At 76.2% G+C, this 46,061-nt stretch carries 41 protein-coding genes; 14 read left to right on the top strand and 27 right to left on the bottom strand.

The features are described 5' to 3' along the window. Window positions 1–92: 92 nt before the first annotated feature. The 7 genes from WDV86_RS04920 to WDV86_RS04890 all read right to left on the bottom strand — a co-directional run bounded on the left by WDV86_RS04920 (window position 93) and on the right by WDV86_RS04890 (window position 7,473). Entirely contained in the window at window positions 93–572 is a 480-nt protein-coding gene (locus WDV86_RS04920; protein ID WP_339566491.1) for a DUF3817 domain-containing protein, read from the bottom strand. After that, a complete protein-coding gene (locus WDV86_RS04915) occupies window positions 569–1,504 on the bottom strand; it encodes an SURF1 family protein (protein ID WP_339566490.1) in 936 nt (311 codons plus the stop codon). The genes WDV86_RS04920 and WDV86_RS04915 overlap by 4 nt, the downstream gene beginning before the upstream one ends. Window positions 1,505–1,545: 41 nt before the next feature. Continuing rightward, window positions 1,546–2,568, bottom strand: coding sequence for an oxidoreductase (locus tag WDV86_RS04910; protein WP_339566489.1), 1,023 nt, complete (start codon window positions 2,566–2,568; stop codon window positions 1,546–1,548). Between the two features lie 77 nt (window positions 2,569–2,645). After that, complete coding sequence (locus tag WDV86_RS04905; protein ID WP_339566488.1) at window positions 2,646–3,794, bottom strand: GuaB3 family IMP dehydrogenase-related protein; 1,149 nt, start codon at window positions 3,792–3,794, stop codon at window positions 2,646–2,648. A 55-nt stretch (window positions 3,795–3,849) separates the two neighbouring features. Continuing rightward, window positions 3,850–5,349 (bottom strand): IMP dehydrogenase, encoded by a 1,500-nt coding sequence (guaB, locus tag WDV86_RS04900; protein ID WP_339566487.1) that lies wholly within the window; start codon window positions 5,347–5,349, stop codon window positions 3,850–3,852. Between the two features lie 138 nt (window positions 5,350–5,487). Then, window positions 5,488–6,087 (bottom strand): helix-turn-helix transcriptional regulator, encoded by a 600-nt coding sequence (locus tag WDV86_RS04895; protein ID WP_339566486.1) that lies wholly within the window; start codon window positions 6,085–6,087, stop codon window positions 5,488–5,490. 264 nt (window positions 6,088–6,351) lie between these two features. Continuing rightward, window positions 6,352–7,473, bottom strand: a complete 1,122-nt coding sequence (locus WDV86_RS04890) for a MerR family transcriptional regulator (RefSeq protein ID WP_339566485.1) — start codon at window positions 7,471–7,473, stop codon at window positions 6,352–6,354. A gap of 381 nt (window positions 7,474–7,854) precedes the next feature. Between WDV86_RS04890 and WDV86_RS04885 the strand changes: the two genes are divergently transcribed. After that, complete coding sequence (locus WDV86_RS04885; RefSeq protein WP_339566484.1) at window positions 7,855–8,163, top strand: WhiB family transcriptional regulator; 309 nt, start codon at window positions 7,855–7,857, stop codon at window positions 8,161–8,163. Between the two features lie 228 nt (window positions 8,164–8,391). Here WDV86_RS04885 and groL read toward each other — a convergent pair whose 3' ends face one another. Both groL and groES read right to left on the bottom strand, forming a co-directional pair. Continuing rightward, entirely contained in the window at window positions 8,392–10,014 is a 1,623-nt protein-coding gene (gene groL / locus WDV86_RS04880; protein WP_339566483.1) for a chaperonin GroEL, read from the bottom strand. Window positions 10,015–10,217: 203 nt separating this feature from the next. Further along, window positions 10,218–10,511, bottom strand: a complete 294-nt coding sequence (gene groES, locus WDV86_RS04875; RefSeq protein WP_339566482.1) for a co-chaperone GroES — start codon at window positions 10,509–10,511, stop codon at window positions 10,218–10,220. Between the two features lie 370 nt (window positions 10,512–10,881). Here groES and WDV86_RS04870 point away from each other — a divergent pair, with 370 nt between their 5' ends. Continuing rightward, window positions 10,882–12,105, top strand: a complete 1,224-nt coding sequence (locus WDV86_RS04870) for a THUMP-like domain-containing protein (RefSeq protein ID WP_339566481.1) — start codon at window positions 10,882–10,884, stop codon at window positions 12,103–12,105. Window positions 12,106–12,238: 133 nt separating this feature from the next. Here WDV86_RS04870 and tsaD read toward each other — a convergent pair whose 3' ends face one another. The 3 genes from tsaD to tsaB are packed head-to-tail and all read right to left on the bottom strand — an operon-like array spanning window position 12,239 to window position 14,678. Next, the gene (gene tsaD, locus WDV86_RS04865; RefSeq protein ID WP_445262943.1) at window positions 12,239–13,312 is read right to left on the bottom strand and encodes a tRNA (adenosine(37)-N6)-threonylcarbamoyltransferase complex transferase subunit TsaD; all 1,074 of its coding nucleotides are present in this window, start codon (window positions 13,310–13,312) and stop codon (window positions 12,239–12,241) included. Between the two features lie 29 nt (window positions 13,313–13,341). Beyond that, window positions 13,342–13,878, bottom strand: coding sequence for an N-acetyltransferase (locus WDV86_RS04860; protein ID WP_339566479.1), 537 nt, complete (start codon window positions 13,876–13,878; stop codon window positions 13,342–13,344). After that, the gene (gene tsaB / locus WDV86_RS04855; RefSeq protein WP_339566478.1) at window positions 13,875–14,678 is read right to left on the bottom strand and encodes a tRNA (adenosine(37)-N6)-threonylcarbamoyltransferase complex dimerization subunit type 1 TsaB; all 804 of its coding nucleotides are present in this window, start codon (window positions 14,676–14,678) and stop codon (window positions 13,875–13,877) included. Before tsaB ends, WDV86_RS04860 begins: the two co-directional genes overlap by 4 nt. Before the next feature lie 243 nt (window positions 14,679–14,921). On the opposite strand from tsaB, the gene WDV86_RS04850 reads away from it, so the two are divergent. Further along, on the top strand, window positions 14,922–15,698 hold the full coding sequence (locus tag WDV86_RS04850) for a RibD family protein (RefSeq protein ID WP_339566477.1): 777 nt from the start codon (window positions 14,922–14,924) through the stop codon (window positions 15,696–15,698). Here WDV86_RS04850 and WDV86_RS04845 read toward each other — a convergent pair. The 5 genes from WDV86_RS04845 to WDV86_RS04825 form a co-directional block, all read right to left on the bottom strand. After that, window positions 15,681–16,613 carry a lysylphosphatidylglycerol synthase domain-containing protein gene (locus WDV86_RS04845; protein ID WP_339566476.1) on the bottom strand — a complete coding sequence of 311 codons (933 nt, stop codon included), beginning with the start codon at window positions 16,611–16,613 and terminating at the stop codon, window positions 15,681–15,683. The genes WDV86_RS04850 and WDV86_RS04845 overlap by 18 nt on opposite strands. After that, a complete protein-coding gene (locus WDV86_RS04840; protein WP_339566475.1) occupies window positions 16,606–17,466 on the bottom strand; it encodes a class I SAM-dependent methyltransferase in 861 nt (286 codons plus the stop codon). Before WDV86_RS04840 ends, WDV86_RS04845 begins: the two co-directional genes overlap by 8 nt. Continuing rightward, the gene (locus tag WDV86_RS04835; protein ID WP_339566474.1) at window positions 17,463–18,524 is read right to left on the bottom strand and encodes a glycosyltransferase family 4 protein; all 1,062 of its coding nucleotides are present in this window, start codon (window positions 18,522–18,524) and stop codon (window positions 17,463–17,465) included. The genes WDV86_RS04840 and WDV86_RS04835 overlap by 4 nt, the downstream gene beginning before the upstream one ends. Further along, on the bottom strand, window positions 18,521–18,994 hold the full coding sequence (locus WDV86_RS04830) for a 6-pyruvoyl trahydropterin synthase family protein (protein WP_339566473.1): 474 nt from the start codon (window positions 18,992–18,994) through the stop codon (window positions 18,521–18,523). The genes WDV86_RS04835 and WDV86_RS04830 overlap by 4 nt, the downstream gene beginning before the upstream one ends. Before the next feature lie 85 nt (window positions 18,995–19,079). Beyond that, the gene (locus WDV86_RS04825; RefSeq protein ID WP_339566472.1) at window positions 19,080–20,234 is read right to left on the bottom strand and encodes a zinc-dependent alcohol dehydrogenase; all 1,155 of its coding nucleotides are present in this window, start codon (window positions 20,232–20,234) and stop codon (window positions 19,080–19,082) included. A 6-nt stretch (window positions 20,235–20,240) separates the two neighbouring features. On the opposite strand from WDV86_RS04825, the gene WDV86_RS04820 reads away from it, so the two are divergent. After that, window positions 20,241–21,005, top strand: coding sequence for a CDP-alcohol phosphatidyltransferase family protein (locus WDV86_RS04820; protein WP_339566471.1), 765 nt, complete (start codon window positions 20,241–20,243; stop codon window positions 21,003–21,005). Between the two features lie 25 nt (window positions 21,006–21,030). On the opposite strand, the gene WDV86_RS04815 is transcribed toward WDV86_RS04820, so the two are convergent. Next, window positions 21,031–21,633, bottom strand: coding sequence for a hypothetical protein (locus WDV86_RS04815; RefSeq protein ID WP_339566470.1), 603 nt, complete (start codon window positions 21,631–21,633; stop codon window positions 21,031–21,033). A 204-nt stretch (window positions 21,634–21,837) separates the two neighbouring features. Then, window positions 21,838–22,119, bottom strand: coding sequence for a YdeI/OmpD-associated family protein (locus WDV86_RS04810; RefSeq protein ID WP_339566469.1), 282 nt, complete (start codon window positions 22,117–22,119; stop codon window positions 21,838–21,840). Window positions 22,120–23,054: 935 nt separating this feature from the next. Between WDV86_RS04810 and WDV86_RS04805 the strand changes: the two genes are divergently transcribed. Genes WDV86_RS04805 through WDV86_RS04795 form a run of 3 tightly spaced genes read left to right on the top strand, consistent with a single transcriptional unit; the run spans window position 23,055 to window position 25,310 of the window. Continuing rightward, complete coding sequence (locus WDV86_RS04805) at window positions 23,055–23,993, top strand: hypothetical protein (RefSeq protein WP_339566468.1); 939 nt, start codon at window positions 23,055–23,057, stop codon at window positions 23,991–23,993. 16 nt (window positions 23,994–24,009) lie between these two features. Continuing rightward, window positions 24,010–24,612: a hypothetical protein gene (locus WDV86_RS04800; protein WP_339566467.1), complete on the top strand. Its 603-nt coding sequence runs from the start codon at window positions 24,010–24,012 to the stop codon at window positions 24,610–24,612. Between the two features lie 38 nt (window positions 24,613–24,650). Then, window positions 24,651–25,310, top strand: coding sequence for a hypothetical protein (locus WDV86_RS04795; RefSeq protein ID WP_339566466.1), 660 nt, complete (start codon window positions 24,651–24,653; stop codon window positions 25,308–25,310). 1,315 nt (window positions 25,311–26,625) lie between these two features. Here the strand turns inward: WDV86_RS04795 and tsaE are convergent. The 4 genes from tsaE to WDV86_RS04775 form a co-directional block, all read right to left on the bottom strand. Further along, window positions 26,626–27,165 carry a tRNA (adenosine(37)-N6)-threonylcarbamoyltransferase complex ATPase subunit type 1 TsaE gene (tsaE, locus tag WDV86_RS04790; RefSeq protein WP_339566465.1) on the bottom strand — a complete coding sequence of 180 codons (540 nt, stop codon included), beginning with the start codon at window positions 27,163–27,165 and terminating at the stop codon, window positions 26,626–26,628. Next, complete coding sequence (locus tag WDV86_RS04785) at window positions 27,162–28,304, bottom strand: alpha/beta fold hydrolase (protein ID WP_339566464.1); 1,143 nt, start codon at window positions 28,302–28,304, stop codon at window positions 27,162–27,164. The genes tsaE and WDV86_RS04785 overlap by 4 nt, the downstream gene beginning before the upstream one ends. Beyond that, the gene (gene alr / locus WDV86_RS04780) at window positions 28,301–29,557 is read right to left on the bottom strand and encodes an alanine racemase (RefSeq protein WP_339566463.1); all 1,257 of its coding nucleotides are present in this window, start codon (window positions 29,555–29,557) and stop codon (window positions 28,301–28,303) included. Before alr ends, WDV86_RS04785 begins: the two co-directional genes overlap by 4 nt. A gap of 237 nt (window positions 29,558–29,794) precedes the next feature. Continuing rightward, window positions 29,795–31,567, bottom strand: coding sequence for an ABC transporter ATP-binding protein (locus WDV86_RS04775; protein ID WP_339566462.1), 1,773 nt, complete (start codon window positions 31,565–31,567; stop codon window positions 29,795–29,797). Window positions 31,568–31,778: 211 nt separating this feature from the next. Here WDV86_RS04775 and WDV86_RS04770 point away from each other — a divergent pair, with 211 nt between their 5' ends. Both WDV86_RS04770 and WDV86_RS04765 read left to right on the top strand, forming a co-directional pair. Next, on the top strand, window positions 31,779–32,813 hold the full coding sequence (locus WDV86_RS04770) for a 2-hydroxyacid dehydrogenase (RefSeq protein WP_339566461.1): 1,035 nt from the start codon (window positions 31,779–31,781) through the stop codon (window positions 32,811–32,813). 1 nt (window position 32,814) lies between these two features. Continuing rightward, window positions 32,815–33,765, top strand: coding sequence for an NAD-dependent epimerase/dehydratase family protein (locus WDV86_RS04765; RefSeq protein WP_339566460.1), 951 nt, complete (start codon window positions 32,815–32,817; stop codon window positions 33,763–33,765). Here WDV86_RS04765 and WDV86_RS04760 read toward each other — a convergent pair. Further along, window positions 33,743–34,846 carry a glycosyltransferase family 2 protein gene (locus tag WDV86_RS04760; RefSeq protein WP_339566459.1) on the bottom strand — a complete coding sequence of 368 codons (1,104 nt, stop codon included), beginning with the start codon at window positions 34,844–34,846 and terminating at the stop codon, window positions 33,743–33,745. The two genes, WDV86_RS04765 and WDV86_RS04760, sit on opposite strands and share 23 nt — an antisense overlap. A gap of 1 nt (window position 34,847) precedes the next feature. After that, window positions 34,848–36,491: an NAD(P)/FAD-dependent oxidoreductase gene (locus WDV86_RS04755; protein WP_339566458.1), complete on the bottom strand. Its 1,644-nt coding sequence runs from the start codon at window positions 36,489–36,491 to the stop codon at window positions 34,848–34,850. 163 nt (window positions 36,492–36,654) lie between these two features. Here WDV86_RS04755 and WDV86_RS04750 point away from each other — a divergent pair, with 163 nt between their 5' ends. The 5 genes from WDV86_RS04750 to WDV86_RS04730 all read left to right on the top strand — a co-directional run bounded on the left by WDV86_RS04750 (window position 36,655) and on the right by WDV86_RS04730 (window position 42,804). Further along, window positions 36,655–38,361, top strand: a complete 1,707-nt coding sequence (locus WDV86_RS04750) for a hypothetical protein (RefSeq protein WP_339566457.1) — start codon at window positions 36,655–36,657, stop codon at window positions 38,359–38,361. A 24-nt stretch (window positions 38,362–38,385) separates the two neighbouring features. Next, window positions 38,386–39,489 carry a Gfo/Idh/MocA family protein gene (locus WDV86_RS04745; RefSeq protein WP_339566456.1) on the top strand — a complete coding sequence of 368 codons (1,104 nt, stop codon included), beginning with the start codon at window positions 38,386–38,388 and terminating at the stop codon, window positions 39,487–39,489. Next, window positions 39,489–40,721 carry a glycosyltransferase family 4 protein gene (locus WDV86_RS04740; protein WP_339566455.1) on the top strand — a complete coding sequence of 411 codons (1,233 nt, stop codon included), beginning with the start codon at window positions 39,489–39,491 and terminating at the stop codon, window positions 40,719–40,721. Before WDV86_RS04745 ends, WDV86_RS04740 begins: the two co-directional genes overlap by 1 nt. Beyond that, complete coding sequence (locus WDV86_RS04735) at window positions 40,718–41,731, top strand: hypothetical protein (protein ID WP_339566454.1); 1,014 nt, start codon at window positions 40,718–40,720, stop codon at window positions 41,729–41,731. Before WDV86_RS04740 ends, WDV86_RS04735 begins: the two co-directional genes overlap by 4 nt. A 68-nt stretch (window positions 41,732–41,799) precedes the next feature. Next, window positions 41,800–42,804: a glycosyltransferase gene (locus WDV86_RS04730; RefSeq protein WP_339566453.1), complete on the top strand. Its 1,005-nt coding sequence runs from the start codon at window positions 41,800–41,802 to the stop codon at window positions 42,802–42,804. A 141-nt stretch (window positions 42,805–42,945) separates the two neighbouring features. Here WDV86_RS04730 and WDV86_RS04725 read toward each other — a convergent pair whose 3' ends face one another. Then, window positions 42,946–44,460 (bottom strand): GMC oxidoreductase, encoded by a 1,515-nt coding sequence (locus WDV86_RS04725; protein ID WP_445262942.1) that lies wholly within the window; start codon window positions 44,458–44,460, stop codon window positions 42,946–42,948. Between the two features lie 170 nt (window positions 44,461–44,630). After that, the coding region (locus WDV86_RS04720; RefSeq protein WP_339566451.1) for a bifunctional ADP-dependent NAD(P)H-hydrate dehydratase/NAD(P)H-hydrate epimerase at window positions 44,631–46,061 on the bottom strand (1,431 nt) is incomplete at its 5' end.

Here is a 46,061-nt window from a genome sequence, read left to right as displayed (position 1 = left end):
CCGCCGACCGCGTACCCAACCTCCGTGGTCAGTACAGCTAGTGGCCGCGCCCGACGGCTCCGGACGGTCGCCGTCGGCGCCCTCGCGGCGGGTCAGGCGTCGGCGCGGCCGCCGGAGGCGTCGGCGGGCGTCCCGCTGCCGGAGGTCTGCCCGAGCTCGGCGAGCAGCGCGTGGACCTCTCGCGTGACCCGGCGCTCCACCACGAAGGACACGCCGGGCAGCACCCCGGCGAGCACCAGCCCGACGAGGCGGCCCGCGCGCCACCGCAGCCGCGACCACATGTCCACGACCGTGACCAGGTAGACGATGTACACCCACCCGTGGGTGACGGCGAGCCAGCTGCCCGCGAGGTGCACCTCGTCGCCCAGCACCTTGGTGAGTCCACGCACTCCGAGGTTGGTGAAGACGAGCACGAGCAGGACGCCGGTGATGATCGCCATCACGCGGTAGCGCGTGAGCGCCGGGCCGAGGCTGGCCTGCTGCAGGCGCCGGGTCTGGGCGCGGGTGCGACCACCGCCCGGGGTGCCGCCTGACGGGGTGCCAGCGGTCGCGGGCTCGGACGGGGTGCTCACCGGGAGGCCTCCTGGGGACGGCGCGTGGTCGAGGGGTCGGGGCCGGTCGAGGGACGAGTCGTGGAGCCGGGGCCGGCCGAGGCGTCGTCGCCCTCGCCGTGCTGCCCGGCGGCGAGCCGGCGCTCCTGCGCCTCGTCCTCGGCCCGTTCGACGTCGCGCAGGCGCACGTCCCGCACGATGCGCAGCCACATGAGCACGGCGAAGCCGGCGAAGACCCACCACTGGAAGGCGTAGGAGACGTTCTGCAGGTTGGTCTCGGCCTCCCGCTCCGGCGGCGGCAGCGGCGCGAGCCCGGCCACCGCCGCCTCGGGCACGAGGTAGGCCGCGTAGATGGGGCCGCCCCAGACGTTGAGCAGGTCCGCCGAGCTCGCCGTCGCCAGCTCTCCCGCCGGCAGCGCGGTCGTCCCGCGCGGGTCCTCCGAGAGCACGAGCTCGCCGACCAGCGAGTCCCCGCCGGTCGGGGCGGCCGGCGGGGCCTGCCCCTCGGGCAGGTAGCCGAGGGCCACCGGCAGCAGCGCCCCGGCGCCACCCCCGGAGCCAGCACCACCCGAGGAGCCGGCCCCGCCGTCGAGGGCGGCGCCGTCCACCTGCAGCGCCCCGAGCACCCAGGAGCCCTCCCCCGGCTCGCCGTCGGCGCCTCGGTCGACCACGCGCTGCAGCGGGACGTCGGCCCACGTGCCGTCGACGCTGACCGGCCCGGCGACCGCCTCGGCGGTCAGCTGCTCCTGCGGCGCGAGGACGTCACCGATCGGGACGGCGCCACGCTCGGCGGGCGGCTGCTCGCTGGTCCGCGCCCGGCCCAGCTGCCAGGCCCCCAGCTCGGCGAACACCACGGCGAGGCCGAGGGCCAGCGCCAGCAGCGCGAGCATCCGAGGGCGCAGCGCGGTGCGCACGAGGCTCTGGGGAGCGCTCGACGACGGTCGGCTGGGCACCGCCCCAGGGTACGGACACCGCCTGGGCGAAGGCCGAGGGCTCAGGCGGCCCCGGCCGGCGGGTCGAGCTCGTGGAAGCCGACGCCGGTGAGCCGCACGGCCTCCTCCCACAGCCAGCGGGCCATGTCGACGTCCTGGGCGCGCGCCGACGTCCCGACCCGCACGGGCGGGCCGCTGCGCTCGCCGGCACCGGCCGGCCCGTAGTACTCCCCGCCCACGACGTCGGGGGCCGTCGCCGCGCGCAGCACCGACCAGGCGCCCTGCTCCGGGCTCTGCATGACGAGCTCGCCGACCTTGCCGGCGGCGCGGCGGACGACGTCGGGCATCCGCCCGAAGGGTCCGCCGGTGAAGAGGTTGGTCGCCGAGATGCCCGGGTGGGCGGCGACGCTGACGAGCTCACGCCCGGCGCGTTCGGTACGACGGTCCAGCTCGAGCGCGAACATGAGGTCGGCCAGCTTGGACTGGCCGTACGCGCTCCACGCCTCGTACCGCTTCTCGCGCATGAGGTCCTGCGGGGTGATCCGCCCGAAGCGGTGGGCCATGCTCGACAGGCTGACCACGCGCGGACGGCGCCCGGCGGACTCGCTCTGCAGCAGCGGGCCCAGCAGGCGCCCCGTGAGCGCGAAGTGGCCGAGGAAGTTGGTGCCCAGCTGCATCTCGAAGCCGTCCTGCGTGCGGCCCTTCGGCACGGCCATGACGCCGGCGTTGTTGACGAGCAGGTCGAGGCCGTGGCTGCCGAGGGTCGCCGTCAGGCGGGTGGCGAGGTCGGTGACGCTCGCGAGCGAGGCGAGGTCGAGCATCTGCAGCTCGACCTGCGCGCCCGGCGCACGGCCCTGGACGTCGGCGAGGGCGGCCTGGCCCTTCTCCCGCGAGCGCGCCGTCATGATCACGCGCGCGCCGGCGGCGGCCAGCACGGCCGAGGTCTCCAGGCCCAGGCCCGAGTTGGCTCCCGTCACGAGCACGACCCGCCCGGACTGGTCGCCGACCTGCTCGGGCGACCAGCCGCCGCGGGAGCCCGGGGGCGGGCCGGGAGTCGAGGTGGGGGCGTCGGCGTCGTTCGTCATGGCGGTCACTGTCTCCCGTCCGGCGGGACGCCGCCCGGCGGGCCCGTGCCCTGCGCCCGGGAGGACGCCGCCGCGGGTCAGGCCTCGGCGTGCAGCGCCGGGTGCCCCGTGGGCTGGTACGGGCTGACGACGACCTCGCAGCGCTGCATCTCCTTGAGGTCGGAGTAGCCCGTCGTCGCCATCGCCCGACGCAGCGCGCCGAGCAGGTTGGTGGTGCCGTCCGCCGTCCGCCCGGGGCCGACGAGGACCTCCTCCAGCGTCGCCACCGTGCCGACCTGCACGCGCTCCCCCCGCGGCAGCACCGGGTGGTGCGCCTCGGGGCCCCAGTGCCAGCCCCGACCGGGGGCCTCCTGCGCCCGCGCGAGCGCCGTGCCGAGCATGACGGCGTCGGCGCCGCAGGCGACGGCCTTCACGAGGTCCCCTGAGCGGCTGACGCCGCCGTCGGCGATGACGTGCACGTAGCGACCGCCGGACTCGTCGAGGTAGTCACGCCGTGCCCCGGCGACGTCGGCGACGGCGCTGGCCATGGGCGGGTGGATACCCAGCATCGTGCGGGTCGAGCTGGCGGCGCCGCCGCCGAAGCCGACGAGGACGCCGGCGGCCCCCGTGCGCATGAGGTGCAGCGCCGCGGTGTGGGAGGCCGCACCGCCGACGACGACCGGCACGTCGAGCTCGTAGATGAAGCGCTTGAGGTTCAGCGGCTCGCTCCGGGACGAGACGTGCTCGGCCGAGACGGTGGTGCCGCGGATGACGAACAGGTCGACGCCGGCGTCCACCACGGTCTTCCAGAGCTGCTGCGTGCGCTGCGGGCTCAGCGCGCCGGCGACGGTGACGCCCGCCTCGCGGATGGTCCGCAGCCGCTGCGTCACGAGGTCGGGGTCGATGTCGCGCGCGTAGATCTCCTGCATGCGCCGGGTGGCGCCACCCGCCGGCAGCTCGGCGATCTCCGCCAGCAGCGGCTCGGGGTCCTCGTACCGGGTCCAGAGCCCCTCGAGGTCGAGCACCCCCAGGCCGCCCAGACGCCCCACCGTGATCGCCGTCTCGGGCGAGGTCGCCGAGTCCATCGGCGCCGAGAGCACCGGCAGCTCGAACTGGTAGGCGTCGATCTGCCACGAGGTCGAGACGTCCTGGGTGTCGCGGGTGCGCCGGCTCGGCACCACCGCGACGTCGTCGAAGGAGTAGGTGCGCCGCCCGCGCTTGCCGCTGCCGATCTCGATCTCCGCCACGCGCGGAGGCTAGTGGCCCGCGCCGACGGTGACCGAACCGTCCGGCGCCGAGGCGTCAGCGGCGCCCGTAGTTGGGCGCCTCGACCGTCATCTGCACGTCGTGGGGGTGGCTCTCCTTCAGCCCGGCGCTCGTGATGCGGGTGAAGCGGCCCTTCGCCTGCAGCTCGGGGACCGTGCGGGCACCGGTGTAGAACATCGACTGCCGCAGGCCCCCGACGAGCTGGTGGGCGACCGCGGACAGCGGGCCGCGGTAGGGCACCTGGCCCTCGATGCCCTCGGGCACGAAGGCGTCGTCGTCGACGTCGCCCTGGAAGTAGCGGTCCTTGGAGTAGGAGCGCACCCGCCCACGGGTCTGCGCCGCACCGAGGGAGCCCATGCCGCGGTAGCCCTTGTACTGCTTGCCGCCGACGAAGACGAGGTCGCCGGGGCTCTCGTCGCAGCCGGCCAGCAGCGAGCCGAGCATGACGGCGTCGGCGCCGGCCACGAGCGCCTTGGCGATGTCGCCGGAGTGCTGCAGGCCGCCGTCGCCGATGACCGGGACGCCGGCCGGGCGGCAGGCCTGCGCGGCCTCCCAGATCGCGCTGACCTGCGGCACGCCGACGCCCGCGACCACGCGGGTGGTGCAGATCGACCCGGGCCCGACGCCGACCTTGACGCCGTCGGCGCCGGCGTCCACGAGCGCCTGGGCGCCCGCCCGGGTGGCCACGTTGCCGCCGACGACGTCGACGTGCGCCGCGGCGGGGTCGCCCTTCAGCCGGGCCACCATGTCCGCGACGCCGCGGGTGTGCCCGTGGGCGGTGTCCACGACGACGACGTCCACGCCGGCGTCCACGAGCGCCATCGCCCGCTTCCACGCGTCGTCGAAGAAGCCGACGGCCGCCCCGACGCGCAGGCGCCCGGCGTCGTCCTTGGTCGCGAGGGGGTACTGCTCGCTCTTGGTGAAGTCCTTGACGGTGATGAGCCCGCGCAGCCGGCCGTCGGCGTCGACGATGGGCAGCTTCTCGACCTTGTGCTCGCGCAGCAGCGACATCGCCAGGTCACGGCTCGCGCCCACGGGGGCGGTGACGAGCGGCATCGGCGTCATGACGTCACGCACGAGCCGGGTGTGGTCGGCCTCCCACCGCAGGTCGCGGTTGGTGACGATGCCGACCAGCACGCCGCGGGCGTCGACGACCGGCAGCCCGGAGACCCGGTAGCGCGCGCACGCGGCGTCGACGTCGGCGAGCGTCGTCTCGGGCGTCGTCGTCACCGGGGCGGTGATCATGCCCGCCTCGGAACGCTTGACGAGGTCGACCTGGTCGGCCTGGTCCTCGATCGAGAGGTTGCGGTGCAGGACGCCGAGCCCGCCCTGGCGTGCCATGGCGATGGCCATCCGCGACTCGGTGACGGTGTCCATCGCCGAGGACAGCAGCGGCACCCGGACCTCGACGCGCCGGCTCAGCCGGGTGCTGGTGTCCGCCTCGCTGGGGATGACGTCGCTCTCGCCGGGCAGCAGCAGGACGTCGTCGTAGGTGAGGCCCACCCGGGCGAAGGGGTCGGCGGGCGTGTCCGGCACGGGGAGGCTCCCTGGAAGCGAGGGTCGGCTGCACGCGCGGCGCTGCGCTGCCTCCGATGGTAGGACCCCCGGCGACCTCCCCGGACCTGCCGACGCCCGTCCGCCGCCGGGGTGCCGGGCAGGGGCGCGGACCCGGCGTCAGCGCACGAGGCCGGCGCGGAAGCCGATCGCCACGGCGTGGGCGCGGTCGGCTGCCCCCAGCTTGCGGAACAGCCTGCGCGCGTGGGTCTTCACCGTGTCCTCGGACAGGAACAGCTCCTTGCCGATCTCCCCGTTGCTGCGCCCGCGGCTCATGCCGGCGAGGACCTGGTGCTCGCGCTCGGTGAGGACGGGCACCTCCTCGCCGGCGCCGGCCGCGCTGGCGACCCGGCGGGCCTCGCTGACGGCGAGGGCGTGGTGCAGGACGGCGGTGAGCTCGGGGGTGCTGGGCTCGCGGACCAGCAGCGCGCAGGCGCCGGCGGCCATGGCGGCGCCACCGGTGTCGCCGTCACCCGGGGCGACGACGGCGATGACGGCCGTCTGCGGGCGCGCGGCCATCCACGAGCGGACCTGCTCGGCCGAGCGGGGGTCGGTGCACGACATGACGACGACGTCCGGCGGGCCCCCGGGCGCCGTGCGGGCCGTCGCGCCGCCGGCACCGGCGGCCACCGTCCGGGTGACGCCGGGCACCGAGGCGACCTGGCGTCGCATCGACTCACGCACGGGGAGGACGTCGTCGCAGACGAGCACGGTGGACACGGGAACCTCCGGGTTGTCGGCCGCGGTCGCGGCCTTCCTGCCCTGGTGATCGGCAAGGGCGCGACCGGACCTGAGCAGGACCTGGACCGCCGGTCGCGCAGGAGCCCCGCGCGGCGTCGGCGGCCGGGGCGGCGGCACCGCCGCGACGGGGCTCGCAGCACGCTCAGGAAGAGATGTCCCGGAGGTCATGCCCGAGGTTCGGGGCACCCGATCGGGTGGATGGGGCGCTCTTGCCCGCCGTCCGGGAGGGCGGCCGCCGAGGACTCAGCCGGTGACGGCGTCCACGGCGTCGCCGAGGTCCGCGACGACGCGGGCGCCGTCGGGTGCCTCGCCCGCCCAGCCGCGCCCGACGAGGAGGACGCGGGCACCGAGGGGGTCGACCAGCCGTGCCGTCTCCTCCCGCGCCCCCCGCGGGACGTCCGCGTCGGCCACGACGAGCACCACCGCGGCGTCGACCTGCTCGGCGACGGCCGCCGCACGCTCGGCGGGGTGCGCCCCAGGGAGCACCGAGGCCCGCACCCCTGCTTCTCCGAGCGCGGCGGCGAGGACGTGGCCGAGGAGGTCGCCCGTCACGCCGGCCGGCGCCCCGCGGTGGGCGGCGGCGCGGGCGTCGGCGTCCTCCTCCGCCGTGCACGGCCGGACGACCAGGGCGCCGGCGCCTCCAGCCGGCGAGCCCTCGGCGATGCTGCGCAGCGCCTGCAGCAGCGCGGCCTCCAGCAGAGCCCCCGGCGCCCGTCCCGGCGAGACCGCCCCGACCCGGTCCGAGAGGACCTGCAGCACAGGGCGCACGAGAGCAGTCCAGGTGCGGACGACGCCGTCGACGGCGGCGTAGGCCTCCAGCTGGCGGGCGCACTCCCCCGCCTGCAGCGCCATCGCCGCGCGGGCGAGGGAGCGGACGGACGGCGTCGCCGAGCCCAGCGCTGGCTGGGCGTCCCCGACCGGAGCGGGGCTCTGGACCGGGGAGCTCCGGACCGGGGAGGAGCTGGGGGGCGCGGATGTCGGCCCCTCGACCCCGTGGCGATCCCCCTGCGGGACGGCCGGCCGGGGGGCGCCGGTCGGTGCGGGCGGCGGCGACGGCGTCTGCAGGGCGACACGGGCGGCCTCGGCGGGCGAGTAGCCCTCGAGGGTCATCCGGCGCATGACCATGAGCCGGTCGAGGTCACCGAGGGAGTACTGGCGGTGGGCACCCGCGGTGTGCGCCGAGGGCCCGAGGCCGTAGCGGCGGGCCCAGGTGCGCAACGTCGCGGGCGCGACGCCCAGACGGCGGGCGACCGCCGCCACCTTCAGCGTCGGGGCCCCGGCGCGGGCGCTGCTCCCAGTCCCGAGGTCAGCCCCGCGGTCAGCCCCGAGGTCAGCCGTGTCGGCGTCGTCCTCCTGCGAGGGCACGACCAGCACCTCCTCCTGCGACCGTCGCGGCCGCTCGCGGTCGCGGTGGCCGACCCCCAGGTCCCTCGACCGACGCGCGGCGTCTGTCGTGGCGGGGAGCACGACAGCAGGTTGGCGGCTGGCGGCTCGGCGTGCCACCCAGCCCGGTGGGCAGGCCCTGGGTCACGCCCTGTCCAGAGCGCCTCGCGGCGAGCAGGTCACGACCCGCCGTCGACGCAGACCTGACAGGTGGCTGAACAACTTCAGATGACCTGCCGAGGGCCCTTGAACAACTTCTGGATCGCTTGTAGCGTCCTCGCCATCGACACCGCGTCGGGCCGGCAGACGGCTCGGGCGGACCACCGCCCCTCACCCGGGGGCCACCACCAGCAGGAGCACCCCATGGCTGAGATCTCGCGCCTCCCCGGACCCGTCGCCGACATCTGGGAGTGGCAGATGCAGGGCGCCTGCCGCGATGCGGACGACACCCTGTTCTTCCACCCGGAGGGCGAGCGCGGCCCGAGCCGTCGCAACCGCGACAACGCCGCGAAGGCCATCTGCGCCTCCTGCCCGGTGGTCCAGTCCTGCAAGGAGCACGCCCTGGCGGTCCGCGAGCCCTACGGCGTCTGGGGCGGCATGACCGAGGACGAGCGCGAGGCCGAGTACGCGCGCCGCCGCAGCGGCGTCCGCACGCTGCCGCTCGCCAGCTGACGCCCCGGCAGCTCGTCCCCCCGGGCCGGACCTGCTGGCCGGCCGAAGCCGGAGGCGGCGGCGCTGCCGACCACCGTCACGACGCACGAGAGCCCCGCACCGACCCGGTGCGGGGCTCTCGTGCGTTCTGCCGCCCTGGCCTCTCGTGCCCTGGCGTCTGGACGCCGGGGCATGCGCCGCCGGGGCTCGCGCCGCCCTGACCCACCTGCGGTCAGGGCGGCGCGCCGGTCAGTGGTGGTGGCCGTGGTGGCCGCCGGCCGCGGCCGGCTCGGGCTGCGGCTCCTTCTTCTCCACGACGAGCGTCTCGGTGGTGAGCACCATCGAGGCGATCGAGACGGCGTTGACCAGGGCCGAGCGGGTGACCTTGACCGGGTCGATGACGCCGGCGCCCACCAGCTCCTCGTACTCCCCCGTCGCGGCGTTCAGGCCGTGCCCGGCGCCCAGGCCGCGGACGCGGTCGACCACGACGTAGCCGTTGAGGCCGGCGTTCTCGGCGATCCAGCGCAGCGGCTGGACCACCGAGCGTCGGACGATGCCGACGCCGACGGCCTCGTCGCCCTCGCGCCCGAGGTCGCCGTCGAGCACCGCGGACGCCTGGACGAGGGCCGAGCCGCCGCCGGCGACGATGCCCTCCTCGATGGCCGCGCGGGTCGCCGAGACGGCGTCCTCGATGCGGTGCTTCTTCTCCTTGAGCTCGACCTCGGTGGCCGCGCCGACCTGGATGACGCAGACGCCGCCGCCGAGCTTGGCGAGCCGCTCCTGCAGCTTCTCGCGGTCCCAGTCGGAGTCGGTGCGCTCGATCTCGGCGCGGATCTGGTCGGCGCGGGCGCTGATGTCCTCGGCCGAGCCGCCGCCGTCGACGATGGTGGTGTCGTCCTTGGTGACGACGACGCGACGGGCGCTGCCGAGCACCTCCAGGCCGACCTGGTCGAGCTTGAGCCCGACCTCGGGGCTGACGACCTGAGCGCCGGTGAGGACGGCGAGGTCCTCCAGCATCGCCTTGCGGCGGTCGCCGAAGCCCGGCGCCTTGATCGCCGTCGCGGTGAAGGTGCCGCGGATCTTGTTGACGACGAGGGTCGAGAGGGCCTCGCCGTCGACGTCCTCGGCGACGACGAAGAGCGGCTTGGACGTCTGCAGCACCTTCTCCAGCAGGGGGAGAAGGTCCTGCACCGAGCTGATCTTGCTCGGGCTGATGAGGACGTGGGCGTCCTCGAGGACGGCCTCCATGCGCTCGTTGTCGGTGACGAAGTGCGGCGAGAGGTAGCCCTTGTCGAGCTGCATGCCCTCGGTGAACTCGAGGTCCATGGTCGCCGTCGAGGCCTCCTCGACCGTGATGACCCCGTCCTTGCCGACCTTGTCGAAGGCCTCGGCGATGAGGTCGCCGATGACGCGGTCCTGGCTGGAGATCGCCGCGACGTGGGCGATCTCCTCCTTGCCGTCGACGTCGCGGGCCGCGCTGCGCAGGGCCTCGCCGAGCGCCTCGACGGCCGCGTCCATGCCGCGCTTGAGGCCGCTGGGGGATGCGCCGGCGGCGACGTTGCGGAGGCCCTCGTGGACGAGCGCCTGGGCGAGGACGGTCGCCGTCGTCGTGCCGTCGCCGGCGACGTCGTTGGTCTTGGTGGCGACCTCCTTCGCGAGCTGGGCGCCGAGGTCCTCGTAGGGGTCCTCGAGCTCGATCTCGCGGGCGATCGTCACGCCGTCGTTGGTGATCGTGGGTGCGCCCCACTGCTTGTCGATGACGACGTTGCGGCCGCGGGGGCCGAGCGTCACCTTGACCGCGTCGGCGAGGGCGTCGACGCCGCGCTCGAGCGCGCGTCGGGCCTCGTCGTCGAACTGCAGGGTCTTGGCCATGCTGCTCCGTCCTGGGTGGTGCTTCGCGGGTCGTGCTGCGGGTGGGTGCTGCGCGGCGCGGCGGTGCGGCGCTCGCGGGCTGCACGCACGACCGCCCCGGGGACCGGCGGTGCGGTCCGCCGGGGCGGTCGTCGGGCGTCAGCGGGCGACGGGGGCGCGGGGCGCCGTGCGCGGCCCGGGCTGCGCCACGGGGGTGCGGGTCGTCAGCTGACGACGGCCAGCACGTCGCGGGCCGAGAGGATCAGCAGGTCCTCGCCGCCGTACTTGACCTCGGTGCCGCCGTACTTGCTGTAGATGACCTTCTGGCCGACCTCGACGTCGACCGGCACACGCTGGCCGTTGTCGTCGACGCGGCCCGGGCCCACCGCGAGGACCTCGCCCTCCTGGGGCTTCTCCTTCGCGGTGTCCGGGATGACCAGACCCGACGCGGTCGTCTGCTCGGCCTCGACGGCCTTGACGACGATGCGGTCCTCGAGCGGCTTGATGGAGACCGACACTGTGCGGACCTCTCCTTCGTGGGGCTCCCTGCGCGGGAACCGATGACGTGGGCAGGCGCGGGTGGGTCCGTCCGCCGTCGCGGGGGTCGGCCGGCCCTGCCGTTGCGCCTCCGGAACTCTAGGACGGGCTTAGCACTCGGTCAATCCGAGTGCCAGCGCCGTGCGGGCCCGCTGGATGCCGGCCCGCCGGCTCGGGCGACGACGAGCGGCGGGCCCCGGGGCAGCGACGACCAGAGCCCCGCACACCGGGAGGAACAACGCACGGCGCCTGCCGACCTCAGGGCTGTGACCTGGGACGACGCTCGTACGCGCCGTCGTCGTCCTCCCCGTCTGCCGGTCGGAGGCCCGCCCCCGTGCAAGCATCACGGCCGTGGCGGACCCCGAGACGGCCGGCCTGGCGGCCCTGCTGACGCCGGCGGGGCTCGCCCTCCTGGACACGCTGCCGCCCTACGAGGAGGCGGCCGTCATGGCGCTCGGGGAGCGGCTGCGCGCGCAGGGCCACGAGCCGGCGCTGGTGGCCGCGGCGCTGACGCAGAGCCGGCTCCGTGCGCGGGCGCAGACCAAGTTCGGGCCCTTCGCCGCCGACATGGTCTTCACCGCAGCCGGCCTGGAGCAGGCGACGCGACTGCCCGTCGCGGCGCGGCACGCCCGCCGGTTCGCCGGCGCCGACGTGGGGCGGGTCGCGGACCTGGGCTGCGGCATCGGCGGGGACGCCCTGGCGGTGGCCGGCCTCGGGCTGGGCGTGCTGGCGGTGGACCGCGACGAGGCCACCGCCGCCGTGGCGTCGGTGAACCTGCGGCGCTTCCCCGGCGTCGACGTGCGGTGCGAGGACGTCACGGCCACCGAGCTCGCCGGCGTCGGCGCGGTGTGGCTGGACCCGGCGCGCCGCGACGAGCGCGGGCGCAGGGTGCTGGACCCGCGCCGGGCGAGCCCGCCGCTGTCCTTCGCCCTCGAGCTCGCCCGTGAGCGGCCCGTCGGGGTCAAGACGGCCCCGGGCGTCGACCACGACCTCGTGCCGGGGTCCGGCGCGCCGGGCGGCCCGTGGGAGTGCCAGTGGACGTCGGTCGACGGCGACGTCGTCGAGGCGGCGCTGTGGAGCGGGGCGCTGGCCCGAGACGGCGTGCGGCGCAGCGCCGTCGTGCTCCGGGGCGAGGCGGCCGCGGTGGTCGACGACGCGGCCGACCCCTTCGGCGGCCCGGGCGGCGGCGAGCGCCCGCCCGTCGGCGAGGTGGGTGCCTACCTCTACGAGCCGGACGGCGCCGTCGTCCGCGCGGGGCTCGTGGGCGCCGTCGTCGCGGCGCTCGACGGGCGGCTGGTGGACCCCTCGATCGCCTACGTCACCGCCGACCGTCACGTCGAGCTGCCGTGGGCGAGCGCCTACGCCGTCGAGGAGGTCCTGCCCTTCGGCCTCAAGCCGCTGCGGGCGCGGCTGCGCGAGCGCGGCGTGGGGCGCCTGACGATCAAGAAGCGCGGCACCGCCGTCGAGCCCGACGAGCTGCGCCGCCGTCTGCGCCTGGAGGGGCCCGAGGAGGCCGTGCTCGTGCTGACGCGCGTGGCCGGACGGCAGAGCGCGCTGGTCTGCCGCGCCCTCTGACGCCCCGTCCTGGCGGAGGACGGCGACGAAGTCCGCCTCACGGCCCTCCCCCGGCGGAGAAAGGCTACGAAGTCCGCCTCACGGCCCTCCCTCGGCGGAGACCGGCGACGAGGTCCGCGCGATGGGTCAGGTCTCAGCCGACGAGGACGGTGCCCACCGGCAACGAGGAGTCGCCGCCGAGGTCGGGCGAGGACGGCGGCAGGCCGCGGGCGAGCACGGCGGCGCCGAGCGCGGCGACCATCGCGCCGTTGTCGGTGCACAGCCGCAGGCGCGGGACCCGCAGCGCCACACCAGCGTCCGCGCACCGCTCGGCGAGCAGCGCCCGCAGGCGCGGGTTGGCCGAGACCCCGCCGCCGAGCAGCAGGGAGCCGAGGCCGTGGGTGCGGCAGGCGTCGACGGCCTTGCGGGAGAGGACGTCGACGACGGCCTCCTGGAAGGACGCCGCGACGTCGTCCACGGGCACCTGCCGGCCCGACGCCTCGCACGCGCGCACCCAGCGGGCGACGGCGGTCTTGAGGCCGGAGAAGGAGAAGTCGAAGCGGTGCCGCTCCAGGTCGCGCGCCGACGTCAGCCCGCGGGGGAAGGCGATGGCGCGGGGGTCCCCGCGCTCGGCGGCGGCGCTGATGGCGGGGCCGCCGGGGTAGGGCAGCCCGAGCAGGCGCGCGGTCTTGTCGAAGGCCTCCCCCGCGGCGTCGTCGACGGTCTCGCCGAGGAGCCGGACGTCGGAGGCGATGTCGACGACGTGCAGCAGCGAGGTGTGACCGCCGGAGACGAGCAGCGCCGCGCACGGCGTCGGCAGCGGTCCGCCGTCCAGCGCGCAGACGGCGACGTGCGCGTCGAGGTGGTTGACGCCGTACAGCGGCACGTCGAGCGCCCACGCGAGCGACTTGGCCGCACCGATGCCCACGAGCAGGGCCCCCGCGAGACCCGGGCCGGCGGTGACGGCGACCGCGTCGACGTCGGCGAGCTCGACCCCCGCGTCGGCGCACGCCCGGCGCACGGTCGGCACGAGCGCCTGCAGGTGCGCCCGGCTGGCCACCTCGGGGACGACGCCGCCGAAGCGGGCGTGCTCCTCGACGCTGCTGGCGACGGCGTCGGCGAGCAGCGTCGTCCCGCGGACGAGGCCGACACCGGTCTCGTCGCAGGAGGTCTCGATGCCCAGGACGAGCGGCTCGACGCCGTCGGCCGGTGGTCGACCCGGCTGCAGCAGGCGGGCGCGCGGTGCGGGGCCGGTGCTCACGACGTCTCCTCGGGGCGGTGAGGGGCCGCGCCACCGAGCCGACGTCGCAGGACGAGGGCGTCGACGCCCTGGCCGTAGTAGTCGCGGCGCCGGGCGAGCGTCTCGAAGCCGTGCCGGCGGTAGAGGCGCTGCGCGGGCTCGTTGCCCGCCTCGACCTCCAGCAGCAGCGCCGTGGAGCCGGCGTGGGCGGCGTGGACCTCGCAGGCGCTCAGCAGGGCGTCACCGAGTCCCCGGCCGCGGGCGCAGGGGTCGACGGCGACGGTCTGGACGTCCGCGTCCGGCCCGGCGGCCGCCGCGCCCGCGTAGCCGAGCAGGCGCCCGTCCTCCTCCTGGGTCGCCGGTGCCTCGCGGACCACCCAGTAGGCCCGGCCGGGCGCGGCGAGCTCAGACCAGAAGGTCTCGGCGCTCCACGCCGTCGCCCCGAAGACCCGCGCCTCCAGCGCGGCGACGTCCGCGACGTCCCACCAGCGCATCGGCTGCAGGACGTCCGGCGTCGCGCGGCTGGCGTCGTCCGGCTGGCGGCCGACGTTCACGAGGGCACCGCGGCGGTCGGCAGGGGTGGTGGCGTGCGGTCGGCGAGCGCGACGGCGTCCGGACGCCGCAGGTACAGCGGCTCGACCGGCACGAGCGGCAGGGCCCCGCGCCCCGCGAGCGCCTCCGCCGCCACGAGCCCGACCCACGCCGCCAACGCCCCGGACCCGGCACTTCGACGACTGTCCGCCGCCCCAGACCCCCCGTCTCCGGCACTTCGACGACGTCGTGCCGAGGTGGAGGGGGCGTCAGCGGCACGTCGACGTCGATGTGCCGGTTGGGGGGCGGCGGGGAGGTGGTCGGCGTAGAGGTCGACGCCGGGGCCGACCCAGGCCGCGGCCTCATCGGCGATGTCGGCGGCCGCACCGACGCCTGGCCCGGCGACGCGCCGCGGGCCGCCGTCGGCGCCGGCGTAGCTCGCCCAGTAGACCTCGCGCCGTCGCGCGTCGGTCGCGACCCCCAGCCGCTCGCCCGTGCCGGGCACGACGCCGCCACGCCAGGCGGCGAGCGCCAGCCCGTCGAGGCTGCAGACGCCGTGCACGGGCAGGTCCAGCGCCAGCCCGGTGACCAGCGCGGCCGCCATCCCGACCCGCAGCCCCGTGTACGGCCCGGGCCCGACACCGGTGACGACGCCGCTCAGCCCTCGCCGCTCGACCCCCGCCTCGGCGAGCACCTGCTCGACGAGCGGCTGCAGGACCTCGGCGTGGCGGCGCGGGTCGCCCGACGTCGCCGACGCCAGCACCCGCTCGCCGTCCAGCACGGCGGCCGACGCGACAGCGGAGGTGTCGACGGCCAGCAGCACCCGCCCAGGGTAGGCGGGCCACGACCCGCCGCCCGGACACCTCACCGCGCCCCCCTCCCACTCTCGTGGACGCCCATACCCGGCACCTCGACGTCGAAGTGCCGGGTGAAGCGCCCCAGCCCGGCACTTCGACGTCGAAGTGCCGGGGTGAGGGCGAGGGCGGCAGCGCGGGGCGGCGCGTCGACGACGAGGCGCCACGACACCGCCCGGGCCGCAGAGACGCCGTCGACGTAGGTTCTCCCGGTGCCGCCTCTCGCCGACGACGACGTCTGGCGCCGTCTGCTGGCCGGTGACGTCCCGGGCGCCGACGACGTCGAGCCCGGGTCCTCGGCCGCCGACCTGCTCGAGCGCTACGGGCCGCTCGTCGCCGCGGGCAGCCCGCTGGTCCTCGCCCAGCTGGGGCAGAGCCTTGACGGCTTCGTCGCCGCCCGTACCGGGGACGCGGTCTTCGTCACCGGCACGGAGGACCGCCGCCACCTGCACCGGCTGCGCGCGCTGGTGGACGCCGTGGTGGTCGGCGTCTCCACCGTGGCGACCGACGACTGCCGCCTCACGGTCCGGGCCGTCGACGGCCCCTCCCCCGTCCGCGTCGTGCTGGACCCCCGCGCCCGGCTGCCTCCGGCGGCGCGGCTGGTCGCAGGCGACGGCCCGCCGGTCCTGTGGTGCGTCGCCGACTCGGCGGCAGCCGGTCTCGTCGCCGCCCCAGGGGTCGACGTCGTCCCCCTCCCGACGACCGAGGGCGCCTTCGCCCCCGCTGCTGTCCTCGCGGCGCTGCGTGGGCGGGGCCTGGCGCGGGTGCTCGTGGAGGGCGGTGGCCGCACCGTCTCGCGCTTCCTCGCCGCGCAGGCGCTGGACCGGCTGCTCGTGACGACGGCGCCCGTGCTCGTCGGCGACGGCGTCCCGGGCCTGCGCTTCCCCGGCGCCGACCGCCTGGCCGACGCGCTGCGCCCGCCCGCCCGCCGCTTCGCGCTCGGGCCGGACACCTGCGTCGAGCTGGACCTCTCAGCCCTGCGGGCCTGAGCGGCGCGAGCGCCCGCCCACGACGACGTCGCGCAGCAGCAGCGCCACGCCGGGCAGCACGGACACCGCCACCAGCAACCCGTACGCGACGGCGGCTGCGACCCCTGCGGAGGCCGCCAGCCCCGTGCCGGCAGCTGCGGCGCCGGTGACGGCCTCGCGCGGCCCGAAGCCGCCGACGCTCACGGGCACCGCCATCCCGGCGAGCGCCGCGACGGCGAGGGTGACGACCTGGTCGACGTCGAGCCCGTCGCGCACCTGCGTCGCGGCGACGGCGAAGAGCACCAGGAGGAGCACGACGGTCACCACCGACCACCCGACGACCGCCAGCGCGGTGCGGACGTCCAGGCGCCGCAGCGACGGCACCGCCACCCCGGCCGAGACGACCGCCGCGCCCGCCAGGAGCAGCCCCACGGTGCCGTTGACGGGCAGCACCGCGGCGGCGCCGCAGCCGAGGATGAGCGCGAAGCCGGTGGCGCGCTCCCCGACGACGGCGGCGGCGCTGGAGCGCAGGCCGCCCTCGGCGTCCCCGCGCCCCCGCACGGCCCGGGTGACGCTGCCGGCGACGCCGCTGGGCAGCAGGACGTCGAGGGCCTGGGCGCGCAGGTACTCGGCGAAGGCACGCGTGCGGCTCATCGGCGCCGCGCCGGGGTAGCCCCGCAGCACCGCGCGCCAGCGCATCGACTGCGCCGCGGTGGCGGCGGTGCCCAGGACAAGGGCGGCGGCGACGGGCCACGGCCGCAGCACCCGCGCGCCCTCGCGGAACGGCTCGCCGCCCACGACGAGTGCGACCGCGGCGAGCAGCGCCGCGGCCAGCGCGCTGCGCCCGAGAGCCACGAGCCAGCGGCGGCGGGTCGAGACCCGCGCCGGCTCGCCCTCCTCCGGGCTCGCCTCCGGTGGGGCCGCCCGCTCAACCATCGCGCTCCTGGCCGGGCAGGGCGAGCACCTCGACGTGGCCCACGAGCACGCCCAGGCGCTTCTCGTCCACCTGCCGCCGACGCCCCGAGAGCCACGACGCCGCACGTCCGGCGAGGGCCGGCTCCTGCTCGACCGCCGCCTCGGCGCGGCCGTCGAGCCACGCCCGCAGCATCGGCCCGTCGTCCTCCCCCGCCCCGGCCGCCCCGAGCCGCCACGGCGAGGCCGCCGTCAGCACCCGCCACCCGGCTCCGCGCAGGCGCTCGACGACGGGCGCGGCGGCGTCCGGCCCCAGCCGGCCGCCGCGGCGCTGGTGGGCGTCGAAGGCCGCCGCCAGATCGGCGTCGGCCGGGTGCGGCGGGTCGAGGGTCACCTCACCGGTCACGGTGAGCGAGAGCAGCAGCGGCACAGCGGCCGACAGCGCGGCACCGACGAGGACGTCGGTCTCGGCCGGGCGCAGCAGGTCGAGCAGAGCCGTCGCCGTCAGGACGTCGACGCCGCCGCCGCGGACGAGCGCCGCGGCGTCGTCGAGGTCTCCGAGGCGCTGCTGCGCCTCCCGCCCGGTGGGCCCGAGCCCGGCGGCGGCGCGGGCGAGCAGATCGGCGTCGTGGTCGAGGAGGGTCCACCGGGCCGCCGGCAGCTGCCCGGCGAGCCATCGGGCTCCGGCACCGGTGCCCGCGCCGACGTCGACGACGTGCAGCTCCCCGCCGCGTCGCGAGAGGTGCGCGCGCAGAGCGGGCAGCAGCTCGTCGGCGACGGCGTCCCGGGCCCGCGCGTCGGCGGGCTCGCGCAGCGCGAGCCAGTCGCCGTCGACCGGGCGCTCCAGCGGGGTCACGCTCGGCCGCGCGCCGCTCACACGCTCACCCCGAGGGCCTCGGCGACCCGTCGGGCCGCGTGATCCCACCCGGGCAGCTCGACCGCACGACGTCGCGCGGCGGCCCGCGCCTCGTGCAGCGCGCTGCCGTCCTCCCCGGCGTCGGTCAGCAGCGTCCGCAGGGCCGCGGCCAGCGAGCCGGCGTCCCCGGGGGTGACGACGGCGCCAGGCCGCTGCCCGGGACCGTCCCCGAGCACCTCTACCGCCCCCGTCCCCGCCCCGACGACCGCGGGGACCCCGCGGGCGAGGCTCTCGGCGGCGGCCATGCCCCACGGCTCGACGTGGCTGGGCAGCAGGGCGAGGTCGGCGGCGTCGCGGACGGCGTCGAGCGCCGCCCCGGCCAGCGGCCCGGTGACTGCGACGCGGTCCTCCAGGCCGGCCGCCGTGACGGCTGCGCGCACGGTCGCGGCGTAGGCGGGGTCGCGCTGGTCGTCGCCGACGAGCCCGGCGGTCCACGGCAGGTCGGCGACCTGGGCGAGCGCGGCGACGACGACGTCCTGGGCCTTGCGCGGCGTCACCGACGCCAGGTGCAGCAGGAAGGGCGGGCTGGACCCGTGGGCCGGCGCCGCCGGGTCGGTGCCGGGCTCGGCGACGACGGGCGTACCCACCCCCTGGAGCTGCTCGGCCGCCCACCGGCTCGTGACGACGACGCCGGCCACGGCGGCCAGCGTCCGCGCCTCCAGCGCCGCGAGGTGCGCCGCGCGCTCGGGCGCGAGGCCGGTCTCCAGGTGCAGGGGCAGGTGCTGCAGCAGGTGGACGACGGCGCCTGCGGCCACGGCCGCCTCGACGGCGTCGGGGGCGCCCGCGCCGACGAGCCCGTCGACCAGCACGGGCTCGGCGCCCTCGGCGAGCACCTCCGCGAGGCGCCGCCGGTCCTCCGGCGTCCCCTCGGGCCAGTCGCCGTCGACCGGCACGACCCGCACGTCGACGCCGAGGGCCTCCAGCGCCGCCGCGAGCCGCCGGTCGTACAGCGTGCCGCCCGTCGGCGCGCCCGACTCCCCGGGGACGACCAGCCGGAGCAGGCGCGGGGTCGGCGTCATGCGCGGCCCTCCGCCCGGGCGCCCAGGTCGACGCTGACGCCTGCACTGGCACGGGGGTTCTCGCGCAGCACGACGTCGAGCCGGGCCAGGGCGGCGAGGTGCTCGGCGAGGGCCGGGGCCGCGAGCAGCTGCTCGGCGACGTGGCGGGCGACGACCTCCGTCGTCGACAGCAGGCCCTCGAAGGCCGGGTGCTCGTCGAGGTCGCGGTAGTCCAGGTCGGCCAGCACGGCGCGCAGGGCGGCGGAGGCGGCGCCGATGTCGAGGACGACGCCCGTCTCGTCGAGGCCCTCGCGCCAGAAGGTGGCGGCGACGTCGAAGGTCGCACCGTGCGTGCGCTGGGCCGGCCCGAAGGCGGGGTGGGGCAGCGAGTGAGCGACCATCACGTGGTCCTCGACCGTCACGCAGAAGGTCATGGCCGGGGTCCGCGCGGGGTCGGCCGGACGCTCGGCGCGTGCGTCCGCGGCGCTCATGCTCGATCCTCCTCGGCCGGTGCGTGCCTCCGGGCCCGGTCGGCGGGTGCGCCGGTGGGGGCCCGCCGCGGGCTGCGCACCATCTTCACGGCTGCACCGGCGTGGCGCCCGGGTGGGGGCCTGGGTGGGGGCCTGGGTGGGGGCCTGGGTGGTGGCGCGAGGACGGCGCGGGCGGCCCCGCCGCAGCACCGTCGGCCGCCGGGTGGTCGACGACGAGGCAGGGCTCGACCGGCTCCCCCGCCGCCAGGCGCACCATCGCCGCCGGCAGGTCCTCCAGCGGCACCGACGGGGCGAGCAGCGCGTCGAAGGCGCTCTCGCGCAGCGCGTCCAGGGCGAGGGCGAGCCGGTCGGCGGTGCTGCGGCGGGCCCGGCGGGAGGCGGCGACCGCGCCGACCTGGCTCGCGCGGACCACCAGGCGCCGGGCGTGGAAGTCCGCGCCGAGCGCGACGGTGACCTCGCGGTCGCCGTACCAGGACATCTCGACGAGCTCGCCCTCGTCGCCGAGCAGCTCCAGCCCCCGCGAGAGCCCGGCACCGGTGGCCGAGGCGTGCACGACGACGTCGCACCCGCCGGCGGCCTCGTCGGGGTGGACGACGTCGACCCCGAGGCGCCGGGCGACGTCCGCCCGCGCGGGGTCGGGCTCGAGCAGCTGCAGCCGGTCGAGGGGGAAGGAGCGCAGCAGCGCGGCCACCGAGCCGCCGACCATGCCGGCCCCGACGACGGCGACGCGGTCGCCCCACCGGGGGGCGGCGTCCCAGAGCGCGTTGAGCGCCGTCTCGACCGTCCCGGCGAGGACGGCGCGCCGCGAGGGGACGTCGTCGGGGACGGGCGTCAGGGCGCTCGCCGGGACGACGAAGCGGTCCTGGTGCGGGTGCAGGCAGAAGACGCGCCGCCCGAGGAGGTCGGCGGGTCCGTCGGCGACGACGCCGACGGCGAGGTAGCCGTGCTTGACGGGAGCCTGCGGGCTCGGGTCGCGCAGGTCGCCGACCTGGAACGGCGCCCGCATCCGCTCGGCGACGGACGCGGGGACGCCACCGCGGTGCACGAGCAGCTCGGTGCCGCGGCTGACGCCGGTGTGGAGGGTCTCGACGAGGGCCTCGCCGTCCCGCAGGGCCGGCAGCTGCTCGGTGCGGACCTCGCCCCGACCTGGGCCGGTGGTCCAGTAGGCGCGGGCACTGCGCGCCGTCGGCGCCGTGACCGAGCGTTGCTGTGGCGGCTCGTCGCGCGGTGACCTGACCATGGGCTCGTGACCCTACGGGCGGCCGACCGCGAGGAGCTGCCCGAGCGCACCGCCGTCCGTGACGCGGTGGTGACGAGCGCGGCGTCCGTGCTCGTCTGCGGGACGGTCGCGCTCTGGGTCGGCATGGTGGCGGCCAGCGCGGCGCTGGCGGCGCTCGTGGGCGTGGCCCTCGTGGGGGCGGCGGCGGTCGCGGTCGGCGTCCGGGCGGACCGGCGCAGCAGCCCCGCGGACCGCGTGACGCTCGCCCGCACGGTGCTCGTCGGGGGGACGGCGACGCTCGTCGTCCTCGCGCTGCTCGGCGAGGCACCGGAACGCTCGTGGTGGCTGATCGCCCTGGCGGCGCCGGCGGCGATCCTCGACAGCGTCGACGGCGCCGTCGCCCGCCGGACCGGGACGTCGTCGGTCGCCGGCGCGCGCCTGGACATGGAGGTCGACGCCGCGCTCCTGCTCGTGCTGTCGGTCGCCCTCGGGCCGGTGGTCGGGTGGTGGGTGCTGGGCGTCGGGCTCGCGCGCTACGCCTTCGTGCTCGCCGGCTTGCTGAGGCCGCAGCTGCAGGAGCCGTTGCCGTACAGCCTGGCCCGCCGGGTCGTCGCCGGAGCCCAGGCGGCCGTGCTCGTCACCGCGCTCGCACCGTTCGTGCCGGTGGTGCTGGCGCAGGTCGTCACGGCGGTCGCCCTGGCCGCGCTGGTGTCGTCCTTCGGGCGCGACGTCGTCGCGCTGGAGCGGCGGGGGCGGGTCGCGGCGGGCCGGCAAGAAAGAACAGCGCGCTAATTTAACCCCTAAGCCTTGAGTTTCATTAAATGCCAGACACGCGTACGCCTAACTCAGCGACGAGCGCCGCCACGGCGTTGACAATTAATGCGCGCGCTATGCCCCGATCCGCCGACGCAGTGCGAGATCTTGTCACAGACGCAAGGCCATAAGCGGGATCCTCCCTATGGTTGTCTAGATCGTCGCTGATCTTCTCCACAACGGCGCTCAAGGTTGCGGTCGGGAAGATTGTCCCATGCTGGGCAGATACCCAGTCGACCGCCACTTCGCCACATAAGGGAATGAAGGTATTGACCAAGACCAAGTCGGCCTCGCCCGAGAAGCGCCAGCGATTCTCTGTCATCTTCTCGACGTACCCCCTCATGTGGTTGAAGGCCACATCATCACGTTGCCATCGCTTGGCATAGTCGTGACCGACAGAATGCCGAAAAAGGTGCGGCCCCTTGTAGTACCCTGGGAAAAACAAGTCCCAGGTACTCCCTGATCTCACGTCGAAGTACCGACCTCGGCGATCGAAAATGGCGATAGTTGGGTCATCGGGCGCAACAAAGAGGAGCGCAACCACCGTGTAGGCGCCCCCCACATGCGCCATCGCTGCGTCTCTTTCTTCAATGTCAGGACGGGTCAATGAGGGCCCGTCCCGGCGACCTGCAGCGAGCCGTCGGCTTCTCGCCTCCCTTTCGGCTTGCACAAGCTGGGCCTGTCTCTCTCGCAGCCGCCCCATGACAGTCCACTTTGTGGCCCTTACACCAGCCGGCCACTCACAATCGTCCCACGCTGTCGCCGGCCACATGGCGCCAAAGTAGCCGCGCTGTCGCCTTCGTGGCGGCTTCTACTGCGCCGAGTCACAGGCGCCTACCAAGGCCAGAGATACAGGCGCCGCCTCGAGCCGGCGCGCCCGGACCGCCGGCGACGTCGCCGTCGAGACGCGCCAGCAGGCGGAGTACCGGTCCTGGGCGCCGAGGCCGGCGAAGACAGCCGCCAGGGTCGCGTCGGCGTCGAGGGCGGCGCGCAGGTCATCCGGCACCTCCATGGCCGCCGGCCCGGCGTAGGCGCGGTCCCAGCGCCCGTCGGCCTGGGCCCGATCGACCTCCTCCCGCCCGCGTGGGCGCATCCGCCCCTCCGCCTTCAACCTGGCGACGTAGGTGACGTTGCGCGCGGACCACAGGCTCCGCCGGCGCCGCGGGGTGAAGCGCTGGCGGTAGGAGTCGGCGTCACCGCTCCTGGACTGCCCGTCGATCCACCCGCTGCACAGAGCCTCGTCGAGCGCCTCGGCGTAGCGCAGCGACGTGGGCCCCCGGCCGGCGGCGACGGCGTCCTTGCGCGCGAGGGTCAGCCAGACGCCGTCGAAGGTCGACTCGTGCTCGTCGAGCCACGCGCGCCATGCGACCGCATCAGGGGACGCACACCTCCGGTTGCTTGGCTCGACCGTCCACCGGGTACGACGGGATCTACGGGGACCAGCCCCGCTACATGAGGTGTTTGACCGTCTCGGCGAGGTCGTCGGGCTCCCAGGAACTTCGGGGACCGCGCCGGCGTCAGCACCGCGTGTGCGTACAGAACACCGGGTCGGCGACCCTTCGACTCCTCCGGGTACCGCTCATACGCGAGCCGGGCCGCCATAACCGTCGGCAGGGCATCCGAGTTCGCCGACCCGACGTCCTCCGCGGCGGCGAAGGTCGCCAGGGACCGCCAGACCTCACACTGGTACCGGGCCGACAGGAGGGAAGCCCACCCCAGGGCGTCGAATTCGAGGCCGCGGGGCAGGGTCTTGATGAGCGCCGAGACCGCGAGTTCCTGCGGCGTGCCGTCGGAGCAGAGCAGCGGCTCGTCCCGACGGGGGGCCACTCAGCCCGTCTGCAGTCCCTGGGTGTTCATGGGTAGATTGTCCCGAGGAGCCCGGCAGGCGGTCAAGGGTTAGTGCGGCGGTTCCGTCAAAGGTTGTCGGTCCTCCGTGGCAAGGTGCTCACACCTGGCGGGCGGACGAGCGGCCCCCTGCCCTGGCACCTCGACGACGAGGTGCCAGGCAGCACACGAGACGGGGGACCCATGGCGGCACAGACGATGCGTGAGCGGACCATCCAGTTCTTCGAGATCGTCCAGTCCAAGGAGGGCGAGCAGCTCCGCATCCCGCCGCTGGCGATGAGTCAGGCTCTGAGCGATCTCTCCCGGGCGAAGGTCGAACGTCGGCGCTTTGACTCGGACCGCACCTACATCGGCACCATCCAGTCGACCGACGAGGACCTCGATCACCTCCTGCTCCACAAGGTCCGCGACCAGAGCGACTGGCTGTCCCAGATTAACCTCACCACGGGCGAGTGGGAGGAATTGGAGTCGGCGGCCGGACGTGGCTACCTCGACACCTCGGCCATCACCTTCCTGCCCTACGGCAACGTGGTGGCGATCATGCAGGGCAGCACCTCCGCCCCAACGCACAAGAGCCTGGAGGGCTGGCTGAACCACCTCTACCTCTTCGGCGACGTCCCGCTCGTCGTACGCCCCCTCCTCACGGCTGCCGAGGTCGAACGACTGCGCACGGCTGACGGGGCCAACAAGGTGGAGATCCGGGTCGGTTACAGCCAGCGAGGCGCTCTTGCGGAGCGTCGTGGGCGGCTGGCACAGATCCTCACACAGGCCTACGAGGACTACGGCGACGTAAATCTGACGCTGACCATCGGCATCCCCAGACGGGGCCGGAAAGGGCGTATGGAAGACCAGCGTCGGCTGTTGGAGGACGTCCAGGACCTCTCCGAGGTCGTCCCCGTCTCCGAGAAGGCGAAGGCCGACCTCGTCTTCGCGGAGGTGGGGTCTGAGGAACAGACTCGGCTCACTGAGTTGGTCGAGCACCACATCACGGCCAAGCGCCGCGTCCCTGCGGTTGATGAGAACGGCAACTCCATCCGCCTCACCGCCGCTCTGAGGGTCATGGTCGGCGTGGCGGCCGAGCACGAGGACCAACTGCGCCTCGCCAGCAACGCAGACGACTGAAGCAGCGGAGACCGCTATGAACCCACGTAGGCCGGACGTCGTCGGGGTCCTCTCGGAGCGCCCGAGCCTCGACTACCTCGGCGTCGCCGTCCTTGTCCTGCTTCACGTCTTCGTCGTGCTCCAGTGGGAGGTCGGCGACGTCCTCGACGGCACCGACCTCGCCCAGCGACTCGCGGTGTACGCCGCGGGCGGGGGTGCTGCGCTCGGCATCGGCGGCGTCACATCGGTCGCCGTCGGGCTCTACCAGGCCCTCGGGGGGATCCGCGGCGACTCGGTGCGGCAGCACGCCGGGACAGCCGTCCGACGCAACTGGCGCGCCCTCCTCGTTGCTACGGGCCTCTCTCCGGCGCTTGCCCTTCTGGCGATGGCTCTTGATCGGACGGTGGGCGACCCGCTGCTGCCGCGATTCATCTTCGAGGGGGCGCTCCTGCTGACGGCAGTGCGCTTCGCGCGCCTGGTCTGGCTCTTCGGCTCCTTCATGCGAATCGACGACGCGAGCCGCACGGACAAGCCCAAGCCGCCCCCGCCCGCCTACAACCCGGACTTCGGCCCGCGCCCGTCGTCCCCCACGCCCGCGCGTGCGGGGGCAGCCGGTGGGCAGCGGGTCCGCGCCTCGTGATGGAAGGAGTCTGGGACGACGGCGACGAGGCCGCACCGATGCCCTCCCTGCGGGTCCGCTTCCCCGTCTTCGGCGAGATCGGAGACGTCGAGGGTGACGTCGACCTCGACCTGGACGCGGCCCGTCGCATCTTCGCCGATGAGTTCGCGGACCTGGCCTCGCGTGAGGGCGTCAACGCCGTACGGGTGGAGGAGAGCCAAACCGGCGTCGGCGCCAGCGGCTACGCCTTCGAAGTCGTCATCGAGGTCAGCCGCCTGGTGATCGACGACATGTCCCGGCTCATCGCCTTCGGCGGCTGGGTGTTGTGGCTCGTCGACAAGGTCCGGCGACGCCGCGGGGATGCGGCGCCACCGACGGTGTCCGACAGCACCACCCTCGGTGCTGTCGCCGCGGCTTGGGTCGCTCCGTCGACCGACCTGACGGGCCGGTTCTTCGTCGGCTCCCAGCGGCTGAACGGCCAGCAGTTGGCGCCGGACGAGACCGACGAGCGGATCGTCTGGGCGTCGGCCTTCCAGGATGAGGACCGTGGCGACCTGCTCATCGTCTTCCTGTCCTCGGACCTCGTCGTCCTCGGGCAGGTGCTCGTGCCGATCCGTCTGCACTTCGGCGGCCCCGACGGCTACGAGCTCCGTAGCGGATCGGAGGCCAGACGGCTGTTCCGGGAGTGGAACGGCTTCGGCGGCCACGCTCCGGGCTGACGACCGCGAGGCCGCGTGCTCCCGGGCTGGTCGGCGTTGCCCTGGCGGGTGAGGCCGGGCGGTCCGGGCCCGTGGGCGGCGGTGTGCACCCCAGGTAGCGGCGTACGCCGCCGGGTGAGGGTTCTCGGAGGGGCGGGCCCTGGTGCGGCGGTGTTGTGGCGCCGTGGAGCCTACGTCTCGGGCGCCCGGCGGGGTGCCGGGCCGGTCCTGGGGTGCCTATTCGGCGTCCGCGCGCGCTTCTTGCGGTCCACGGGGGATGGACGGTGCACTCGGCGGGCCGTCCTGGGCGCCTGGGCGGGCTTGTCGGGTGCCCCGCGGGTCGTCGGGGGCTCATGGGGGCGGTTCTGCGGCGACTACGGCCCGGGCATGTGGCGGCGTACGTCTTCGCTGGTCACGGGCCTCGTGGTGCGGTCGACGGTGGACGTGGTGGGCACCGGGCCGAGGCAAGTCCCGAAGCCGTCCCCGCCGGTCCGGTCAGGACGTTGCCGGTCGCACTGCTGGCCTGCCTGCTCCTCCGGAGGATCGCCCGGGCCTCGACGCGTGAAGCCCACGCGGCTCCGTTCAGGCGGCTGTCGGGGTCCCGCCATCCCGGCCCCCACGTCTCCGCGCCCGACCGCCTCCGCGGCCCTGATGGTCCGCCAGTGGTATCGCTCCTGGATGGCGTGCGGCATGGGCGGCACTGCTTCCTGCCCCTAGGGTCGACGTACGTCGCGCTGTCGTTCCGGGGGTGCCTAGCCTCGCAGGCGGATGGGGACGCGCTGCGGGGCCGGGCGGTCTGGTGGGCGCAGTCAGCGACCGGTGCGCTGCCTTCGCGCGTTGGTCCCCGGCCATCGGGGCGTAGGGCGGTGCCGTGCAGTGCTTCATCGTCGGCGTGTATTGCATGTCTTAGGACCTCCTTGGGGCCTTGTCCGTCGCGGCCTCGAGCCGGCTCACGACCGAGGACTACGACCGGCGCCGGGCGTGCTTCCGGTCCAGGCGTGCTCGGCTCTCCCCGGTCCGCTGCTGGACCGTCAGCCGGTCCGGGTCAGCGAGCCCCAGGCGGTTGGGTACGAGCAGCGGGCCCCACGTCGTCCACTTCCTCATGCCGCCTGTCCCTCCAGTCGAGTGCCCGGACGTCGAGCCGGATCACCACCACAGCGGCGGTCCGGCTCGTATGGACGAAGGCACCCCCGCAGAGCAGCCACGGTGCGACCCGCCACGCGTCCTGCTTAGCCCCCGCTCACCGCGTTGACTTACGGCGACGCGACGCGACGCCTCCCCGGTGATCGCCGCGACGGACGAGGGTTCGCCACGACGATCTGGCGCTGTCGGAGCCTCACCGGGACGACGACGTCCCGACCAGGCTGACGTCGTTCGCCCACCGCTCCCCCACCCCTCGCAGCACGGCGATGCGCTTCTCATCCACCTCGCCCGTATCCCCCAGCACGTCGGCGGCCTCCCCGTCGCTGCGGTGCAGGTCGACCTCTAGCCGGTCACCGCTCAGCTGCTCGACGAGGCCGCGACCCCACTCGACGACGACGACGCAGGCGGAGAGGTCGGCGTCGAGGTCGAGGTCGTCGAGCTCCAGCGCCCCGCCGAGGCGGTAGGCGTCGACGTGCAGCAGGTCCGGGCCGCCGACGATCGAGGGGTGCAGGCGGGCGATGACGAAGGTCGGCGACGTCACCGGGCCTCGGACACCGAGCCCCTCGCCGATGCCCTGGGTCAACGTCGTCTTGCCGGCACCGAGGTCGCCCGAGAGCACGACCAGGTCTCCACCTCGGGCGGCGCGACCGATCTGGCGGCCGAGCTCCGCCGTCGCCGCCGCGCTCGGCAGGGAGACCACCCTCTCGGTGTGGGCGCTGGTCGGGCCGCTCATCTGGACGACTCCTGCTGCGGGACGACGGCCGAGGACTCGAGGTCGTGCGCGACCAGCCGCTCGGCCCGGGCGAGCATTCCTTCGAGCGCCTCGGTCACCGCGTCGGGGTGCTCGATCGCCACGAGGTGCCCGCCGTGGGGGACGACGACGTACTCGGCCGTCGGCACCCGCCGCAGAATCTCCTCGCTGTGCACCGGCGGCGTGAGGAGGTCGCCGTCGCCGACGAGCACCAGCACCTCGCCGTCGGCGAGCGCCGTCAGCGCCTCGGCCTTGTCGTGCTGGGCGAAGGTGGGGAAGAAGTCGTCGATGACCTCGATGCGTGTCGCCGCGATCATCCGAGCCGTGAAGTCGACGACGTCGTCGGGCACGTCGGAGGCGTAGCCCCAGTGCCGCACCAGCACCTGCTCGAGGTCTCCGCCGAGCATCCGCCCACGCTCGGTCACGGCAGCGTTGCGGCTCAGGAGGTGCAAGGTGCCCGGCGCGAGCCGGCGGAAGGCGGGCGCCAGCGCCGCCAGGCCGAAGTCGTTGTCGCCCATCCCACCTGGGCTGGTGGAGGTCAGCGCCGTCGCCACGACGCGCTCGCGGACCATCTCGGGGCGACGAGCCGCCAGCGCCATGATCGACATCCCGCCCATCGAGTGGCCGACGAGCACGAGCGGGCCTGTGGGACAGGTGGCGTCGAGCACCTTCTCCAGGTCGTGCCCCAGCTGGTCGATGGTCGCCGAGCCCTCCGGACCCCGCTCGGAGCGCCCGTGCCCACGGTGGTCCCAGAAGACCAGCCGGTAGCGCCCCCGCAGGGCGAGGCGCTGGGCGTGCCAGTAGTCGAGGTTCAGCGCGTAGCCGTGGCAGAAGACGACCGTCGGCCGCCCGTCCTGCGTGGCCTGCGCCGCCTCCGGCCCCGGCAGGTCGTCGACCTCGGCGTGCAGCTCGGTGCCGTCGCTCGCCCGCACGACGGCGGTGCGGCCGGACAGCGAGCCCAGCGGCACCGCGCGCTCCGGCACCGACGCACGGCGGCCCGGCAGGAGCGGCCGCCCGGCCGCCCGCCCCACCGACAGCCGCTCGGCGCCGAAGCCCAGGACGGCGCCAGCACCCGCCGCAGCGAGGCCGACGCCGAGGGTCACCAGCCGCAGCCCGCTCACCGGCGCCCCACCGCGGTGGCGCTCACGCCTCCCGGCACCGCGTCCGGCGCCAGGGCGTGGTCATGGGCGAGGGCGCCCACGTAGCGACGCGGCACCCGAGCCCCGAGCCGGGTCACGATCTCGTAGGCGATGGTGCCGACGGCGTCCGCCCAGTCCTGCGCCGTCGGGGCACCGCCGGCGCCGGTGCCGAACAGCTCGACCTCGTCGCCGGCGCGGGCAGCCCGGGCGTCGGCGTCCTCCCCCAGGTCGAGGACCACCTGGTCCATGCAGACCCGGCCCGCGATGCGGTACCGCCTGCCGCCCAGCCCGACCGGCCCGACGTCGCTCGCGTGCCGCGGGACGCCGTCGCCGTAGCCGACCGGCACGAGCGCCAGCCGGGTCGGCGCCGACGTCGTGTACGCGTGCCCGTAGGAGACGCCCTCGCCGGCGTCGACGTCCTTGACCAGCGCGAGCCGCGCCCGCAGCGACATCGCCGGCACCAGACCCAGGTCGGCGGCGCTGCCCCGCTGCGGCGCCGGCGAGACGCCGTAGACGGCGATGCCGGCGCGCACGAGGTCCAGGCGCGTCGCGGGGTGGGCCAGCGTGCCCGCGGAGTTGGCCAGGTGCCGCAGCGGCGGACGCACGCCGTGGCGCCCGGCGACGTCCGCCGCCTCGGCGAGCCGCTCGGCCTGGAGCCGGGTGAGGCCGTCCTGCGCCGGGTCGTCCGCGCTGGCCAGGTGCGACCACAGGCCGACGACCTCGAGCGCGCCCTCGGCCTGCGCGCGCGCCGCGGCGCGGACGAGGTCGGGCCAGTCGTGCGCCGTCGCCCCGCCGCGGGAGAGCCCGGTGTCGACCTTGAGGTGCACCCGCGCCGTCCGACCGGTGCGCCGGGCGGCGACCGCGAGCGCCTCCACGGTCTGCGGCGCGGACGCCGAGACGTCGACGTCCGCCGCGACCGCGGCCGTGAGGTCCTGCCCCGGCACGACGAGCCACGCGAGGACGGGCGCGCTGATGCCGGCGGCCCGCAGCTCGAGCGCCTCGGCGAGGTGGGCGACGCCGAGCCAGGTGGCCCCACCGGCGAGCGCCGCGCGGGCGACCTGGACGGCGCCGTGGCCGTAGCCATCCGCCTTGACGACCGCCATGACCGCCGCGCCGTCGGCGCTCTCCCGCAGCACGCGGGTGTTGGCGGCGATGGCGTCCAGGTCGACCTCGGCCCAGGCGGGCAGCACCGGCTGCGCACCGCCGGGCGCTGAGGTCGTGGGCTCGTGCGTCATCACCGGCCAGTCTGGCACCGGGACCCGGAAGGGCGGCGACCCGGCGCGGTGCCACCTCCAGCGGCCGCCCGTGGACGGCGTCGTCGTGACGCTCGCCGAGCGCCACCGGCGCGGACGTCGAGGGGCACCACGCCGCGCACCTGCCCGAACGGCGACCAGCGCGGACACCAGGGGACGACGCACGGCGTGCCCGCCCGCGACGTCCGCGCCCGCCCGACCACCCCCGGCGTGCCAGCCCTACCCCACCGACGGCACGAGCCCGGCGTGGTCGCGCTGGAGGTCGGCGAAGGGGGCGACGTCGACGACGCGGCCGGCGTCCATGAGCACGACGGCGTCGCAGGCACGCACGGTGCTGAGCCGGTGGGCGACGACGACGATCGTCTGCTGCCCGCGCAGCGGCTCCAGCGCGGCCATCACGTCGGCCTCGGTGCCGAGGTCGAGCGCCGAGGTGCCCTCGTCGAGCACCAGCACCGACGGCTCGTGGTACAGCGCCCGGGCGATGGCCAGGCGTTGCCGCTGACCGCCGGACAGGCGCACCCCGGCCTCGCCGACCATGGTCGAGAGCCCGTCGGGAAGCCCGGCGAGCATGCCGTCGAGCTGGGCGGCGGAGACGGCGCGGGCCACGGCGGCGTCGTCCACCTCCTCCGGCGGGACGCCGAGGGCCACGTTGGCGCGGATCGTGCCGTCGAGCAGGAAGACCGTCTGGTGCACGACGCCGATGGCCGACTGCCACGCCCGGCGGTGCTCGCGCACGTCGCGGCCGTCCACGTGCACGCGGCCCTCGCGCGGGTCGACCAGGCCGAGCACGACGTCGACGAGCGTCGACTTGCCCGCGCCCGTCGCCCCGACGACGCCGACGAACTGCCCGGCGCCGATGCGCAGGTCGACGCCCGCGAGCGCGTCGTCGGCGGCGTCGGGCCAGCGCACGTGCACGCCCTCCAGGCAGATTGCCTCCTCCAGGCGCAGCCGCGGCACCTCCGCCCGCCCCCCGACGACGCCCTCGGCGTCCATGAGCTCGAGGTCCTCGCGCATGAGCTCCAGGCCCGGCCCGACGAAGCGCAGCGAGTTGACCGCGACGAGGATCTCGTTGAGCGAGGGCTGCAGCCGCACCGCCACGTACCCGAAGAGCCCGAGCACCGGCAGCGCGTCCAGCGCCCCGCCGCGGACGACCACGCTCACGCCGAGGAAGGCGAGGATGAAGAGCACGAGCCCCGTCTCGACCGCGACCCGCGGGACCTCCCGGGCCGTCGAGCGCAGGTACTTGGCGCGGGAGAGCTGACGGCGCTCGCGGTGGAAGCGGGAGACGAAGTGGCCCTCGCGGCCGAGCATCGTCACGTCCCGCCAGCCGGCGAGGCTCTCCGTGATGGTCTGCAGGCTGCTGCGGGAGGCGTCCTGCGCGCTCGCGCCCAACCGCTTGACGCGCGGCAGCACCAGGCGCAGCAGCAGCCAGAGGAAGGGCCCGAGCACGGCGACGGCCAGCAGCGTCGCCGCGGTGTCGGTCACCAGGAGCACCGTCAGCAGCCCCACGACCACGAGCAGGTGGGAGACGAGCTTGACCGCCGGCACGAGCGCCTCGCGGGCGAACTGCTGCACGTTGTCGAAGGCGTTGCGCACCAGCTCGGCCGAGTTGCGCTGCATGTGGAAGCTGTAGGGCAGCGCGAGGTACCCGCTGAGCAGGCGCACGGCCAGGCGCGCCCCCGCGTTCTCCGCGACCCGGTACTGGGCGTACGCCTGCGCGACGAGCACCCCCGCCCGCCCGAGGAAGAAGACGCCGAGCACGACGCCGACGAGCGCCAGCTGCGCCCCCTCACCCAGCCCGGGGGCGAGGTCGCGGACGTCGCCGACGACCGGCAGGTCGAAGCCGCTCTGCTCGCTGGTGATCGCGGCGAGGATGGCGAAGACGACGACCGCGCCGAGGACCTCGACGCCCGTGGCGGCCAGCGCCAGCAGCAGGACGACGGCCCACCGACCCCGGTGGCCGGCGCCGACGAGGTAGAGGCACGTGCGCATCGTCGCGAGCAGGGCAGCCTCCCCCAGGTGCCGGCGTGCACGGGTGCTCCGGGTCGTCGCGGACCGCCCGCGGCGACCCTACGGGCTCCCGGCGCGCCCGGCACCGCTTCCGCTGGCCCTCGCGAGCGCGCTGCTACGTTCCGTCGCGGGGCAGCGGCTGGCCCCGCACGAAGACCCCGGTGCCCCGCTCCCCAGGCAGAGGACGTCCTCCATGTGGCCTCATCTGGCAGTTCCCGAGCAGCTCGCCGACGAGACCGGGGCCAGGCCTCGCGTCGTCGTCGTGTCCGTGGCGGGGCGGGCGACCTTCGCCGCCGAGGACGCCGAGGCGCTGGAGCGGGTCGCCGACGTCCGCTTCCTCTCCCGCTCCGAGGCGATGAGCCCGGCCGACGCCGCGGCCGAGCTGGGCCGGGCGGACGTCGTCGCCCTCACCCCCAAGGTCTCCCCCGAGCTGTCGCCCGAGCTGCTGGACGCGCTGCCGCGGCTGCGCGGGATCGCGCTGTACGCGACGGGCTACGACTTCGTCGACGTCGGGATGCTGCGCGCCCGCGGGGTCCGGCTGTCCGTGCTGCCCGACTACAGCACCCGCTCCGTCGCCGAGCACACCCTCGCCCTGATGCTGACGCTCTCGCGCCGGGTCCACCTCGGCCACGACCGCTCCCGCGGCCTCGTGCCGCCGACGACGTCGCTACGCGGCTTCGAGCTGGGCGGTCGAACGCTCGGGGTCATCGGCTGCGGGCGCATCGGCGGCCACGTCACGCGCCTGGCGCAGGGCCTCGGCATGGACGTGCTCGTCCACGACGTCGAGCCGCGGCCGCTGCCCGGGACCCGCCAGGTCGGGCGCGAGGAGCTGCTGGCCTCCAGCGACGTCGTCACCCTGCACTGCCCCATGGCCTACGGGGCCGCGCCGACGGTGGGCGCCGACGAGGTCGCGCTCATGCGCCGCGGCTCCGTGCTCGTCAACGCCAGCCGCTCGGCGCTCGTCGACACCGCCGCCGTCGTCGCCGCCGTCCGCACGGGGCACCTGCGCGGCTACGCCGTCGACGACGTCGTGCTGGAGGACCCGGCCGACGCCGACCTGCTCGTCGAGGGGCGCGTCGTGCAGACCGGGCACAGCGCCTGGTGGTCGGACGAGGTGCTGGCGCGAGGGCGGCGGATGTGGGCGCGCCACGTCGAGGCCCTCGTGCTCGGTCACCCCCTGGACGAGATCACCGAGCCGAACGCCGCGCCGCTCGCCGCCGCGCGCTGACGTGCGCGCCCTCGTCACCGGGTGCGCGGGCTTCATCGGCTCCCACCTGACCGAGCACCTGCTCGGCGACGGGCACGACGTCGTCGGCGTCGACTGCTTCAACGCCAACTACGCGCGCGCCGACAAGCTGCGCAACCTCGAGCGGGCCCGCGCGTGGGACTCCTTCACCTTCGTGCCCGTCGACCTCGCCCAGGGCGACCTCGGGGACCTCGTCGAGGGCTGCGACGTCGTCTACCACCTCGCGGCCGAGCCGGGCGTGCGCACCAGCTGGGGCAGCGGCTTCGACCGGTACGTCCGCAACAACGTCACCGCGACGCAGCTGCTGCTCGAGGCGGTGCGCGCCCACCCGGGCGCCCGCGTCGTCTACGGCTCCTCCTCCTCGGTGTACGGGCAGGCGGCGACGCTGCCGACGCGCGAGGACGTCGTCCCCGCGCCCGTCTCGCCCTACGGCGTCACCAAGCTCGCCGCCGAGCACCTCGTCGGCAGCTACGCGGCGTCCTTCGGCCTCGACGTGCTCTCGCTGCGCTTCTTCTCCGTCTTCGGCCCGCGCCAGCGCCCCGACATGGCCTTCACAGCCTTCTGCCGGGCGGCACTGGCCGAACGGCCCCTCGCCGTCCTCGGTGACGGCGGGCAGACCCGTGACTTCACCTACGTCGGCGACGTCGTCGAGGCGCTGCGCCAGGCCGCCACGGCGCCGGTGCCCAGCGGGAGCGTCCTCAACGTGGGCGGGGGCGCGCCGACGACGCTGGGCGGCGCGATCGACGTGCTCGGCGACCTCGTCGGCCGGCCCCTGGCCGTCGCGCGGGGCGAGCAGCCGCCCGGGGACGTCCGCCACACCGCCGCCGACGTCGGGCGGGCCCGCGAGCTCCTCGGCTACCGCCCGACGACGGACCTGCGGGCGGGCCTGCAGCAGCAGTGGGCGTGGGCGCTCAGCTCGGCCGACCGGCCCTGAGCCTCGGACGCCCGGCCCTGAGCCGGCCTGGCCCGGGGTGGCCGGGGTCGGAATGGCCGGGGTCGGAATGGCCGGGGTCGGGGTGGCCGGGGTCGGGGTGACCCGGGCGGGGGCGCCGGGACCGCAGCCGCAGCGCGCGCGAGCCGGCTCCCGCCAGGGCGCCGGCCGTGCGGCGCGCCGTCTCCAGCGGGGCGACGCGCACGGCGCGCGCGACGGCCCGGAGAGCGGCGGAGCGCTGGCCGTTCGCCCACGAGTGCCGCGCGTGCTCGAGGCAGAAAGCCGCCTGCGCGCGCGGGTGGGCGGCGAAGGCCTCGCGGTGGCGCTCCAGCAGCTGGGCGTGGCTGCGCTGGCGCAGGCCGGGGTCGCCGGACACGCGCGGGCCGCTGTGGACGAGCAGCCGGTAGGTCACCTCGGGGACGCCCTGCAGCGAGCACACCGGGTTGAGGCGCAGGAAGAAGTCGGTGTGCACGCGGGAGCGGAAGGTGGGGTCGAAGCCCCCGACCCCCAGCGCGACGTCCCGCTCGACGAGCAGCGTCTGCTTGGTGTTGTAGGAGCGGCCCGCCACGGGGCCCTCGAGGAAGAAGTGCGCACCTCGCGCCAGCGCGTCCGGCGGCAGCCGGCGCGAGGACACGCGCCCCGCCTCGTCGACGACCTCGATGCCCGACAGCGCGGCGACGGGCGGCGGGAGGGTGCTCGCCGCGACGGCCGCGAGGGCGACGCGCACGGCGTGCGGCAGCAGGACGTCGTCGTCGTCGAGCCACAGCACCCAGCGGGTGCGGGCGTGCCTGGCGCCCAGGTTGCGGGCCGCGCTGCCCCCCTGCGGGGTCTCGTGGCGCAGCACCGTGAGGCGGGGGTGCGCGGGGAGCGCCACCGGCGCCGGTGACCCGTCGTCGACGACGACGACGTCCACCGGGACGTCCTGCGCCAGCGCGCTCGCCACCGCCAGGGCCAGCAGCCGCGGGCGGTCGTGCGTGGGCACGACCACCGTCACGTGGGGCCCCGCCACGCCGCCGTCGGCCACGTCGGGCTGGGCCGCACCGGGCTGGGCCGCACCGGGCTGGGCCGCACCGGGCTGGGACACGTCAGGACGCCCGACGCGCGGCCCGGCCGCCGGCGACCTGGCGGCGACCGCGACCCCGCCGGCCCCCGCCGTGCCCCTCGTCCCCGTGCTCGCCGTGCCCGTGCTGAGGCGCGGCGTGCCCGGGGGTGCGGCGACCGGTGGTGCCGTCGTCGTGGGCCGCGCCCTCCTCGTGGTACTCGGCGTCGGTGTTGACCCGCCAGGGGTCCCAGCTCTCGCCGAGCAGGTTCCTGGCCGCCAGCAGCGCCGACATCATCGAGTGGTCCTGGTTGTTGTACTTGTGCATCCCGTTGCGGCCGACCGTCTGCAGGTTGGTCGCGGCCTGGGCGAGCCAGGCACGGACGACGGCGACGTTCTCGGTGTAGTGCTCGTCGTAGACCGGGTAGGCCTTCGGCATGCGCACGACCGTGGCGTCCACGACGTCGGCCGGGTCGACGAGGCCGATCTGCTCGGTCTCGCGGATGCCGAGCTCGACGAGGTCGGTGTCGTCGAGCTCCCACAGGCGGGCGTCGCCCTCGACCGTGAAGTACTCCAGCCCCAGCGCCGTCATCTCCTGGTCCGGCACCATCTCCGGCGACCAGTTCTTGTAGTTCTGGATGCGCCCGAGCAGCACGTCCGGCTCGTGGATGTAGATCCAGTTGTCGGGGAAGACCTCGCGCCGACGCAGCACGAGGACGACGGTCAGGTAGTCGCGGTACTCCAGCGCGTCGGCGGCGGCCAGCACCTCCGCGTGCGGGGCGGGACGCATCGCGTGGGCGAGCTCGCGCAGCGGCAGCGTGGTCAGGACGTCCGAGCCGGTCACCTCATGACGGCCCTCGGCGCCGCGGGCGACGACGCCCGTCACCCGCCCCGCCGCGTGGTGGACCTCGACGACGCGCCGTCCCAGCTCGACGGTGCCGCCGCCACCGCGCACCTGCGCGGCGGCGTGCTCCCACATCTGGCCGGGCCCGAGCCGGGGGTAGGAGAAGACCTCGACGAGCGTCTTGATCTGCTCAGCGCCGGACGGCGTGCGGCGGCGGGGCAGCGCGTTGCGGACGGCGGAGACCAAGGAGAGCCCCTTGATGCGCTGCGCGGCCCAGTCGGCCGAGATCTCGGTGCAGGGCCGCCCCCACACCTTCTCGGTGTAGGTCTTGAAGAAGATCCGGTAGAGCCGCTCGCCGAAGTTGTTGACGATCCAGTCCTCGAAGGTGCGCACGCTCCGGCGCGGGAAGGCCCTGGCCCGCAGGTAGGACAGGACGCACAGCGCCGACTCCAGCACCCCGAGCTTCACGAGGGCGTCCGTGCTGCGCAGCGGGTAGTCGAAGAACTTGCCGCGGTAGTAGATCCGCGACATCCGCCGCACCCGCAGCCACTCGGCCTCGGGCAGGACGTCGTGCCAGAGCCGCTCGACCTCGCCGGCCTTGGTGAAGAAGCGGTGCCCGCCGATGTCGAAGCGGAACCCGTCGTGCTCCTCGGTCCGGGAGATCCCGCCGACCGTGCTCGGGTCGGCCTCCAGGACGCGGACCGGGACCCCCGCCCGCGTCAGGTGCCACGCCGCGGTCAGCCCCGCCGGCCCGGCCCCGAGGACCACGACGGACCTCGCCCCACCTCCCCCCGCCACCGGCGTCTCGCCCGTCAGGGTGCTGCTCGTCGCCTGTGTCGCGTCCATGCGCCTCGTGCCTCCGTGCCCCCGGTCGTCGGCCGCCGCGACCCTCCCACAGGGCCCTCCCAGCGGCGCGCCGGGCCCGCCGTCGTCGGAGCGCACGGCTAGGGTCCGGCCACGGCCACAGACGGCGGACGACGGGGGTCGACGTGACGGCGGAGGGGGCGACGTGACCGTCGACGAACGCGCGCGTGCCACCCCCACGCCTGCCACCACGACCGCGGGCGGCGCCCCCAGGTGGCTGCGACCCCTGCCCCTCGTCGTGCTGCTGGGGGGCTGGCTGGCCCTGGTCGGGCAGACCGACGCCTACCTCAACCCCGACGGCACCGCCTACGTGGCCGTCGCCGAGCGGGTGCTCGCCGGCGACCTCGCCGGTGCCGTCAACGGCTACTGGAGCCCCCTGCTGCCGTGGGCGACGACGCCGCTCATGGCGCTCGGCGTCGACGGGCTGCTCGCGCTGCGGCTGGTGCTGCTGGTCTCCGCGGCCGCCGTCCTGGTGCTGCTGCGGCGCCTCGCCCTGCGGGCCGGTGCGGCGGAGGTCGCCGCCGACGTCGTCCTGGTCGCCGTCGCGCCGTTCCTCGTCTACGCGACCCTCTTCGGCCTCTACCCCGACGTCCTCACCGCCGCCGCGGTGCTGCTGGCCGCCGACCTGCTGCTGCGGCCGGGGGCGAGCGCGGCGACCACGCTGGCCGGTGGGGCCGTCGCCGGCGTCGCCTACCTGTCCAAGGCCTTCGCGCTGCCGGCCGTCCTCGTGCTCGTCCCGGTGTGGGTCGTGCTGCGGCGCTGGGGGGCGAGCACCGGGCTCTCGCGCCCGCGGAGCGCCGACGGGCGCGGGGGACGGCCGACGTGGGGCGCCACGGGCCGCGGCGTCGTCGTCGCGATGCTCGGCCTCGCGCTCGTCGCCGGGCCGTGGGTCGGTGTGCTTTCCGCCACGTACGGCGCACCGACCTTCAGCACCTCCGCGGGCTTCAACGCCACGCTCGTGGCCCCCGGCTCCGCCGGCAACCCCTTCAACGTGCCGGGCCTGCACGAGCCACCCCGACCGGACGCCCTCAGCGCGTGGGAGGAGCCGTCGGCGCTCGACGTGCCTCTGGCCCCCCAGGCCCGGGAGGAGACCGGGGAGGAGTTCGTCGACCCGGACCGCGGCCTGGACCTGCCGGCGGCGGCCGGCAACGTCGTCGCGCAGACGCTCGTGCTGGGCGGTGTGGTGGCGCGCCGGGCGCTGCCGCTGGTGGCCCTCGCCGTCGTGGGCGTCGTGGTGCTCGCCCGGCGACGGCAGGCTCCCTCACCCGTCGTGACCGGCACGCTCGCGGCGTCGGCCGTGTGGGTCGGCGGGCTCGTCCTGAGCATCGCCATCGAGCGCTACAGCTGGGTGCCGGTGCTCCTGCTCGTGCCCGCCGCGGCGGTGGGCGCCAGCGCCCTGGCCGGGCGTCGTCGCGCCGGCGTCCTCGTCCTCGCCGCGGTGCTCGTGCCGGCGATGACGCTGGCGAGCCTTCGGGGGCTGGCGCCGCGCCTGGGCGCCGGGGAGGACGTCGAGCGGGCCGCGCAGCGCCTGTCCGCCTCCGGCGGTCTCGACGGCCGCGTCGCCGGCACGACCGCCTGGGCCGACACCCTGGCGCTCTGCTACCGGCTGGGCTGCACCTACGTCGGCCGTCCCGACGGCGACGACCTCGACGAGGTCGCCGCCGAGCTCGCCGCGGCCGACGTCGAGCACCTGCTCGTGTGGGGAGGTGACGTCCTGCCCACCGACGCCGGCGTGGTGCGCGAGGACTTCTGGCCCCCCGAGCTGGCCCCGGCGTCGCGGGCGACGCTGCTCGTCTACGACGTCACCGCCGACGGGCTCGTGCTCGACCGGGTCGTAGGCACCGAGCCATGAGCACCGAGCCGTGAGCACCGAGCCGTGACGACGGCGGGGCCGACCTCCGGCGCGGCGAGCCGGGCCGCGGGCGACGGCGCTGCCGTGGGGGTCGCGCTCGTGGGCGCCGGCCGCATCGCGCGGATGGTCCACCTGCCGCTGCTGCGCGACGCCAGCACCGCCCGGCTCGTGGCCGTCGTCGACGCCGACCCGGCCGCGCGGGCTGCGGCCGCCGCGGCGGCCCCCGGTGCCCTGGTCACCGCCGACCTGCACCCGGTGCTGGCACGCCCGGACGTCGCCGCCGTCGTCGTCGCGACGCCCACGCACACCCACCCCCAGGTGGCGCTCGCGGCGCTGGCGGCCGGCAAGCACGTCTACGTCGAGAAGCCCCTCGCCGCGCAGCTGGGGCCTGCCCGTCGCGTGCTCGCCGCGTGGGAGGCCCAGGGTGCGGCGGCGGGCCTGGTGGCCGCCGTCGGCCACAGCTTCCGGTTCGTGCCGGCGCTCGTCGACCTCCGGCAGGCGTCGCGGGACGGCCACCTCGGGCTCCCCGTCGCCGTGCGTGGCACCTTCAGCTCGGCGCCGCGGGCGCTGCCGGCGTGGAAGCAGCAGCGGGAGACCGGTGGCGGGGCGCTGCTCGACCTGGCCGTCCACCACGTCGACCTCGTGCGCTGGCTGCTCGGGGCCGAGGTCGTCGGCGTGAGGGCCACCATCGCCTCCCGCCTCTCGGCCGACGACACGGCGCTGCTGGACCTGGAGGTGGACGGCGGCCCGCCCGTCCAGCTGCTCGCGACGACGTCGGCGGCCCAGGGCGACGTGCTGGAGGTCCTGGGCTCGGCCGCGACCGCCCGCGTCGACCGGATGCGGCACCCGCGCCTCGTCCTCGAGCGGGCCGACGCTGCTCCGGGGGCGGCGCAGCGGGTCCTGCGCGGGCTGCGGCTGGCCGCCGGCGACGTCGAGCGCGGCTACCGACGGCTGCGGCCGGCGCCCGAGCCGTCCTTCGCCCTCGCGCTCGGCGCCTTCTGCCGGGCCGCCGCCGGCCAGGAGCCCTGGCGGGGAGCCGACCTGGCCGACGGGGTGGCCGCCCTCGCCGTCCTGGAGGCCGCGGAGCGCTCGGCCGCCTCGGGTGCGCGGGAGGCGGTCCACGCCTGATGCGGGTGCTGCTGCTCAACGACGCCTCGACCCCGACCGGCGGGGCGGAGCTGCAGTCGCTGCGGCTGCGCGAGCTGCTGCGCGAGCGCGGGCACGAGGTGCGCCTGCTGTCCTCCGACGCGCACGAGGGCGGCGGCCCACCGGGCGCCGACGTGCTGTGCCGCGGCTCGACGCACCCCCGCGGGCGGGTCCTGCGCGAGACGGTCAACCCCTCCGCCGTCCTGGCGCTGCGGAGGGAGCTGGCGTCCTTCCGGCCCGACGTCGTGCACGCCCGGATGTTCCTCACCCAGCTCTCCCCCGCCGTGCTGCCGCTGCTGCGCGACGTGCCCACGCTGTGGCACGTCGTCTACTACAAGGCCATCTGCCCGCGCGGCACCAAGCTGCTGCCCGACGGACGGCGCTGCCCCCACCCCGCGGGCCGGGTGTGCCTGGCCGAGCGGTGCGTGACGCCGCAGAGCTGGGCGCTCGCGATGGTGCAGCGGCGCCTGCGGGCGCGGTGGGCCGGCTCGGTCGACCGGGTCGTCACCCTCAGCCAGACGATGCGGCGCCGGCTGGAGGCCGAGGGCGTCACGGTGGACGACGTCGTCCCCAACGGGGTCCGCGAGCGACCCGCCCGTCCGCCGCTGTCCGGGCGCCCGACGGTCGCCTTCGCGGGACGGCTCGTGCCCGAGAAGGGTGCCCACGTGCTCGTGCGGGCCATGGCCGAGGTGCTGCGGGCGGTGCCGACGGCGCAGCTCGTGCTCGTCGGGGCGGGGCCGCAGGAGCAGCGGCTGGGCGCGCTGGCCGCAGAGCTGCTGCCGGCGGACGCCGTCCGGGCTACCGGGCACCTCGCCCGCGCCGACGCCGAGCGGGTGCTCGACCAGGCGTGGGTGCAGGCGGTGCCCGGGCTGTGGGAGGAGCCGCTCGGCAACGTCGTGCTGGAGGCCGGCGTGCGGGGGACGGCCGTCGTGGCCACCACGGCGGGCGGTCCGGGTGAGATGGTCGAGCCGGGGCGCACCGGCCTGCTCGTCGAGCCGGGGTCGGTGGGCGGGCTGGCGTCGGCTCTCACGGACCTGCTCGGCGACCGGGAGCGGTGCGAGCGGCTCGGGGCGAGCGCGCGGGGGCGGGCGCTCGCCGAGTGGACGGAGGGGACCATGGTGGACCGGCTGCTGGCGGGCTACACGCAGATGCTCGCCGACGGCACGCGACGCGGGCCGGGCGGCGCCAGGTCCCCCGGCGGGGCGGGCCGGTGACGACCTCCGAGGGACGGCACAGGGGCGCGGACCTGTCCGTCGTCGTCGTCTCCCCGCACGGCTTCACCCACGTGCGGCGCTGCGTCCGGCACCTGCGCGAGCAGGACGACGCCGCCCGGGTCGAGCTGGTCCTCGTCGTCCCGGGCCGGGCGTCGCTGGACGACGCGGCGCCCGGGGAGCTGGACGGCTTCGCCTCGGTCGTGGTCCTGCCGGTCGGGCCGGTCCCCGACGTCGACCGCGCCGCCGGCCGGGGCCTGCTCGCGGCCTCCGCGCCCGTCGTCGCCGTCGTGGAGGACCACGCCTACGTCGGGCCCGGCTGGGTGACGGCCCTGCTGGCGGCCTATGCGGGCGGAGACTGGTGCTCGGTCGGCTCGGTGATGACGAACGCCAACCCCGCCACGGGGCTCAGCTGGGCCAACCTGCTGCTGGGGTACGGGTGGTGGGTCGACCCGGGCGCCGCCGGGGAGCTGCCCGACGTCCCCAGCCACAACGGCTCCTACCGGCGCTCGGCGCTCGCCCCCTTCGGCGACGCGCTGCCCGAGCGCATGGGCCGCGACGGAGACCTGCACGACGCGCTGCGGGCCGCCGGCGGCCGGATGCTGCTGGCCCGCGGGGCGACCGTCGCGCACGCCAACCCCTCGACGCTGGCGCCGACCGTGGACCTGCGGCTCAACGCGGGCCGGCTCTACGCCGCCGGCCGCGCGGACGGCGAGGGCTGGTCCGCGCCGCGGCGCCTGGCCTTCGCCGCGGCCTGGCCGCTCGTCGCCGCGGTGCGGCTGCGACGCCTGCACGCCGAGCACCTCGCCGCCGGGCGGCACCTGGCCGGGGCCCCGCGGCGGGTCCTGCTCGGCCTGGCGACGGCGCTCGTCGTCGACGCGCTCGGCCAGGCGCTCGGTGCCCTGCGCGGCGCCGGGCCGGCGGTCGAGGTGCTGCGCACCTTCGAGCAGGACCGCCTCCAGCACCTGCGCCGCCCCGAGCGTGCCCTCCTCGTCGAGGAGACGCCGCGGTGACCCCCGCCGCCCCCACGCCGCGACGTGTGACCTCATCGCGGCCTCCCGCCGCCCCACCCCCGCGACGTGTGACCTCGTCGGGGGGAGGACCCGTCGCGGGCGACCACGACGCGACGGCGCCCCAGGAGCCGCCCGAGGCGGTCACCGCCCGCGACGCCGAGACGCTGCCGTCCGTCTCGGTCGTCGTCCCGGCCTTCCGCCACCCCGAGCGGCTGCGGACCTGCCTCGAGGCGCTCGCCCGCCAGGACCTCCCTCGGGACCGCCTGGAGGTCGTCGTCGTCGACGACGGCAGCCCGCAGCCGCTGGCGCCGACGGCCTCGGACTTCGAGACCCGGCTGGACGTGCGGGTGCTGCGGCAGGCCAACGCCGGCCCCGCGTCGGCCCGCAACGCCGGGGCCGCCGCGGCCTCGGGCGACCTCCTGGCCTTCACCGACGACGACTGCGAGCCCCTGCCGACCTGGGCGCGGACGCTCGCGGCCGCGCACGCCCGCTGCCCCGAGGCGTTGCTCGGGGGCGACGTCGTCAACGCACTGCCCGGCCAGCTGTTCGCAGAGACGAGCCAGCTGCTCGTGTCCTACCTCTACGACTGGTACGGGCAGCGTCGGGGCGGCAGCTTCTTCGCGAGCAACAACCTGGCGGTGCCGCGGGCCGGCTTCGCCGAGGTCGGCGGCTTCGACACGGGCTTCCCGACGCCCGGCGGGGAGGACCGAGAGCTCTGCGAGCGCTGGGCCGGTGACGGCCGACCGCTGCTGCGGGTCCGGGAGGCGCTCGTCCGGCACTCCCACCGGATGGGGCTGCGCGGCTTCGTCCGCCAGCACGTCACGTACGGGCGAGGGGCCTGGGACGCGCACCGCCGGCGCCTGGCCCGCACGGGTCGCAGCCTCGACGTCGAGCCGGCCTCCTTCTACCTCGGCATGCTCACCTGCCCCTTCCGGCACGCCCCGCCGGCCCGGGCCGCGGCGATGAGCTCCGCGCTCGTGCTCTCGCAGGCCGCCGGAGCCGCCGGGTACGCCCTGGCGCGCCGGGACCACCGCCGTCACGCGGAGGACCCGACACGCACCCGCCACGGCTGACCGCTGCCTCTCCCCCGCCCATCCCCCCGCGCTGTGTGACCTCGTCGCGCCGGCCCGCGAGCACAGCGGCGCGACGAGGTCACACGTCGCGGGTGAGGGCCGAGACGTGCTGCCCAGCAGGTCGCACGTCGCGGGAGGGGGTCAGCGGCGGGCGGGGACGGCCGCGAGGTGGTCGGCCAGGCGACGGGCGAGCGCCAGGACCGTGAACGTCGGCGAGTACGAGGGCCCCGTGGGGAAGACGGCAGAGCCGGCCACGTAGAGGCCCTCGACGCCGAAGACACGGCAGTCGGTGTCGACGACGCCGTCCTGCGCCCGGGCGGCCATCCGGGTCGTCCCCATCTGGTGGGCGGCGTCCGTCGTGCTCTCGGGCGACGGCGGGTCGTCGCCGAAGTCGAGGGTGCCGAGGCCGCACGCGTGAAGACGCTCCTCGAGCAGCTCGACGGTCCGCGCCATCGACCGGGCGTCGTGGTCGGTGAGCTGCCAGTCCACCTCGAGCACCCGCTGCCCCAGCGCGTCGCGGTCCTGCCCGAGCTGGACCCGGCTGGCGCGGTGGGGAGCCTGCTCCGCCGCGAACTTCACCCGGTAGTCGCGGACCGCGCCGTTGCCGTCGCGGGCAGCCGGCGGCCGCCACGCGCGCCGCAGCCGGTCGCGACGACGTTCGTACGTCGGCTGCAGGTAGACGACGTGCTCCAGCAGCTCCTCGCGCCGCTGCGTCGCGTCGTCGAGGGAGAAGCACAGGCAGAAGCGAGGTTTCGGGCCGTACTGGAGCTCGGTGGCAAAGCGTGCGGCGAGCGGGCCCGGGTGCAGCCGGCCGGTGTGGTGCTTGGGGTGGTCGGTGTAGAAGCGCCCGACGAGGTCACCGGCGTTCCCGAGCCCGCCGGCGCGCGCCGGGCCGCTCGCCAGCAGCAGCCGCGCCGTCTCGAGCGCGCCCGCGGCCAGCACGACCCGGCGGCCCTCGACGAGCGCCTCGTGGCCCTCGAGAGACCGGCAGCGGACCCCCGTGGCGACGACGTCCTCGCCGTCGTCCTCGACGAGCACCTCCGTGGCCGTCGCCCCCACGAGCACCACGAGGTCGCTCGAGGTGCGCATGTCGACGCCGAAGCGCTCGGCGGTCCGGGTCGGCCTCTCCTCCCAGTAGAAGCTGCTGGCCTTGAGACCGTGCTGCGCCAGGCGCTCACCGATCTCCTGGACGGCGGGCCGGCGGGCCTCCGCCTCCAGGTCGCCGAAGCCGTAGTCCCGCGCGGCGGACCGGTAGTGCGGCAGGAGGTCGGTGTCGAAGTCGAGCGGCCAGCCGCTCTCGGGCACCCACGGGCGGTCGTCGAGATCGCTGCGCTGCAGGTGCTTCCACTTGCCCGTCCACACCGAGCTGGTGCCCCCGAGCCGTCGCACCCGGCTGACCCCCCGCAGACCTGGGTCGAGGTAGCGGTGGTAGGGCGCCGCGGGATCGAGGGAGCGGTGCTCCTTGCCCCGGTGGACGACGTCGTTGAGGGCCTGCACGCGTGGGTCGAAGTCCTGACGGCCGCTCTCTACGAGCACCACTCGGTGCCCGCGCCGGGCGAGACGGACGGCGACCTCGCACCCGGCGATGCCGCTGCCGACCACGACGAGGTCCGCCGGCGGCAGCGGCCGCTCCAGGACCGCGATGTCCACGATCATCGTCGCCCCCCAGCGCCGACGTGCCGAGACCGCTCACCGGCCCCGAGCAGCACGGTACCGACGGACTGCCAGGGCGGTCCCTGACGGACGTCACCGACGACGGGTGCCTTGCCGACGTCGTGGCTGACCGCCCGGCTCGTGCGGCGCGCTGGGCTCCACCCCGGGCGGGCTCAGGGCTGCGGGAGCAGCGCCGCCACGACCTCCGGCACCGCGTGGAGCACCTGCTCCGCGTGCAGCGGCCCACCGCCGGACGCCGCGCAGCCCGCGAGGCCGTGGACGGCGGCGCCCACCGACCCGGCGTCGAGCAGGTCCAGGCCCTGGGCGGCGAGCGCCCCGACGACGCCGGCGAGCACGTCGCCGCTGCCGGCGCTCGCGAGCCAGCCCGTCCCGTCGGCCTGCGCGCGCACCGGCCGGCCCTCGTCACCGGGCGCGACGACGAGCGTGGTCGAGCCCTTGAGCAGGACGAGCACGCCGGCCGCCTCGGCCGCCCGCCGTGCGTGCTCCAGCGGCGCCGCCTCGACCTGTGCCCGCGAGCACCCGTGCCCCAGCGCCTCGAGCATCCGCACCAGCTCCCCCGCGTGCGGGACGACGAGCGTCCCGCCCGCGCCGCGGCGGCCCTCCCCCAGCGCCGCGACGAGCGCCGGCAGCGCACCGGCGTCGACGACGCACGGGACGTCCTGGGCCAGCGCCGCCTCCACGTGCTCGGCCTGCGCGCCGTCGCCGGGGTCGACGCCGGGCCCGAGCAGCCACGCCTGCACCCGCCCGTCCCCCGGCACGACCTCGGGCCAGCGCGCCCGCACCAGGTCGGTCGCCGGCCCGGGCCCGAGGTAGCGCACCATCCCGGCGCCCGCGCGCACCGCCGCGCCCGTCGCCAGCACCGCGGCGCCGGTGTACAGGGCGCCTCCGGCCACGACGCCGAGCACGCCCCGCGAGTACTTGTCGCTGCTCGCGCCCGGTCGTGGCCACCGCGCCGCCAGGTCGGCGGTCTCCAGCCGCTCCACGACAGGCGTCCCGAGCACGTCGGCCGGGAGCCCGATCGGGGCGGGCACGAGCCGGCCCGCCAGGGCCGACGCCGGCGGCACCAGCAGGGACGGCTTCGCCGTGCCGAGCGCCACGGTGACGTCCGCGCGGACGGCCGGCACGTCACCGCCCGCGCCGGCCCCAGGCAGGGTGCCGGCCGTGACGTCGGCGCCGCTGGGGACGTCGACGGCGACGACCCGCGCGCCCGACCCGCGGGCCGCCGCCGCCAGCGCGGCCGCCCCCGCGCGCAGGCCCGGACGACCCCCGATGCCGAGCAGCCCGTCGAGCAGGACGTCCGCCGCCGCCACCGCCGCGAGGCCCGCCGCGCCCGCGCCGTCCTCGACGACGCGCCCGCCCGCCCGCCGCAGCGCCGCCAGCCCACCGGCGTGCACCCGCCCCGACGTCAGCAGCGCCGTCACCGCCGCGCCGCGGCGGGCCAGCAGCGCCCCCGCGTGCAGCGCGTCCCCGCCGTTGGTGCCCGGCCCCACGAGCAGCACCAGCCGCGCGCCGTAGACGCGGCCCGCCTGCGCCCGCAGCTCCTCGCCCGCGACCCTCGCGACCGCGGCCGACGCCCGCGCGAC

The sequence above is a fragment of the Pseudokineococcus sp. 1T1Z-3 genome, assembly GCF_037482365.1.
In the GTDB taxonomy this organism is placed as follows: domain Bacteria; phylum Actinomycetota; class Actinomycetes; order Actinomycetales; family Quadrisphaeraceae; genus Pseudokineococcus.
This window is presented reverse-complemented; position numbering and strand designations above follow the sequence as displayed.

What these genes read in the sequence shown, in the direction of transcription:
- WDV86_RS04740 (WP_339566455.1), top strand. Translation starts at nt 39,489, where the DNA reads ATGCGGGTGCTGCTGCTCAACGACGCCTCGACCCCGACCGGCGGGGCG.
- WDV86_RS04795 (WP_339566466.1), top strand. Translation starts at nt 24,651, where the DNA reads ATGCCCTCCCTGCGGGTCCGCTTCCCCGTCTTCGGCGAGATCGGAGAC.
- WDV86_RS04810 (WP_339566469.1), bottom strand. Translation starts at nt 22,119, where the DNA reads ATGCGCCCACGCGGGCGGGAGGAGGTCGATCGGGCCCAGGCCGACGGG.
- tsaE (WP_339566465.1), bottom strand. Translation starts at nt 27,165, where the DNA reads ATGAGCGGCCCGACCAGCGCCCACACCGAGAGGGTGGTCTCCCTGCCG.
- WDV86_RS04830 (WP_339566473.1), bottom strand. Translation starts at nt 18,994, where the DNA reads ATGAGCGCCGCGGACGCACGCGCCGAGCGTCCGGCCGACCCCGCGCGG.
- WDV86_RS04825 (WP_339566472.1), bottom strand. Translation starts at nt 20,234, where the DNA reads ATGGTCAGGTCACCGCGCGACGAGCCGCCACAGCAACGCTCGGTCACG.
- WDV86_RS04845 (WP_339566476.1), bottom strand. Translation starts at nt 16,613, where the DNA reads ATGGTTGAGCGGGCGGCCCCACCGGAGGCGAGCCCGGAGGAGGGCGAG.
- alr (WP_339566463.1), bottom strand. Translation starts at nt 29,557, where the DNA reads ATGACGCACGAGCCCACGACCTCAGCGCCCGGCGGTGCGCAGCCGGTG.
- WDV86_RS04755 (WP_339566458.1), bottom strand. Translation starts at nt 36,491, where the DNA reads ATGGACGCGACACAGGCGACGAGCAGCACCCTGACGGGCGAGACGCCG.
- WDV86_RS04770 (WP_339566461.1), top strand. Translation starts at nt 31,779, where the DNA reads ATGTGGCCTCATCTGGCAGTTCCCGAGCAGCTCGCCGACGAGACCGGG.
- WDV86_RS04800 (WP_339566467.1), top strand. Translation starts at nt 24,010, where the DNA reads ATGAACCCACGTAGGCCGGACGTCGTCGGGGTCCTCTCGGAGCGCCCG.
- WDV86_RS04725 (WP_445262942.1), bottom strand. Translation starts at nt 44,460, where the DNA reads ATGATCGTGGACATCGCGGTCCTGGAGCGGCCGCTGCCGCCGGCGGAC.
- WDV86_RS04910 (WP_339566489.1), bottom strand. Translation starts at nt 2,568, where the DNA reads ATGACGAACGACGCCGACGCCCCCACCTCGACTCCCGGCCCGCCCCCG.
- WDV86_RS04885 (WP_339566484.1), top strand. Translation starts at nt 7,855, where the DNA reads ATGGCTGAGATCTCGCGCCTCCCCGGACCCGTCGCCGACATCTGGGAG.
- WDV86_RS04805 (WP_339566468.1), top strand. Translation starts at nt 23,055, where the DNA reads ATGGCGGCACAGACGATGCGTGAGCGGACCATCCAGTTCTTCGAGATC.
- WDV86_RS04835 (WP_339566474.1), bottom strand. Translation starts at nt 18,524, where the DNA reads ATGACGCCGACCCCGCGCCTGCTCCGGCTGGTCGTCCCCGGGGAGTCG.
- WDV86_RS04775 (WP_339566462.1), bottom strand. Translation starts at nt 31,567, where the DNA reads ATGCGCACGTGCCTCTACCTCGTCGGCGCCGGCCACCGGGGTCGGTGG.
- groL (WP_339566483.1), bottom strand. Translation starts at nt 10,014, where the DNA reads ATGGCCAAGACCCTGCAGTTCGACGACGAGGCCCGACGCGCGCTCGAG.